General features: G+C 46.0%; 48 protein-coding genes and 1 pseudogene. 12 read left to right on the forward strand and 37 right to left on the reverse strand.

What is annotated here, in order from left to right; all coding sequences use genetic code 11:
• Nucleotides 1-662: 662 nt before the first annotated feature.
• The 7 genes from GXP65_RS20560 to dusA form a co-directional block, all read right to left on the reverse strand.
• Nucleotides 663-1,442, reverse strand: a complete 780-nt coding sequence (locus GXP65_RS20560) for a phosphoadenylyl-sulfate reductase (RefSeq protein WP_162093606.1) — start codon at nucleotides 1,440-1,442, stop codon at nucleotides 663-665.
• Nucleotides 1,435-3,171, reverse strand: a complete 1,737-nt coding sequence (gene cysI / locus GXP65_RS20565) for an assimilatory sulfite reductase (NADPH) hemoprotein subunit (protein ID WP_051117702.1) — start codon at nucleotides 3,169-3,171, stop codon at nucleotides 1,435-1,437. The genes GXP65_RS20560 and cysI overlap by 8 nt, the downstream gene beginning before the upstream one ends.
• Nucleotides 3,171-5,045, reverse strand: coding sequence for an assimilatory sulfite reductase (NADPH) flavoprotein subunit (locus GXP65_RS20570; RefSeq protein WP_103410481.1), 1,875 nt, complete (start codon nucleotides 5,043-5,045; stop codon nucleotides 3,171-3,173). Before GXP65_RS20570 ends, cysI begins: the two co-directional genes overlap by 1 nt.
• A gap of 117 nt (nucleotides 5,046-5,162) precedes the next feature.
• Nucleotides 5,163-5,393: a hypothetical protein gene (locus tag GXP65_RS20575; RefSeq protein ID WP_005451530.1), complete on the reverse strand. Its 231-nt coding sequence runs from the start codon at nucleotides 5,391-5,393 to the stop codon at nucleotides 5,163-5,165.
• Between the two features lie 149 nt (nucleotides 5,394-5,542).
• Entirely contained in the window at nucleotides 5,543-6,208 is a 666-nt protein-coding gene (locus tag GXP65_RS20580; protein ID WP_005536440.1) for a TIGR04219 family outer membrane beta-barrel protein, read from the reverse strand.
• 100 nt (nucleotides 6,209-6,308) lie between these two features.
• Nucleotides 6,309-6,524: an envelope stress response protein PspG gene (gene pspG / locus GXP65_RS20585; RefSeq protein ID WP_005451528.1), complete on the reverse strand. Its 216-nt coding sequence runs from the start codon at nucleotides 6,522-6,524 to the stop codon at nucleotides 6,309-6,311.
• 163 nt (nucleotides 6,525-6,687) lie between these two features.
• Nucleotides 6,688-7,668, reverse strand: a complete 981-nt coding sequence (dusA, locus tag GXP65_RS20590) for a tRNA dihydrouridine(20/20a) synthase DusA (protein ID WP_045369338.1) — start codon at nucleotides 7,666-7,668, stop codon at nucleotides 6,688-6,690.
• 285 nt (nucleotides 7,669-7,953) lie between these two features.
• Between dusA and zur the strand changes: the two genes are divergently transcribed.
• Both zur and GXP65_RS20600 read left to right on the forward strand, forming a co-directional pair.
• Nucleotides 7,954-8,409, forward strand: coding sequence for a zinc uptake transcriptional repressor Zur (gene zur, locus GXP65_RS20595; protein ID WP_005536446.1), 456 nt, complete (start codon nucleotides 7,954-7,956; stop codon nucleotides 8,407-8,409).
• Between the two features lie 18 nt (nucleotides 8,410-8,427).
• A complete protein-coding gene (locus GXP65_RS20600; protein WP_005381269.1) occupies nucleotides 8,428-8,889 on the forward strand; it encodes a chemotaxis protein CheX in 462 nt (153 codons plus the stop codon).
• A gap of 101 nt (nucleotides 8,890-8,990) precedes the next feature.
• On the opposite strand, the gene pgi is transcribed toward GXP65_RS20600, so the two are convergent.
• The gene (gene pgi, locus GXP65_RS20605; RefSeq protein ID WP_162093607.1) at nucleotides 8,991-10,643 is read right to left on the reverse strand and encodes a glucose-6-phosphate isomerase; all 1,653 of its coding nucleotides are present in this window, start codon (nucleotides 10,641-10,643) and stop codon (nucleotides 8,991-8,993) included.
• A gap of 306 nt (nucleotides 10,644-10,949) precedes the next feature.
• Here pgi and GXP65_RS20610 point away from each other — a divergent pair, with 306 nt between their 5' ends.
• On the forward strand, nucleotides 10,950-11,369 hold the full coding sequence (locus GXP65_RS20610) for a secondary thiamine-phosphate synthase enzyme YjbQ (RefSeq protein WP_021017969.1): 420 nt from the start codon (nucleotides 10,950-10,952) through the stop codon (nucleotides 11,367-11,369).
• A 53-nt stretch (nucleotides 11,370-11,422) separates the two neighbouring features.
• On the opposite strand, the gene GXP65_RS20615 is transcribed toward GXP65_RS20610, so the two are convergent.
• The 3 genes from GXP65_RS20615 to GXP65_RS20625 are packed head-to-tail and all read right to left on the reverse strand — an operon-like array spanning nucleotide 11,423 to nucleotide 15,113.
• Nucleotides 11,423-12,619 carry a BamA/TamA family outer membrane protein gene (locus GXP65_RS20615; protein WP_162093608.1) on the reverse strand — a complete coding sequence of 399 codons (1,197 nt, stop codon included), beginning with the start codon at nucleotides 12,617-12,619 and terminating at the stop codon, nucleotides 11,423-11,425.
• A gap of 3 nt (nucleotides 12,620-12,622) precedes the next feature.
• Nucleotides 12,623-13,699, reverse strand: coding sequence for an alanine racemase (gene alr / locus GXP65_RS20620; RefSeq protein WP_205455599.1), 1,077 nt, complete (start codon nucleotides 13,697-13,699; stop codon nucleotides 12,623-12,625).
• Nucleotides 13,700-13,712: 13 nt separating this feature from the next.
• The gene (locus tag GXP65_RS20625; protein WP_020196769.1) at nucleotides 13,713-15,113 is read right to left on the reverse strand and encodes a replicative DNA helicase; all 1,401 of its coding nucleotides are present in this window, start codon (nucleotides 15,111-15,113) and stop codon (nucleotides 13,713-13,715) included.
• Between the two features lie 320 nt (nucleotides 15,114-15,433).
• On the opposite strand from GXP65_RS20625, the gene GXP65_RS20630 reads away from it, so the two are divergent.
• The gene (locus tag GXP65_RS20630; RefSeq protein ID WP_162093610.1) at nucleotides 15,434-16,198 is read left to right on the forward strand and encodes a DUF481 domain-containing protein; all 765 of its coding nucleotides are present in this window, start codon (nucleotides 15,434-15,436) and stop codon (nucleotides 16,196-16,198) included.
• Nucleotides 16,199-16,276: 78 nt separating this feature from the next.
• Here the strand turns inward: GXP65_RS20630 and rplI are convergent, their stop codons facing one another.
• From rplI to pilM, 14 genes are all read right to left on the reverse strand, one after another.
• Nucleotides 16,277-16,729 carry a 50S ribosomal protein L9 gene (gene rplI, locus GXP65_RS20635; RefSeq protein ID WP_005451518.1) on the reverse strand — a complete coding sequence of 151 codons (453 nt, stop codon included), beginning with the start codon at nucleotides 16,727-16,729 and terminating at the stop codon, nucleotides 16,277-16,279.
• 32 nt (nucleotides 16,730-16,761) lie between these two features.
• Complete coding sequence (rpsR, locus tag GXP65_RS20640; RefSeq protein WP_000090472.1) at nucleotides 16,762-16,989, reverse strand: 30S ribosomal protein S18; 228 nt, start codon at nucleotides 16,987-16,989, stop codon at nucleotides 16,762-16,764.
• A gap of 16 nt (nucleotides 16,990-17,005) precedes the next feature.
• Complete coding sequence (gene priB / locus GXP65_RS20645; RefSeq protein WP_038889577.1) at nucleotides 17,006-17,308, reverse strand: primosomal replication protein N; 303 nt, start codon at nucleotides 17,306-17,308, stop codon at nucleotides 17,006-17,008.
• An 8-nt stretch (nucleotides 17,309-17,316) separates the two neighbouring features.
• On the reverse strand, nucleotides 17,317-17,706 hold the full coding sequence (gene rpsF, locus GXP65_RS20650; RefSeq protein WP_005438446.1) for a 30S ribosomal protein S6: 390 nt from the start codon (nucleotides 17,704-17,706) through the stop codon (nucleotides 17,317-17,319).
• Nucleotides 17,707-17,987: 281 nt separating this feature from the next.
• Entirely contained in the window at nucleotides 17,988-18,659 is a 672-nt protein-coding gene (gene rpe / locus GXP65_RS20655; RefSeq protein ID WP_005532698.1) for a ribulose-phosphate 3-epimerase, read from the reverse strand.
• Nucleotides 18,660-18,761: 102 nt separating this feature from the next.
• On the reverse strand, nucleotides 18,762-19,601 hold the full coding sequence (locus GXP65_RS20660; protein ID WP_038889578.1) for a Dam family site-specific DNA-(adenine-N6)-methyltransferase: 840 nt from the start codon (nucleotides 19,599-19,601) through the stop codon (nucleotides 18,762-18,764).
• A gap of 69 nt (nucleotides 19,602-19,670) precedes the next feature.
• Nucleotides 19,671-21,164, reverse strand: coding sequence for an AAA family ATPase (locus tag GXP65_RS20665; RefSeq protein WP_162093611.1), 1,494 nt, complete (start codon nucleotides 21,162-21,164; stop codon nucleotides 19,671-19,673).
• A 53-nt stretch (nucleotides 21,165-21,217) separates the two neighbouring features.
• Nucleotides 21,218-22,318, reverse strand: coding sequence for a 3-dehydroquinate synthase (gene aroB / locus GXP65_RS20670; RefSeq protein WP_045380637.1), 1,101 nt, complete (start codon nucleotides 22,316-22,318; stop codon nucleotides 21,218-21,220).
• Between the two features lie 31 nt (nucleotides 22,319-22,349).
• Nucleotides 22,350-22,868, reverse strand: a complete 519-nt coding sequence (gene aroK / locus GXP65_RS20675; protein WP_010443904.1) for a shikimate kinase AroK — start codon at nucleotides 22,866-22,868, stop codon at nucleotides 22,350-22,352.
• A gap of 188 nt (nucleotides 22,869-23,056) precedes the next feature.
• On the reverse strand, nucleotides 23,057-24,799 hold the full coding sequence (locus GXP65_RS20680) for a type IV pilus secretin PilQ family protein (RefSeq protein WP_050906101.1): 1,743 nt from the start codon (nucleotides 24,797-24,799) through the stop codon (nucleotides 23,057-23,059).
• Nucleotides 24,800-24,833: 34 nt separating this feature from the next.
• Entirely contained in the window at nucleotides 24,834-25,349 is a 516-nt protein-coding gene (locus GXP65_RS20685) for a pilus assembly protein PilP (RefSeq protein WP_005432702.1), read from the reverse strand.
• Nucleotides 25,339-25,932, reverse strand: coding sequence for a type 4a pilus biogenesis protein PilO (pilO, locus tag GXP65_RS20690; RefSeq protein ID WP_162093612.1), 594 nt, complete (start codon nucleotides 25,930-25,932; stop codon nucleotides 25,339-25,341). The genes GXP65_RS20685 and pilO overlap by 11 nt, the downstream gene beginning before the upstream one ends.
• Complete coding sequence (locus tag GXP65_RS20695) at nucleotides 25,925-26,500, reverse strand: PilN domain-containing protein (RefSeq protein WP_038889584.1); 576 nt, start codon at nucleotides 26,498-26,500, stop codon at nucleotides 25,925-25,927. Before GXP65_RS20695 ends, pilO begins: the two co-directional genes overlap by 8 nt.
• On the reverse strand, nucleotides 26,484-27,500 hold the full coding sequence (pilM, locus tag GXP65_RS20700; protein WP_162093613.1) for a type IV pilus assembly protein PilM: 1,017 nt from the start codon (nucleotides 27,498-27,500) through the stop codon (nucleotides 26,484-26,486). Before pilM ends, GXP65_RS20695 begins: the two co-directional genes overlap by 17 nt.
• Before the next feature lie 178 nt (nucleotides 27,501-27,678).
• On the opposite strand from pilM, the gene GXP65_RS20705 reads away from it, so the two are divergent.
• The gene (locus GXP65_RS20705) at nucleotides 27,679-30,246 is read left to right on the forward strand and encodes a PBP1A family penicillin-binding protein (protein ID WP_162093614.1); all 2,568 of its coding nucleotides are present in this window, start codon (nucleotides 27,679-27,681) and stop codon (nucleotides 30,244-30,246) included.
• Between the two features lie 77 nt (nucleotides 30,247-30,323).
• Here the strand turns inward: GXP65_RS20705 and oxyR are convergent, their stop codons facing one another.
• Entirely contained in the window at nucleotides 30,324-31,232 is a 909-nt protein-coding gene (oxyR, locus tag GXP65_RS20710) for a DNA-binding transcriptional regulator OxyR (RefSeq protein WP_005432705.1), read from the reverse strand.
• 174 nt (nucleotides 31,233-31,406) lie between these two features.
• On the opposite strand from oxyR, the gene GXP65_RS20715 reads away from it, so the two are divergent.
• From GXP65_RS20715 to GXP65_RS20725, 3 genes are all read left to right on the forward strand, one after another.
• Nucleotides 31,407-32,135, forward strand: coding sequence for a redoxin family protein (locus tag GXP65_RS20715; protein ID WP_005432732.1), 729 nt, complete (start codon nucleotides 31,407-31,409; stop codon nucleotides 32,133-32,135).
• Nucleotides 32,136-32,362: 227 nt separating this feature from the next.
• The gene (locus GXP65_RS20720; protein ID WP_038889587.1) at nucleotides 32,363-33,835 is read left to right on the forward strand and encodes a dihydrolipoyl dehydrogenase; all 1,473 of its coding nucleotides are present in this window, start codon (nucleotides 32,363-32,365) and stop codon (nucleotides 33,833-33,835) included.
• A gap of 380 nt (nucleotides 33,836-34,215) precedes the next feature.
• Nucleotides 34,216-34,497, forward strand: coding sequence for a DUF3624 domain-containing protein (locus tag GXP65_RS20725; protein ID WP_038889599.1), 282 nt, complete (start codon nucleotides 34,216-34,218; stop codon nucleotides 34,495-34,497).
• 154 nt (nucleotides 34,498-34,651) lie between these two features.
• Here GXP65_RS20725 and argH read toward each other — a convergent pair whose 3' ends face one another.
• The 4 genes from argH to argC form a co-directional block, all read right to left on the reverse strand.
• Nucleotides 34,652-36,526 (reverse strand): argininosuccinate lyase, encoded by a 1,875-nt coding sequence (gene argH, locus GXP65_RS20730; RefSeq protein WP_162093615.1) that lies wholly within the window; start codon nucleotides 36,524-36,526, stop codon nucleotides 34,652-34,654.
• A gap of 249 nt (nucleotides 36,527-36,775) precedes the next feature.
• Nucleotides 36,776-37,990: an argininosuccinate synthase gene (locus GXP65_RS20735; protein WP_162093616.1), complete on the reverse strand. Its 1,215-nt coding sequence runs from the start codon at nucleotides 37,988-37,990 to the stop codon at nucleotides 36,776-36,778.
• A gap of 90 nt (nucleotides 37,991-38,080) precedes the next feature.
• The gene (argB, locus tag GXP65_RS20740) at nucleotides 38,081-38,872 is read right to left on the reverse strand and encodes an acetylglutamate kinase (protein WP_162093617.1); all 792 of its coding nucleotides are present in this window, start codon (nucleotides 38,870-38,872) and stop codon (nucleotides 38,081-38,083) included.
• A 21-nt stretch (nucleotides 38,873-38,893) separates the two neighbouring features.
• Nucleotides 38,894-39,898 (reverse strand): N-acetyl-gamma-glutamyl-phosphate reductase, encoded by a 1,005-nt coding sequence (gene argC / locus GXP65_RS20745; protein WP_162093618.1) that lies wholly within the window; start codon nucleotides 39,896-39,898, stop codon nucleotides 38,894-38,896.
• 144 nt (nucleotides 39,899-40,042) lie between these two features.
• Between argC and argE the strand changes: the two genes are divergently transcribed.
• The 3 genes from argE (at nucleotide 40,043) to GXP65_RS20760 (ending at nucleotide 45,072) form a co-directional block, all read left to right on the forward strand.
• The gene (gene argE, locus GXP65_RS20750; protein WP_009697556.1) at nucleotides 40,043-41,179 is read left to right on the forward strand and encodes an acetylornithine deacetylase; all 1,137 of its coding nucleotides are present in this window, start codon (nucleotides 40,043-40,045) and stop codon (nucleotides 41,177-41,179) included.
• Between the two features lie 278 nt (nucleotides 41,180-41,457).
• The gene (gene ppc / locus GXP65_RS20755; protein WP_021017967.1) at nucleotides 41,458-44,091 is read left to right on the forward strand and encodes a phosphoenolpyruvate carboxylase; all 2,634 of its coding nucleotides are present in this window, start codon (nucleotides 41,458-41,460) and stop codon (nucleotides 44,089-44,091) included.
• Between the two features lie 441 nt (nucleotides 44,092-44,532).
• Nucleotides 44,533-45,072 (forward strand): PadR family transcriptional regulator, encoded by a 540-nt coding sequence (locus GXP65_RS20760; protein WP_005532739.1) that lies wholly within the window; start codon nucleotides 44,533-44,535, stop codon nucleotides 45,070-45,072.
• A gap of 70 nt (nucleotides 45,073-45,142) precedes the next feature.
• Here GXP65_RS20760 and metF read toward each other — a convergent pair whose 3' ends face one another.
• The 3 genes from metF to GXP65_RS20775 form a co-directional block, all read right to left on the reverse strand.
• Nucleotides 45,143-46,045: a methylenetetrahydrofolate reductase gene (gene metF, locus GXP65_RS20765; RefSeq protein WP_162093619.1), complete on the reverse strand. Its 903-nt coding sequence runs from the start codon at nucleotides 46,043-46,045 to the stop codon at nucleotides 45,143-45,145.
• A gap of 271 nt (nucleotides 46,046-46,316) precedes the next feature.
• On the reverse strand, nucleotides 46,317-48,725 hold the full coding sequence (locus tag GXP65_RS20770) for a bifunctional aspartate kinase/homoserine dehydrogenase II (RefSeq protein ID WP_162093620.1): 2,409 nt from the start codon (nucleotides 48,723-48,725) through the stop codon (nucleotides 46,317-46,319).
• Nucleotides 48,726-48,741: 16 nt separating this feature from the next.
• Complete coding sequence (locus GXP65_RS20775; RefSeq protein ID WP_005432739.1) at nucleotides 48,742-49,902, reverse strand: O-succinylhomoserine (thiol)-lyase; 1,161 nt, start codon at nucleotides 49,900-49,902, stop codon at nucleotides 48,742-48,744.
• Between the two features lie 229 nt (nucleotides 49,903-50,131).
• Here GXP65_RS20775 and metJ point away from each other — a divergent pair, with 229 nt between their 5' ends.
• Nucleotides 50,132-50,452 carry a met regulon transcriptional regulator MetJ gene (metJ, locus tag GXP65_RS20780; RefSeq protein WP_005432736.1) on the forward strand — a complete coding sequence of 107 codons (321 nt, stop codon included), beginning with the start codon at nucleotides 50,132-50,134 and terminating at the stop codon, nucleotides 50,450-50,452.
• Between the two features lie 111 nt (nucleotides 50,453-50,563).
• Here the strand turns inward: metJ and GXP65_RS20785 are convergent, their stop codons facing one another.
• The 4 genes and pseudogenes from GXP65_RS20785 to GXP65_RS20800 all read right to left on the reverse strand — a co-directional run.
• Nucleotides 50,564-51,841, reverse strand: a complete 1,278-nt coding sequence (locus GXP65_RS20785; RefSeq protein WP_005451474.1) for a malic enzyme-like NAD(P)-binding protein — start codon at nucleotides 51,839-51,841, stop codon at nucleotides 50,564-50,566.
• A gap of 209 nt (nucleotides 51,842-52,050) precedes the next feature.
• The gene (gene bfr, locus GXP65_RS20790) at nucleotides 52,051-52,527 is read right to left on the reverse strand and encodes a bacterioferritin (protein WP_005432738.1); all 477 of its coding nucleotides are present in this window, start codon (nucleotides 52,525-52,527) and stop codon (nucleotides 52,051-52,053) included.
• A gap of 74 nt (nucleotides 52,528-52,601) precedes the next feature.
• Nucleotides 52,602-52,790: a bacterioferritin-associated ferredoxin gene (locus GXP65_RS20795; protein ID WP_005432737.1), complete on the reverse strand. Its 189-nt coding sequence runs from the start codon at nucleotides 52,788-52,790 to the stop codon at nucleotides 52,602-52,604.
• A gap of 337 nt (nucleotides 52,791-53,127) precedes the next feature.
• Nucleotides 53,128-53,270, reverse strand: a pseudogene (locus tag GXP65_RS20800) (elongation factor Tu); the annotation flags it as partial.

Below are 53,270 nucleotides of genomic sequence, written 5' to 3' on the forward strand. Positions count from 1 at the left end.
TGTTAGGCCTGCCGCCAGCGTTCAATCTGAGCCATGATCAAACTCTTCAATTTAAGATTTTGTCGGCTCAATGAATACTGAACATTACATAAGTAATGTTTGAATTGACTGTGCTGAATCTTTCGATTCAATGGTCACTTCGTATCATTGAAACCTAATTTGATACCGAGGTATCTAATTGGATTATCATCAACGAGTGCCCACACAGATTGATAGGTCTATATTGTTAAAGAGCTACTCTTCTTTGTGATTCACATCACTTCGGAAGAGGCGGCCATTCTAGCGAGATAATTTTCTGTGTCAAACACTTTTTGCTATTTATTTTATTTTTTAAAGTAAAAGCAATTAACTATTTCGTTTTTTCTTTCTGACCTTGTCGACTTTGCTTTTAAGCCTTGTGAGCTCTGCCCTGTCGACAAGGAGGCATTATAGGGATCGCGCTCACATTGGCAAGCGTTATTTTGCAAAAATTGCAAAAATAATGGTTAAACGATGAGTTTTCGATCAAACCTTTATTTATCCAACTTTACCCCAAGAAAGCAAACAACTTATCCACAGAGTTATCCTTTTTCACCCTCTTTTTCTTCCTCTATAAATAAAGAAAGCTGCTTTACAGCAGCTTTCTTTATTTACTCTGAACACGGCTTTCGCCAGATTAGCATCTAAATGCCTGAGCCATCCTGCTCATTACCGTCGTCTTCATGTAATCCACACTCACGCTTTAAGCCAAAGAAACGGGTTTCTTCTTCTGACATACCCGGCTCCCACTTTCTACTGGTATGGGTATCTCCTACTGATAAGTAGCCTTGCTCCCAAAGAGGGTGATAACTCAAACTATGCTCTTCTAGGTAGTAGTGCACTTCCTTATTAGTCCAGTCGATCACTGGTAAGAATTTAAATACGCCATTTTGAATCGACAAGATTGGTAGACCTGCACGAGATTGACTTTGCTCTCGACGCAAACCTGAAAACCAAGTACCGACGTTTTGCTCACGTAGAGCTCGTCGCATTGGCTCGACTTTGTTTATCTTGTTGTACTTTTCAATTCCCTCTATACCTTGTTCCCAAAGTTTTCCATAGCGTGCTTCTTGCCAATTGGCACTTTCTTTTGCTCGGTACACTTTAAGGTTGAGGTTCAGTTGCGCTTTCAGCTGGTCGATAAATTGATAAGTCTCTGCAAATAGATAACCGGTGTCCGTTAGGATAATTGGAATGTCCGGCTTGTGTTGTGTCACAAGATGTAGCATCACTGCGGCTTGGATACCGAAACTGGAAGAGACTGCGAACTCCCCTTCTAAGTTCTCCAATGCCCACTTTACTCTCTCTTGTGCCGAAAGCTGTTCGAGCTCGACATTGATTTGAGCAAGACGGAGGATTTGCTCCGTCTTTGTTAATGTCAGTAACTCTGCTAGCTCCGGTTTGGACGCTACAGAATCAAGCATGGAAGTCCCTCTTTGATACGAACACTTCTTGGATAATGCCAGCTCGAATTGTGAAGTCACCAAATGCTTCGCCTTCTTCACGTTCAGCAGCCCAACGAGCCACCAGCTGATCAATCTCTTCTAAGATTTGCTTATCCGTAATGTTCTCTTTATACATCTTCGGTACTCGAGTACCACCGCGGTTACCACCTAGGTGTAAGTTGTATCGACCTGGTGCTTTACCAACTAAGCCGATTTCTGCCAGCATTGCTCGACCACAACCATTTGGACACCCTGTTACTCGCAGAATGATATTGTCTTCCTCAGGGATACCATGCTTTTCTAGAATACCTTCTACATCGGTTACGAACTGAGGAAGGTAGCGCTCTGCTTCTGCCATTGCTAATGGACACGTTGGGAACGCCACACACGCCATCGAGTTCTTACGCTGTTCACTTACGCCGTCATCCATTAAGCCATGTTCACGAGCAATCTTCTCGATCTTCGCTTTTTGGCTTTTTGGTACACCAGCAACAATCAGGTTTTGGTTTGCTGTCATACGGAAATCGCCTTTGTGGATTTTGGCAATTTCAGCAACGCCTGTCTTAAGTGGTTTACCCGGGAAATCTAATAGACGGCCGTTTTCGATGAAGAGTGCTAGGTGGTGCTTACCATCTATCCCTTCAACCCAACCGATACGGTCACCACGTTCTGTGAATTCGTAAGGACGGCTTTGCTCAAACTTAACACCGGCACGTTTTTCTACTTCCGCTTTAAACACATCACTACCAACACGATCTAATGTGTATTTGGTTTTTGCATTCTTACGATTTGAACGGTTACCCCAATCACGTTGAGTTGTTACTACAGCAGCAGCAACATCAAGTGTTTTCTCCAATGGAATAAAACCAAAGTCATCCGCTCTACGTGGGTAGGTTGACGTATCGCCATGCGTCATCGCTAGACCGCCACCAACAAGTACGTTAAAACCAACCAACTTGCCGTTATCTGCAATCGCTACGAAGTTAAGATCGTTAGCGTGTACGTCTACGTCATTTTGCGGTGGGATAACCACTGTGGTTTTAAACTTACGTGGTAAGTAGTTCTTACCTAGAATCGGTTCGTCTTCTTCCGTGCTTTCTACTTTTTCACCGTCCAACCAAATCTCTGCATAAGCGCGTGTCTTCGGTAGTAGATGCTCACTGATCTTCTTCGCCCATTCGTAAGCTTCTTGGTGTAGCTCCGACTCCACTGGATTAGTGGTACACAACACGTTACGGTTAACATCACCCGCAGTTGCAATCGAATCAATACCAATGCTGTTGAGCGTTTGGTGCATTAACTTGATATTTGGTTTTAGCACGCCATGGAACTGGAACGTTTGACGAGTAGTAAGACGAATACTTCCATATAGAGAATGCTCAGTTGCAAACTTGTCGATCGCTAGCCATTGCTTTGGCGTAATGATGCCACCCGGCATACGCGCACGAAGCATGACATTGTGCAGCGGCTCCAACTTTTGTTTAGCACGCTCGTTACGGATATCGCGGTCATCTTGCTGGTACATTCCGTGAAAACGAATCAATTGGAAGTTGTCTGCAGTAAAGCCACCAGTAATGCGGTCTTGCAGATCTTGTTCAATCGTTCCACGCAGTAAATTACTTTCTCTTTTAAGGCGCTCGTTATCCGAGAGTGGACCAAGCACCTCACCTAATACTTCTTGGCTGTTTGATTGTTGATTCGCGCTCATTAGTACACATCCCTTTGGTAACGTTTCGCTTTACGTAGATCGTTGATAAATGCTTCGGCTTCTTCACGAGATAGCTTGCCTTGTTGCTCGGCTACAAATACCAGAGCATCGTGAACATCTTTTGCCATACGAGTGGCATCACCACATACATAGATGTAGGCACCATCTTGAATCCATTGCCAAACTTGTTCAGCGTTTTCTAGGATGCGATGTTGAACATAAACCTTCTCTGCTTGGTCACGGCTAAACGCAACATCAAGGCGAGTCAGCAAACCTGACTTGAGGTACTTCTGCCATTCCACTTGGTAAAGGAAATCTTGAGTAAAGGTACGGTCACCAAAGAACAACCAGTTCTTGCCTTCCGCGTCACGGTTATCACGCTCCTGAATAAAGCTGCGGAAAGGCGCAATACCGGTACCAGGACCAACCATGATGATTGGAGTGTTGTCATCTTGTGGCAGTTTGAAGTTATTGTTGTGCTCAACAAACACCTTCACTTCACCGCCTTCTTCTAGACGTTGAGAGAGGAAACTTGATGCTCCGCCATAGCGCTTTTCATCACCTTTGTCGTATTCAACCAAGCCTACGGTTAGATGAACTTCTTCATCGACTTCCGTTTGACTCGAAGCGATAGAATATAGACGAGGCGTCAATCGACGAAGTAAACCAACTAATTCTTCTGCACTTAATTTGGTCTTCTTCTCTGCAAGTACATCTACCACTTGGGTATTTGCTGCGTACTCACGAAGTTTGTCTTTATCTTCCACTAGCTTTTGTAGTTTCTTGCTACCAGATAGCTCTGCGAATTTGGTGACAAACTGAGGGTTTGATGCGGTGATTTCGTACTTGCTAACCAATGCACTGTGAATAGAAAGGCTTTCGCCATCCACTTCAACACTTTCTACACCAGAGAGACCAGCCTTAGCTAAGATAGCGTTGGCTAATTCTGAACTATTGTCGAACCAAACACCTAGCGCATCACCTGGCTGATAGGTCAAACCCGACTCTTCAAGATCAATCTCTACATGGCGAACGTCTTTACCTGAATCACGGCCCGTGATTTTCTGGCTAGTCAGTAATGTTGCGGTATATGGGTTTTGCTTGTTATAAGCAGAATGTCCTGGAGCGGCTTGACCAACAGGTAGTTGAACGACTTCTGCTTCATTACCTGAAGAAAGGGCTTCTTTTACTTGTTCAAGCGCTTGCTTACGCCATTCTGCCGCCGGCGCTTCATAATCCACATCACAATCAATGCGATCGATGAAGGCTGTTGCGCCTAACTTAGACAAGTAACTATCAAAGTCTTTGCCCGTTTGGCAGAAGAACTCGTAACTAGAATCACCCAGCGCAATCACGGCGTATTGCAGGTTTGGTAACTTTGGTGCTTTCTTAGATTGAAGGAACTCATGCAGTTCAATAGCATTATCCGGCGCTTCACCTTCACCGTTGGTCGACGCCACAATGATCACGTGGGTCTCTTTCGCAAGGTTCTTTCCTTTGTAATCGCTGGCATCAAACAGCTCTACAGCAATACCTTCAGCTTTAGCTTCTTGCTCTAGTGCTTCAGCAACGCCTTTCGCGTTACCGGTTTGAGAAGCAAAAATGATGCTCAGTTTGCCTGCTGGCTTTGCAGCTACTGCAGCAGCCGCTTGTGCGATTGGTGTTGCAGCCGCCGCGCTTGGTTGGTTTTGAGCGAGTCCCCAGAAGTAACCGCTGACCCATGCCAGTTGCTGTGAAGACAACTCTGAGACAGTTTGCTGGAGTGAGTTAAATTGCTGGTCATTTAGTGGGCTTGCGATTGGTGGATTACCACCCTGCCCATTATTATCTTCCGACACTTTCTTGTGAGAATATTCATTCTGTTGAAAAGACATTGTCACGACATCCCTATTCATTGCGTGACGATAGATTAACCACTCTCTCTAATAACAAGAAAGAATAGAAGAGAATGTTTTATAACTTTTTGGAAGTAAGAACGCTGGACCTAGTGCTCAGCGATCCTCAATACGAACTTGTTGAAAGCCAACCGCCAACGCGGATTTTGATGCCGTATCGAGGTCATCATATAGGCACTCTTCCCCATGACTGTCTGTGAGACAAACAAACCCTCCACGGGCATGGCGAAACTCAACAACCCATCCTCCCTCTTGAATTGAAGGCTCGATGATGGCTTCTACTAGCTGGTTGTCACGAAATAGATGTCGTAATTCATTTATTGTCATCGCAATCCCTGCTCCAACTTTTCTACATTGCTCTCAATAAGCATGGTCGAAGACTGAAACTTGGGCGAGAAATTCGATTTAATATAATGAAGTGATATAAAAAAACGCCGCTTATAAAGCGACGTTTTAAAGGAATGAATGCAGCGTACTTAGAAAGAAAACTGAGCACCAACAAAGAAGCCGTCTGCAAAAATGAACTCTTTACCTAGGTTCGACAAGAATTCTTCAGACTCTAAATCAATCACACGGTAGCCACCACGGAATGTTAACTCAGACTCTTGGAAAGGAATTCGGTACTGAACACCAGCCATTAGGTCGGTACTCTTAATGCCTTTGTTATCGCCGAAGTTCATTTCACCAATCACATCAAAGTTTGTGTTTGGCACTGTGATTTCTGCATAGCCGTACCAAGCCCAAATCAGCTCATCAAAGTCTTCAGTGCGAGCATTAGTGCCTGCGTCTACGTATTTTGTATCGCTCAAATTACTAAAGGTCAGACCCGCATCAAAATGCATCAAGTCGTGTTCAAGAATTTGGTAGTAAAGAGTGAGATCAAGTTTGTCGAAACCCATGTAATCCGCATCAACACTTGAGTAACGAAGGCGCGCATTGGGAACGTACTTTACGTCATGCTCTATCGCAGCATAATAAGAACCCGTTGTGTCGCTATCTCTTCTTACTTCATTCACTTTGGTATCCGCTACCCAAACTTCCGCACCGACCTTGGTAGTGAAAGAAGACTCTTGCTCTGCAAAACAAGGGTTAGACGCTGCCAACGATAGTGTCGCTAAAGCGATGGTCGCTTTATATGTCATGTAATTTTTACTCCGAGATAGCTGATTTCAACATTAAGGGGCATGTGAGAAATACTAACATACTCTCACAGCCCGCCATCAACTAAATCTCTACAATCCGTTACTTATAACGAGGCTGAGCGACGAAGTTTTTAAAAAACCATATACCTAATGCAATGACTATCAACCAAGGCAATAGTTTTAATACTGCGCCCACCATACCCAACAAGAACATCACAACCAATGCGATACCTGTCGCGGCAAATACGGTCACCATGGTAATACCGGTTACCAACAGGGTTGCTGTGAAAACTAAAATAAAGATCAGCTCCAACATAATCACTTCTCCTTTGTTTTAGTTTTACTAGAGCAGGTTCCATACCAACTTACAAAAAACAGCATAAACCAATGATATTTAGACAAAAATAAAGCCAGAGGCATTTCCACACTCTGGCTTTATCACTTGTCAGTTGGTCATTTTCACCAACCACTGGTGAAATTTACACATTCAATTCTTTTGGGATCTTCGCTAGTGCGTCTTGCAGCACTTCTAGGCCAGAACCCGGTTTGTGCGCGTTTTCACTGATGTGACGACGCCATTGACGAGCACCCGGCATGCTTTGGAACAGACCCAGCATGTGGCGTGTGATGTGACCTAGGTAAGCCCCTTTTGCCAATTGCGCTTCAATGTACGGGTACATCTCTTCAACAATTTCGCTGCGCTTTTTCACTGGCGTGTTTGAACCAAATAGTTCTTGGTCAACAGATGCCAACAAATAAGGGCTTTGGTACGCTTCTCGACCGATCATCACACCATCTAGGTATTGTAGATGCTCTTTCGCTTCTTCTAATGATTTCACACCACCGTTAATCGCAATCGTTAAGTGTGAGAAATCTTTCTTCAGTTGGTAAGCGCGTGGGTAATCCAATGGTGGGATCTCACGGTTCTCTTTAGGGCTTAGACCACTTAACCATGCTTTACGTGCGTGGATAGTGAACTGCTCACAGCCACCCTTCTCAGAAACAATAGATACGAAATCGGTTAGGAACTCATAAGAGTCTTGGTCATCGATGCCGATACGTGTTTTCACAGTAACAGGCACGTCTACCACGTCTTTCATCGCCGCTACGCAGTCTGCGACCAATTGAGGCTCTGCCATTAAACATGCACCGAAGCGACCATTTTGAACACGATCCGACGGACAACCCACGTTTAGGTTAATCTCATCGTAGCCGCGCTCCTGTGCTAGCTTGGCACACGTTGCCAAATCTGCTGGGTTAGAACCACCAAGCTGAAGGGCTAACGGATGCTCTTCTTCGTTATAAGCCAGGAAATCCCCTTTTCCATGAATGATCGCGCCTGTAGTCACCATTTCGGTGTACAACAGGGTTTCTTTGGTCATTAAGCGATGGAAGTAGCGACAATGACGATCCGTCCAATCCAACATTGGTGCTACAGAGAGCCTGCAAGAATGAGTCATGATATAAACACCCGTTTTTACGTTGCCAAGATAGAGCGCGACGGTGCGCTCAAAAAATGAAGTCGGGTATTGTATACCCACTGTGCAGTGGATGCGAGTGTTGTGAGCTTACTTCCCAACTGGTGTATTTCGGCATTGGGATCTCGTTCTGTGATATCGGTTACTCTGTCTGATATACACCTGCTTGCTTTAATTCATGATTTTCGGTCTGATAGTGGGTAAAATGAAGTCTTTCTAAACGAAGTTCGTATAGAAATGGTTTATCATAAAGCACGTCCGATAGTTATGGTGAAAGATTTGGACCCAACAATCCTTGAACAAATTGAACATATCTGCGCAGAGCGCGGAGTAAGATTGACGCCGCAACGCCGACGCGTTTTTGAGCTCATTTGTTCTAATCGCCGCGCCTCTAGTGCGTATGAGCTATTGGAGCAACTGAAAGAGAGTGAGCCACAGGCTAAACCACCGACGGTATACCGAGCATTAGATTTTCTTCTAGAACAAGGCTTTATTCATCGAGTGGAATCAAACAACAGCTTTATCACTTGCTGTTCGTTCAACACTCAACAGCACTTTTTCCAACTGCTAATTTGCGATAAATGTGGCGATGTCGTTGAACTTGAAGACGAGACGCTGATATCCTTGTTAGCCAATAACGCCGAGAAACATGGATTCAAACTGACGAATCACGTTATCGAAACCCATGGCGAGTGCCAGGCATGTTCCTCGGAGACGAAATAAGAAAGATAGAAGAACGTTATGCGCGCTGAATTTGTAAACCCGTTTTTGGCTTCTTTAATGAATGTGCTAAAAACCATGGCTTCGCTTGAATTGAAGCCACAAAAACCGCGAATCAAGAAAGATGAGATCGCACGAGGTGACGTTTCTGGCCTTATTGGCATGGTTGGCCCACAAACTCGTGGCTCTATGTCGATTACCTTTGACGAAGCGTTAGCACTTGAAATCATGCAGAACATGCTTGGTGAACGTCCAAATGGACTGAACGAAGAAGTGACTGACATGGTGGGCGAAATCACGAATATGGTGACAGGCGGAGCGAAGCGCATTCTAGCGGAAAGTGGGTTTGATTTTGATATGGCAACACCGGTTGTGGTATCAGGTCGAGGTCATACCATTCGCCACAAGTGTGAAGGTTCAATCATCATCATGCCTTTCTCTTCACAGTGGGGAAATGCCTTCATCGAGATTTGCTTCGAATAATCGAGAAGAAATAGGTTGGTCAGTACCAACCTATTTTTGTTTCTGCCTCAGGCAATAAAAAAGGTCAGCATTTGCTGACCTTTTGTTTTTCTATTCAAACATTAAGCCTTGAACGCTTTAAATGCATTGATTAGACCGTTTGTCGAGCTGTCGTGTGAACTAATCTCAGAACCGTCAGCTAGCTCAGGTAGGATTTGGTTCGCTAGTTGTTTGCCTAGCTCAACACCCCATTGGTCGAAGCTGAAGATGTTCCAGATAACGCCTTGAACGAAGATTTTGTGCTCGTACATTGCGATCAGGTTACCTAGCGTGCGAGGTGTGATTTGCTTAACTAGGATAGAGTTCGTTGGGCGATTACCTTCAAATACTTTGAATGGTACTAGAGACGCCATTTCTTCTTCGCTCTTACCTGCTTTCGCAAATTCTGCTTTCACAGTTTCTGCAGACTTACCAAATGCCAGTGCTTCTGTTTGTGCAAAGAAGTTAGACATCAGTTTTTGGTGGTGGTCGCTTGCTGGGTTGTGGCTGATTGCTGGTGCAATGAAGTCACATGGGATCAGCTTAGTGCCTTGGTGAATCAGCTGGTAAAACGCGTGCTGACCGTTAGTACCTGGCTCACCCCAGATGATAGGACCCGTTTGGTAAGTCACTGCGTTACCTTCACGGTCTACGTACTTACCGTTAGATTCCATGTTACCTTGCTGGAAGTACGCCGCGAAGCGGTGCATGTACTGATCGTAAGGTAGGATTGCTTCAGACTCAGCGCCGTGGAAGTTGTTGTACCAAATACCGATCAGAGCAAGAATCACTGGGATGTTGCTTTCTAGATCTGTCGACACGAAGTGGTTATCCATCTCGTGAGCACCGTCTAGAAGCTCAATGAAGTTGTCGTAACCTACAGCCAGTGCAATTGAAAGACCGATTGCAGACCATAGTGAGTAACGACCACCAACCCAGTCCCAGAACTCAAACATGTTGTCTGTGTCGATACCAAACTCAGATACCGCAGGAGCGTTAGTAGAAAGCGCTGCGAAGTGCTTAGCAACGTGTGCTTGATCGCCAGCAGTTGCTAGGAACCAATCACGTGCAGAGTGCGCGTTTGTCATAGTTTCTTGAGTCGTGAACGTCTTAGACGCGATCAAGAATAGCGTTGTCTCTGGGTCTACTTTCTTCAAAGTTTCAACGATGTGAGTACCATCAACGTTAGAAACGAAGTGTAGGTTTAGGTGGTTTTTGTATGGTGCTAGTGCTTCAGTCACCATGTAAGGACCAAGGTCAGAACCGCCGATACCGATGTTTACGATGTCTGTGATTGCTTTACCTGTGTAACCTTTCCACTCACCGCCAATTACGCGCTCAGTGAATGATTTAATTTTCTCAAGAACTGCGTTTACCGCAGGCATTACGTCTTCGCCGCCAACCATTACAGGTTTGTTAGAACGGTTACGCAGTGCAGTGTGAAGAACAGCGCGATCTTCTGTTTTGTTGATCGCTTCACCACTGAACATCGCTTCAATTGCTGACTTAAGCTCAGTCTCGTTCGCAAGAGCGAAAAGGTGCTTCAGAGTTTCCTCGTTGATTAGGTTCTTTGAGTAATCGACTAGGATGTCTGAGCCGAAGCGTGCAGAGTATTTGTCGAAACGCGCTGCGTCTTGAGCAAATAGCTCTTTCAGATCCATATCTTGTGCAGATTCGAAATGCGCAGTTAGCGCTTTCCAAGCTTGTGTTTGCGTTGGATTGATATTTTTCAACATGGTCTTTATCCCGATGTTACAGTAGGTTCCATTCCTGACAGTCTAGCGAAAACTGCGGAATCCCCGATTAAGCAAATAGAATATAAATGAGATGTTTGGGCAAATTGCCACAAAACAAGTCTTTGTAATTTTTTTTCAGTCGCCAATTATGACTGAGTGCCCTTTCACTCGCATTGAGTTAGGTCACGTTCCCTGTTTCGAATTTAAACAATTCATTTATGATGTTGGGAATCATATCATTTCGTAATGACAGGCTCTAACTGGATTAGGATAGACGCCAAACCAAATTTTTCCAAAGGAACGCATATGTGGGCACAAAAAACTCTACAATTAAAAGCGCGTAGCCGAGGCTTTCATCTAATCACTGATGAAATTGAACAACAATTACCACAAATCCAATCGCTTTCAGTAGGTTTGTTACATTTGTTTATTCAACATACGTCCGCTAGCCTGACCTTAAATGAAAACGCAGACCCAACAGTACGTATGGATATGGAAGCCCACTTCAATAAGTTTGTGCCTGAGCGTGCACCATATTACCAACATACTTATGAAGGCGATGATGATATGCCCGCACATATTAAAGCCTCTCTACTTGGCAGCAGTGTGACAATTCCTATCCAAAACGGTCAGTTAGCTTTAGGAACATGGCAGGGTATTTACTTAGGTGAACACCGAGATTACGGTGGCAGTCGTCGTATTATTGCCACCATCAACGGTGAATAGTTCAGATAAAACAAAGGCTAACTCACAAGGTTAGCCTTTGTTTTTATATCGATTTAGAACGGTTGGTTGATCATGACTCGGAAAGTGCCTTCATCGGCACCTTTGGCCATTTCAGCACGAACCACAATCCCTTCGACTTGGAAGCGCACCGCACCGCCGACGTTCCACTTCATGTCTTCATGCAGTGTTTTTAAATCATAATCGTCCGCGACTCGCCCCACTTCAGCAAACGCGACCCATTGCCACCACGGCAGATCGTAGTAGTTGATGAGAGGGATATCATCAAGCGGCTGCCAGTCTGGTAGTACCCGATATTCTGCAGAATAGTGAATCGCACTGCGGCCGTGGTAGCGACCCGCGGTATAACCACGTAGACGATACAAGCCACCCAAGCGAGCTTGCTCTTGCTCTGGTGGACGAGCACATACTGCGCCATCGCATTTATTCCATGTCGGCGTATCTGCAGTATAGAAATCAAACGCCAGCACTTGCTGATCAAACCAATCGCCCAACGGACCTAACGAGTAATACTGACTATTTTGAAATTCCCACTTCAGCCATAAGTCTTCCGACTGTAGGCTCTCTGCACCCGTGGTTAAATCAAACGACGTATGAGAGCCTCGTGTCGTGTTACGCACACTGTCGCGGTTGTCCCAGTCAAATGTCAGGCTGAACCCTGTCGCTTCTTCTTTCTTATCATTGTAGAAATCTAACTCACGAGAAGAATAAAACGGCGTGAAGATAATTGAGCTCACACCAGAATCGACCGGAGAAGCAAAGCTCACATCTCTCACTGGTTGGAATGCACCAATCAGTCCGTGTTCACGAACATTGCCCCAAGGAAGCAGGTACTTGAACTCCAGTTTGTAGTTCTCTTCGTCGCCATTGGTTACCGTTTTATCTTCCGTTGAAGAGCTATTCGAACCTTGTTCACCTAAGTAATAAGGGTTGTCGTTAAAGCGCGCTTGATACATCTGCGTGCTAAACAAAAGGTTTGAAGACAAAGCGTAGTTGAAGGCCGAAAGAAAACCGACGTAGCTGTCCTTCTCTGAATACAGGCCCATACCAAACAAGGCAGCTTGCGGTTGCCCTACTCCTTTTGCAACGCCAGCAAGGCCTACTGTACTTCCGAGCGTTTCAGTACTGAAATAGAACGGAACAAATGCTGAGTCTTTCTCTTTCGCGACTATCTGTGGAGATAAAAAAAGGCTGGCAGAAAATGCCAGCACTGAGAATAATCTTTTCTTCATGGGTTACTTCGAATATTCCATTTCGACACGAGAAGTCAGTTTAGTCACCAACTCATAAGCAATGGTGCCTATGTGGCTTGCTACCTCTTCTACCGGTAAGTCCTTGCCCCATAGAATCGCTTCATCGCTTACTTTATCAGTCGCATCTGGCCCTAAATCGACCGTCAGCATATCCATAGAAACACGGCCTGCAATTGGTACTTTGCGTCCATTAACCAGAACAGGCGTACCATTTGGCGCTGTACGTGGGTAGCCATCACCGTAACCCACCGCAATCACGCCGACTTTGGTATCACGCTCGCTGGTCCACATGCCGCCGTAACCGACACTTTCGCCTTTTTTCACTTCACGTACTGCGATCAAGTGCGACTTCAGTGTCATAACAGGTTTGTAACCCATATCTTGCGCGGTTTTATCGTTGAATGGAGACACGCCGTACATAATGATACCCGGACGAACCCAATCTAACTGACTTTGTGGCCAAGCAAGCAAGCCTGCTGACGCCGCCAAAGAACGCTCGCCCTGACAGCCAGCGGTAAGCGACATAAACAAGTCGATTTGCTCTGTCGTGATGCTGTTATCCAGTTCATCAGCGCAACCAAAGTGGCTCATGTAACGCAGCGGTTTCGCCACATTTGGACACTCTTTCAGGCGTGTGATGAATTCATTGTATTGCTCTGGACGTACACCAAGACGATGCATACCACTATCGATTTTGAGCCAAACCACAACTGGCGTTTCAAGCTCTGCTTGTTCTAATGCCACCAACTGCTCTTCACAGTGGACAACCGTTTGAATGTTATTGGTCACCAATACAGGTAAGTCGCCAGGTGAGTAAAAACCTTCTAGTAATAGAATCGGCTTCACCACACCACACGCGCGTAGCTGAAGCGCTTCTTCAATGCGAGCTACGCCAAAGGCATCCGCATGCGTCGCGTGTTTTGCCACATGGCGCAGACCATGACCGTAGCCATTTGCCTTCACCACCGCCATCACTTTGCTGTCTGGCGCCTGTTCTTTTACGCGTTGTAAATTGTGCTGCAGTGCTGACAAGTCAATACATGCCATCGCAGCTTTCATGTAGCTCATTGCATTACTCATCATCGATATCAAATGCAGGGCCCGCGTAGTTATCGAAACGCGAGTGTTGACCTTGGAAGGTTAAGCGAACCGAACCGATAGGGCCGTTACGTTGCTTACCAAGAATAATTTCTGCCGTGCCTTTGTATGGGCTATCTGGGTTGTAAACCTCGTCACGGTAAATAAACATGATCAAGTCGGCATCCTGCTCGATAGAGCCCGATTCACGCAAGTCCGAGTTAACTGGGCGCTTATCGGCACGTTGCTCTAGGGAACGGTTTAGCTGTGATAGCGCAACGACTGGCACATTCAACTCTTTCGCCAACGCTTTAAGTGAGCGCGAGATTTCCGCGATTTCCAAGGTACGGTTATCAGAGAGAGCAGGAACACGCATTAACTGAAGGTAGTCGACCATGATCATCGAAAGACCACCGTGTTCACGCGCCACACGACGAGCACGGGAACGTACTTCTGTTGGTGTAAGGCCAGAGCTGTCATCGATGTACATGTTTTTCTTCTGCATTAGGATACCCATGGTAGAAGAAATACGTGCCCAATCTTCATCATCAAGCTGACCTGTACGGATCTTGGTTTGGTCAACGCGAGATAGGGACGCAAGCATACGCATCATCAACTGTTCGGCAGGCATCTCTAGCGAGAAGATAAGTACCGGCTTGTCTTGGTCCATCGCCGCGTTTTCACACAAGTTCATCGCAAAAGTGGTTTTACCCATCGATGGACGTGCCGCAACGATAACCAAATCAGAACCTTGTAGACCCGCCGTTTTTTTGTTGAGGTCGTTGAAGCCAGTGTTTACACCCGTCACACCATCTTGAGGTGTTTTGTATAGCATCTCGATACGCTCTAGCGTTTTTTCGAGAATGTTATCGACGTTTTGTGGGCCTTCGTTTTCGCTAGTACGAGATTCTGCAATGGCGAAAACTTTACTCTCCGCCATATCAATTAAGTCTTCTGAGCTTCGACCTTGAGGATCATAACCAGCGTCTGCAATTTCATTTGCTACACCGATCAGGCCGCGCACAATTGCACGCTCCGCTACGATGTCCGCGTAAGCGTTGATGTTCGCTGCACTTGGTGTGTTTTTCGCAAGATCCGCAAGGTACGCAAAGCCACCCACGTCTTCCAATTGTTCGTGACGCTCTAGGTGCTCCGACAGGGTAATCAAGTCGAGAGGCTTACCCTGTTCAAGAATGGTTTTTACGCCTTCGAAGATTAGACGGTGAGGACGGCTATAGAAATCACTGCTCACAACACGCTCGGCGACCGTGTCCCAACGTTCATTGTCCAGTAAGAGACCACCAATTACTGATTGCTCGGCTTCTAGCGAGTGAGGTGGCACTTTGATTGCGTCGACCTGACTGTCTGAAGGTTTGCGATTTCTGTTTTCCGCCATGACTTTGCTCGATAACTACTAATGACCCAAGATTATAACCTTAAACCTAGCCAATATGCTTCCCTGAAGCGACAATTACTTGTTAAGAATTCAACAAGCAATTGACTGTGAAAGCGCTTTTTATGGTGCGAAATTACGCAATTGCGGTAGAATCTCTCCCAATCACGCTGAAACAGACAGTTAGAAAAGTTCAATGCGCAAAGCAGGCCTGATGATAAGGTTCTTCAGCTTAGGTCTAATAAAAATTAACCTATCATTGACCGAATAAAACATCTGTATCAGTATCATGCCCCTCCTTTTTTATTACGTTCGAGGTATTTGTGTCCCGATACTGGTTACTTGGCTTTAGCTTACTTTGCACGGGAGCATCGTACGCTGAAGAATCAGTACAGCCAGAGCAAGAAATTGAAGTGCCCGATCCTCTACAAACTGAGGTCGAGTTCGGCTATCAAGCTCACACAGGTAACACGGACTCTCGTTCCCTGAATGCTCGTCTGAGTGCTGAATACACTTCTGGTCGCCACCGTTCTAGCGGCGAATGGAAGTACTACAACCTTTATAAAGATGGGGAGGAAGACAAGCGCTCTTCCACCTACAGCGCGCAAAGCGACTATAAGTTAGGCCCAAAAACCTACTTGTACGGCAGCTTTAAAGGGGTTGATTCACGCTACAGTGCTTACTTTAAAGATTACACCCTTTCTGGCGGTCTGGGTTACCAGTTCGCATATACAGAAAAGTTTATTTTGGAAGCGGAGATCGGTCCTGGTTTTCGTTACCAGGAACCAAACTTAGATGAAATAGATGACGATGACATCATCTTTCCAGACATCGTTCAGGAAGGTATCGTACGTGGTAATATCAACACCACATGGCAAGCTTTAGATAACTTAAGTCTCTCTGCCGATGTCACTTTGGTAGCTGGTAAAAGCAACACTCGTGTTGATAGTGATCTGAGTGTTACCAATGACATTACCGAAGACATTGCTCTTAAATTAGCGCACTCTCGTCAATATCACGATAAAGTGCCAGAAGGCTTGAGCAAGGCGGATAGTGTGTTTTCCGTCAACCTTTTGTTTGCCTTCTAACTCCCGCTTTTCATAATATTCAGACATAAAAAAAGCACCTCCGAGGAGGTGCTTTTTACTATTTCGCTTGGTACTGAATTACTCAGCAGCAACAACTTGTAGGTTGATTGTAGCGAAAACTTCAGAGTGAAGTTGAACGCTGATCTCGAACTCACCAGTGTTACGTAGAGCACCTTCAGGAAGGCGAACTTCGCTCTTAGCAACTTCAACGCCTGCAGCTGTGATAGCTTCAGCGATGTCACGAGTACCGATAGAACCGAATAGTTTGCCTTCGTCACCAGCTTTAGAAGCAAGAACAACTGCTTCTAGAGCGTTAACTTTCTCAGCACGTGCTTCAGCAGCAGCTAGTTGCTCAGCAACTTTAGCTTCTAGTTCAGCGCGACGAGCTTCGAACATTTCAACGTTGCCTTTAGTCGCCATAACTGCTTTACCTTGAGGGATAAGGAAGTTACGAGCGTAGCCAGATTTAACGTTTACTGTGTCGCCAAGACCACCTAGGTTACCGATTTTATCAAGTAGAATAACTTGCATTGCTTAATCCTCTTTCTTAATAAAACGACCGATTACTGATGCTTATCAGTGTACGGTAGTAGAGCTAGGTAGCGTGAACGCTTGATAGCGCGAGCTAGTTGACGTTGGTATTTAGCGCTTGTACCAGTGATACGGCTAGGAACGATTTTACCAGCTTCAGTGATGTAGTTTTTAAGAGTTGCTACGTCTTTGTAATCAATCTCTTGTACGCCTTCTGCAGTGAAACGGCAGAATTTACGACGACGGAAGAAACGAGCCATGGGCTATCTCCTGATCTTAAATTTGAGTAATGTTGTCGGCATGTAACACTAATTTCCCAACGCCATTTCGGCCGGTCTGATAGGCGACAAATCCACCTACCTTAATGTTACTACCTTGTACTAAATTCTGAGTTAATGCTTGTGACCCAAGCCCACTGACGACTACCGGCATTCGACAATAAACTTGTCGAGGTAGGTCAGCTTCGATAACAGTAGAGCGGTGCTCTAACCAAAACCGACAGTGTTCAATGCCACCAGGGCTTTTACTACGAATGGGCGGCTTGGCAATGGTGCCACTCAGCTCCATTCGATTGGTCATAAGAAATATTACTCAGCAGCTGCTTCTGGCTTAGCTTCAGCACGCTCTTCGCGACGAGGAGCACGCTCTGCACGCTCTTCTTTCTGCTTAAGCATGATAGATTGCTCAGTGATAGCCGCTTTAGTACGCATGATCATGTTACGTAGAACTGCATCGTTGAAACGGAAAGCAGTTTCTAGTTCGTCGATCACTTCTTGACCAGCTTCAACGTTCATTAGAACGTAGTGAGCTTTGTGAAGCTTGTTGATTGGGTAAGCCAGTTGACGACGGCCCCAGTCTTCTAGACGGTGGATTTTACCGCCAGCTTCAGTGATTGAACCAGTGTAACGCTCGATCATGCCAGCAACTTGCTCGCTTTGATCTGGGTGCACCATGAATACGATTTCGTAATGACGCATTGGTTGCTCCTTACGGATTATTCAGCTTCCACAAATGGCTCAGTCGTCCAGAGGAAGCAAGGAACTAAAGAAAATTGACTGAGTTTTAAGGAGCACGAATAGTACAGAAAGGACGCAAAATAGGCAAGTGATTATTTGCACACCACGATGGATATTTTTTATAACCTCGCGCCAGAAACAACAAAGGCTGCCAGCAAAGTGGCAGCCTTTTAAATCATAGCGTTATCGCGCTGGTTTCAGGGCGTGTTTGTCGCGCTGGTTTCAGGGCGTGTTTGTCGCGCTTATTTTACTTCTGCAAGTTCAGCACGCATTTTGTCGATCACTTGCTTGTAATCTGGTTCACTGAAAATCGCAGAGCCCGCTACAAACATATCTGCACCCGCTTCGGCGATTTCACGGATGTTATCTACCTTCACGCCACCATCGATTTCTAGACGGATATCGCGACCAGACTCGTCGATCATCTTACGCACTGCACGTAGCTTATCTAACGTGTGAGGAATGAATGATTGACCACCGAAGCCAGGGTTTACAGACATCAGTAGAATCAGGTCAACTTTGTCCATGATGAATTCAAGGTGTGCAAGTGGTGTTGCTGGGTTAAGAACCACACCCGCTTTACAGCCGTGCTCTTTGATCAGTTGAAGAGTACGGTCAACGTGCTCAGATGCTTCAATGTGGAAAGTAATCATCGATGCGCCAGCTTTGGCGAAATCAGGGATGATGCGATCAACAGGCTTCACCATCAGGTGAACATCGATTGGCGCTGTGATGCCGTAATCACGTAGCGCTTTACATACAGGCGCACCAAAAGTCAGGTTTGGTACATAGTGGTTGTCCATAACGTCGAAGTGCACCACATCCGCACCCGCTGCGAGTACTTTTTCTACGTCTTCACCGAGACGAGCAAAATCAGCTGATAAAATGGATGGAGCAATTAGAAAATCTTTCATACCTGACCTCAGTAGTGGCGAGCAAACAGCAAACAATTTGTTGCGCGCAATTCTACCGAAGCCAGTGGGGAGATCCACTATTTAGATACAATAGTGTGAGAGCTAGGAGTCAGATTTGTCCGTATCAGGTGCTCGGAACAGAGCAAGAAGCTCATCAACTTTATTACGACCACTGCCATTGCGACTGATGGTTCGCTTCACTTTCACCACATTCAGTTCAGCGCCATGATAAAGGCGACGCGTTAGTGTGGTGTCGTGGTTTGAAATCAGAACAGGAATGCCACGTTCAGTTGCAGCTCTCTCTGCGATATCAGCCAATGCCGCTTGGTCATCAAGCGTGAAGCCGTTACCAGCATAAGACGTAAAGTTCGCCGTATTCGACAACGGTGCGTAAGGTGGATCGCAGTAAACTACGCTGCCTTTGCGTGCTCGGCTGAACGTCTCTGGGTAACCTTCACAGACAAATGTTGCCTTCTTCGCTTTTTCAGCAAAGAATTCTAGCTCAGCTTCAGGGAAGTAAGGCTTTTTGTACGAACCAAAAGGAACGTTAAAACCGCCCTTTTTGTTGTAACGACACAAGCCGTTAAAGCCAAAACGGTTCATGTACAAGAACGCTAAAGAGCGATACATCACGTCATCAGTTTTATTAAACTCGGCGCGAATATCTAGGTAAGCTTCTTTGCGATTGTTCTCAGCAACAAACCAACGTTTTGCTTCAGAGATATACTCTTCAGGACGCTCTTTCAGTAGGTTGTAGAGATTAATCAGGTCGGGGTTGATGTCCGCTAGCAGATAGTGGTCGTAGTCGGTATTAAGAAAAACCGAGCCAGCACCAACAAAAGGTTCAACTAGCTTTCGAGCCGGTGGCAAATGACGTTGGATATCTTCAACCAGACCGTATTTTCCTCCTGCCCACTTAAGAAAGGCTCGTTGCTTTTTCATCTACTGCTCTATCTATCGACCAAAAATTAAGGCTGCGGAATGTAACATATTTTTCAACGAAGCTCAGGATTATTTCACGCGATCAATTTCACGATGCACCTGACCTAAGGATTTTGCCCAAGGACTCAGCGATTTAAGCGTATCCGGTAAGCTTTCGACTGCGTCACGAGCCAATTGAATGGTTGGGTAATCTTGGTAAGTGATGATGTACCATTCCGTTCCACTGCGCACCGTTGGGTAAATTCTTACCTTACCGTTTAAGTCGTATTTATCGAGAAACGCTTGCACATCTTCCATTGCGGTCATCGCACCGAGCTGTAGCGTATAGCCGCGTGGCGATAAGGCCTTAAGCTCTTCACGAGCAAAAGAGAACTTCACCACTGGTTTAGTTGGCATAACTTGAGCTTCAGCAGACTGTTCACCTGTCTGAACAACATTGATGAGCGAAGAACTCGAGCTGCTTTGCGCTTGAGGAACCGATTCTTCAACCACTTGTTTGATTTCATCAGTATCCGCTTCTTCTGGCTTACCCTCGAGCAATGCATCCACCACATCAGACTCAATCACAACACGTTGTTGCTTGTCTTCCGTGCCAACACTCGCCACTTCATCCGTTACGGTTGGTGGTAATGAATCAGAGTCATCCGTCGCATCAGTAAGCACCGTGCTATCTTCAGCTTCGTTGCTCATCGTCGAATCTGCGCCACTGGTAGCTCGATGTTCGCTTAGGGTTGGAATAGCCGTTTGCTCAATAGCGCCAGTGATTTGCTGTGCTTTATCGTCAGGGCTCGGCTGATTGTACATCCACCAATAGCCACCAGCAGCTAGCAATAGCAGCACCAATACAACCAATGCGATATTAAGGGGTGAGCCTACAATTGAGCGGATAATGATCCTTTTTTCCACTTTCATCTCTCCTAACGCCATGATGTCCCCCGGAACCGGGTCGACTTTCTTAAATGCATCTCGAACGCGCTTTTCTGATTCATCGTCGACATATCGAATTACCAAAGATTCAAAAAAGCGACGCGCTTCAACTTCTGACAACATCTCAATATCGAGTTCAACTGGCTTAAGTTCTTGCCCGTAGCTGATACGCGACAATACCGATTCCAAACGCCCACTTTGAGTAAACAGTAAGATGTTGATTTTCCATTTTGGATTCGCTTGTGCTGCTAGCACCAACATCCATAATTCTGAGACCAGTGTTTCACTCAACAAGTGCGCATCATCAACCACAATCGCGATATCACACGCTTCATTACCTAAGATACGCTCCAAACTATCAAGCAACGTATCTTGCTGATTGAACAGTGCATCAGAAACAATCTGGCTCAAAATGAGCATACGACGCTGCACATCATCTTGATTTGAATGACAAAGTAACAAACATTGGTTTTTGTTACTTGCACCGAGTTCAAGATATCGCTGTGCCAACCAAGATTTTCCGTACCCAGTTTGGCCATTTACTGCGATCAAGTTAGAACCAAAATTGGTCAACAAGCTTAATCTGTCTAAAAGCTCGGTTTGCGAATCCAATTCAAGAACGTGAGCGAAACTCATCTAAATAACCTTAATAAACTACAAGAATGACGCCGATAGGCGCCATTACAAGGTTAAATGTCACGACCGAAGTCGATAGCTTGTTTGATGATATCTTGCGGTGTGTCTGCAATGACTTCGGCACTGCCGATGCCCGTTGGCAGAACTAAACGCAGCTGACCGGATAAGACTTTCTTATCACGCATCATGTGCGTCATGAAATCATCAAAGCTCATTGTATCTGGCGTATGCACAGGCAGTTTAGCGCGGCGCATAATATTGATGATGCGGTCCAGTTGCTCTTGCGAAATCAATCCACGTAAGTGAGAGGTTTTCGCCGCCATCACTGTACCGGAAGATACCGCTTCACCGTGTAGCCAGTTGCCATAACCAAGTTCAGCTTCAATCGCATGACCAAAGGTATGGCCCAAGTTCAGCAGCGCTCGAATGCCTGACTCTTTCTCATCTTGTGCCACAACTTCCGCCTTGATTTCACAACAACGTGCAATCGCGTAAGTCAGAGCCTCTTCATCTAATGCGTATAGACGATCAAGATTCTCTTCTAACCAATCGAAGAAAGCACCATCGTAAATAATGCCGTACTTGATCACCTCAGCAATACCCGCTGCAAACTCACGCTCTGGGAGCGTCGACAGACAGTTGGTATCGATGATAACCGCTTTAGGTTGGTAAAAAGCACCAATCATGTTTTTACCAAGCGGGTGGTTAACTGCGGTTTTACCGCCAACCGATGAGTCTACTTGAGACAACAATGTGGTTGGAATCTGGATGAAATCCACACCACGTTGGTAACATGCTGAGGCAAAGCCAACGAGGTCACCAATCACACCACCACCTAGCGCAATAATCACTACGTCACGAGCATAGCTTCCTTCTAGCAGGAAGTTCATGACTTGATTAAACGTGTCTAGGCTTTTGTATTGCTCGCCATCAGGCAATTCAAGTAATGAGGCATCACAACCGAGCTGTTCAAGCTGGCTAAGAATTTTTTCCGCGTACAGTGGAGCAACCGTGACATTACTGATCACGACGACTTTCTGATTTGCGTTTTTATTTGAAAGAATTTGAGAAAGGTACGCCGGGTCTTCAAATAACCCGGCGCCAATTGAGATTGGGTAGCTACGCTCTGCTAGATTGACCGTAATCCGTTCCATCGGTGTGCTCCAATTTGAAAAAGATAAATGCTTATCTCTCTTCTAGCATTTTTACGATCTGGTTGGCTACCACTTTTGCACTCTGATCGTCAGTACGAACTGTGTAATCCGCTACTTCTTCGTATAGAGGGTTACGTTCGCCTGCCAAACTTTCCAATACTTCACGAGGGTTGTCAGTTTGAAGTAGAGGACGCTTCTTGTCGCGGTTTGTGCGAGCAAGTTGCTTTTCAATAGTTGTTTCTAGGTAAACAACAACACCACGTGCTGAAAGACGGTTGCGGTTTTCTTTGCTCTTAACAGAGCCACCGCCCGTTGCTAGCACGATGCCTTGCTCTTGAGTTAGGTCTTCAAGTACAGCTTCTTCGCGTTTGCGGAAGCCTTCTTCACCTTCAACATCAAAAACCCAAGCGATATCTGCACCAGTGCGTTCTTCGATCACTGTATCAGAGTCCACGAACTCCATATGCAGTTGCTGTGCTAGGTGTCTACCAATTGTACTTTTGCCGGCGCCCATTGGGCCAACAAGGAAAATATTACGTTTCTCAGCCATATTTAGCGGTAATTTACAACGTTAATTCAATAAGATCGCCACAAGAAAACACAGCCAAACTGCTGTTTCACAAGGCTTGTGGCACCAATTCCTCACAGATAATTCGTGATAAGACCCGAAATTATCCAAGCATGGTGCCACTAATGCAACTTTATTTTTGATCTAATCGTTTTTTTGCCTACCGATTCTTACTGAATCACAACTTTAGGTGTAACAAAAATCAGTAGTTCACTTTTACCGACATTTTCGTAACTTCGACGGAAAAGCGCACCTAACAGCGGCAAATCACCTAATAAAGGCACCTTATCGACGGAGTTTGTAATGCTGTGTTGAAAAATACCGCCCAACACGACTGTCTCACCATTATTGACTAAAACTTGTGTACCAATACGTTGCGTATCGATCGCCACCGCCTCACCAGTGCCTGTTTTTACCACTTGGCCCGGTCTGTCTTGCGTAACGCTCAAATCCAACACCAAACGGTTGTCAGGCGTAATCTGTGGCGTCACTTTCAAGCTCAATACCGCTTTTTTGAACGTCACAGAAGTCGCACCGCTGGAAGAAGATTCAAGGTAAGGGATCTCGGTACCCTGCTCAATGTAAGCTGGCTTCTTATTCGTGGTGATCAAACGTGGACTAGAAATAATTTCTGCTTTCGATTCTTGTTGCAGCGCCGAAAGTTCCAAATCTAGTAAGGTGTCCGAACCTAACTTCGCAACTTGGAAGGCAATACTGGTCGCATTTGGACTGGTCGCAGCAAGGTTAACGTTGAGAAAGTCATCAATACCCACACTGCTGCCACCGTCATCACCTTCACCGCCACCATCGTACAGGCCGATTGTCGCAAGGTTATTCTCAATTGAACCACCCACAGTATGACTGCCATTAATGGAAGTGAAGCCCCAACGAACGCCAAGTTCGTCCATGTTACCTTCATTAATAGTCACAATACGCGCTTCAATCTGAACCTGTTTTACAGGAATATCCAATGATTCTATGATCTCGCGAATCACTTCAATATTCTCAGGTAACTCACGAATCAATAACGAGTTGGTACGCTCATCAATGGTCATACTGCCTCGATCTGAAAGCATACTGATGTTGCCCTCCCCATTGATCATCTCAGCAATGTCTGACGCTTTAGCGAAGTTCACCTTGATGATCTCTGATGAAAGCTCACCGATCTCTTTCTCTAGCTTTTGCTTTTCGAGTTGCTGCTTCTCGCGCAGATCCAATTCATCTTTTGGTGCAACGAGAATGACATTGCCATCAACACGCTTATCTAACCCTTTCACTTGCAAGATAATGTCGAGTACTTGCTGCCAAGGCACACCATCCAAACGCAAGGTCAAGTTACCCTCGACCGAGTCAGAAACGACCAAGTTAAATTGATTGTAGTCGGCGATAAGTTGCAACACGTTTCGCACAGGAATGTCTTGGAAGTTAATCGAAATTAGCTTGCCTTCTTTTTCCAAAATGCTTTTATCCGGCGCTTTTTCGTTGGCTTTAAGCTTGCCAACCTTTACCTCTAAATAACGACCAGTAAGACGGTAGTCGTGAGAATAGTCCTCATCTATATAAGCCACCAGACGTGTTGTAGAAGTATCGCGGAATACCTCAACGCTCTCGACAACCGTCGAGAAGTCTTTCACATCAAGTAGGTAAAGCTGGTCATCTTTAACGGAGGTGTTGAGTAAGTCGATACTCAAGCCTTCTTGTACGCGTTTAATATCAACAATCGCAGCGGGTGATGCGAGCTCAACCACAATCACGGCGTCTTTGTCTTTGTTCGTACGGAAGTCGATGCTCTTAAGCGAGTTAGACTGTACTTCTTCTGCTGCGACGAAAGGGGCTAAAAGTAGAAAGAACCATAAAGAGAAGAGCCCTGTTAGCTTCCTTGGTGTCAGTGTTAATCCGTGTCTCATTTTCATCATTACTCAATATCAAAAATAAATGCGGCTATGCCTATCTCAACGCCAACTTCACTTTGCGCTTTTGCCAACAACCTAAACCGTCTGGCAAGGTTTCATTAATCAATAAATAGCTGTGGGATACGTGGGTTACCTTGCCATTATTACGTCCGAGGTATTGACCTGGCTTCACTTTGTACACTGTGCCATTCGGTGCTTGAACCAAACCCGAGACGCTACTGCCCATTCCCATCACACCCTTAAGGCGAAGTTGGTTAAGTGGGAAACGTTCCAGTTTGCCAGTGCGCTTTCTTGACGGTGGTTGCCAACAGTCCTGCCTCGCAACAGGTTGAGTTGCGATGGTGGCCTCTTTTGGCAGTTCAAAAGGGGCACGCAAAATTTCAGGCTCGTAACTCACCACTACATATTCTTCAGTCGGCTGGAGTTTGGCGACATCACGGCGTGCTTGGTTTTCTACACCGCGAATAAAGTCGGTCAGTGACTCATCATTGGCTTGGCAACCACTCAGCAGACTCACCATACAAACCATCAGCAAAGATTTATTTCGCATCTTTCTTTTCCTCTGGTCTGAATTGGTAAGTGTTTGCTCTTACACGGAAGTGCAAGGTTTCACTCTCTTGACTGACTCGCTGCCAAGTTACATCTTGAAATGTGATGATGCGTGGTAAGGTGGCGATGGCCTGTGAAAAACGACCGATGTCATGGAAGTCACCCGTTAGCTCAATATTGAGCGGCAAACGGTAAAGGAAATGCTCTGACTCTTTATCTCCCCAATCAATACGCGTAAATGTCAGCTTGTTATCGATGCCGAGTTCATTAACCGACGCTAGCATGGTCGCCAATTCTTTCTGTGCAGGCAGTTGTTGCAAAAGCAGTTCATAGCGTGTGGTCAGTTCATCAAGTTGTGACTGAAGCTGCGGCAGTGCAGCGACTTTATTGGCTTTGATCCTCAGCGCGACTTTTAAAGTCTGCTCTTCTTGGATCAAGGTATTAAGGCGAGCTTCCTCTGGCTTCAAATAAAACCAGTAACCAAAACCTTGGATCAACACCACCATAAGAAGAATCGCTACCAACTGAGGCGCCAGCGGCCATTCAGCGATTTCATCCATTTCTAGGTCTTGCCAATTAACCATGCTGCTTACCTCCTTTTATAGAGGCGTCTTTAAACATGAAGGAGACTTTGAACGTCTGGAACTCTTTACCAAAGCGCGCTTTACCATGAACAATGGAGTGCATATCAACATCCAGCAGCTTGGCGGAACGCTCCATATTATCGAGCATGGTGGCAAGACGAGAGGTGCTATCAGAAATACCCGAGATCTCAATCTCGTAGTCGTTCATTTTGATCTTATCGACATAGACGCCTTCAGGGATCACTGAGGGCATCAGGTTCATAAACTCAGTGGTTTTATTGCGCCCATTTTGCAGCCCTTCAACGGTCTTTAGGCGCTCTAGAATTTTGCTGTGCTCTTGCTCTGCTATCTTCATGGCTTCAATACGTTTATCGAGTTGAGAGATATAGTGAGCGAGATAATCCAAGCGCTGTTGCTGCTGTTCTTGTTGGTATTGGTAGTACTTACCGATCCCCCATTGCACGCCCAGAGCAGCGATCGCCCCGAGTAAAATCAAGCCAATAAAACGACGACGATGCTCTTCACGTTGGTTTTCACGCCAGGCAAGAAGGTTAATGTGATACAGCATTGTCACCTCCTAGCCACTGAATACCACGTACAGCCAGTCCGGCTGCAGCAGTGAAGTGTTGCCAATCCGCGGCACGACGTTTGCGTTTAGACACTTTCATTTCAAACAAACCAAGTGGATTAAGCAGTTCACACTCTAGTGCCAACTGGCTAGACAGCTCCTCGGCCAACATAGGTGTTGCAGCGCCCTCTCCCGAAAGCCAAACGCCTTTGATATCCTGGCTTCCATTAATTGAGGTATAGAGCTGCATCTGACGTTTAACACGCTCAACGATTTGTCGATTAAATTGCTCCGTTGCCACTTGTACATCGTCTGCTAATGGATCTTGTTGAAACAAACTGCCCGTAGTGCGAGTACCGCAGGGAAATTCTTTATGAAACAATTCACCTTGTTCAGTGAACATAGTGAAAGAACTGTTCAAAGAACCAATGTCCAGTAAACAATACTTGTTCTTTTCAGGAAAACGTTCCGCAACCAATTTCCACATATGACCAAGACTTTGTGAGTGCACGTCCACCAGTACTGGTTTCAAGCCTGATTTCTGCAATGCCTCAACTCGGGTTTCTACCACGTCTTTACGAGTCGCGAAGACCTGATAACTGTCAGTGCCTCGCATCTGCTCATCCGTATCAACCTTGATGAAGTCAAGACTCAGCTCTTCCACGGGGAATGGAGACTGATGTGAGAAGGCTTGCACAACAGCAAACTCCTTTTCACTCTCTTCTAAGTTCTGCTCTATCTGCAGCTTTTTACTGATCACAGCATTATCTGGAACTGAAATTGCGACCTTTCGAGCACGAAAAGGTAGCTCTTTTTTCATCTCTTTAAGGGTCTTTACAATTTCTTGATGATTTATGGTGTTATTTTCAGCGACAATACCTTCCTTAAGTATTATTTCTTTGTAACCCAGTAGTGCGTAACTGTTGCCATTGGGTTTAAGTACCACGGCTTTGAGGCTGTTATGGCCAATATCTATGCCCGTAACTAATAGCTTATCCATCTCTACTCTCGCTCCGAAATTCTTGCGTGCCGATGTTGTTAGCACCCAGAGAATTTTCTTCGTGCAAAGGTTGTTATTAGCATCCAAATAAGAGTTAATATCTCTTATGTGCTAAATTTTTGACCTAAGAGTACAAGGGTTTGCCGTTACACAGCCTCAACCAATCAGGGATTCTCCGGTGAAGTTCATAAAGCGTTTATTATTTTTAACATTGATTTGCATAATTCTTGGAGTCACCACAATTTTTGGCTTCTATCAATACGTGAAGCCTGAATTGCCAGATGTTGCAACCTTAAAAGATGTTGAATTACAAACACCTATGCAGGTTTTTAGTCAAGACGGGAAACTGATCGCACAGTTTGGTGAGAAACGCCGAATTCCTGTTACTTACGACGAAATTCCGCAAGATTTAATTCATGCGCTGATCGCGACCGAAGATAGCCGATTTTACGAGCACCCAGGTATCGACCCAATCGGTATTACACGTGCGGCAGTCGTCGTTGCATTATCTGGTTCTGCAAAGCAAGGTGCGAGTACCATTACTCAGCAGCTAGCGCGTAACTTCTTCCTATCCAACGAGAAGAAGATCATGCGTAAAGTGAAAGAGATCTTCATTGCGATTCACATTGAGCAGCTTTTGACGAAGCAAGAGATCATGGAACTGTACGTTAACAAGATCTTCCTTGGTTACCGCTCATACGGTTTCGGTGCCGCAGCTCAGGTTTATTTTGGTAAGAGCCTAAATGAACTCACGCTAAGTGAAATCGCAACGCTTGCTGGTATGCCAAAAGCGCCATCGACAATGAACCCAATCTACTCACTAGAGCGCGCGACAAACCGTCGTAATGTCGTTCTGATGCGTATGTTGGATGAGAAATACATCACTCAAGAGCAATACGATGAAGCACGTGCTGAGCCAATTGTCGCTCGCTACCACAGTGCTGAGATTGAGCTTTCTGCCCCATACGTTGCAGAACTTGCGCGCTCATGGGCAGTGAAAGAGTACGGTGCAGAAAAAGCCTATACCTCTGGCTTGAACATCTACATGACAGTAGATTCAAAACTGCAAGACGCTGCAAACAAAGCGGCGATCAATAACATCCTTGCTTACGACGAGCGTCATGGCTACCGCGGTGCTGAGAAAGTATTGTGGAAACAAGGTGAAACCGCTTGGGATACAGAGCAGATTGAAAAACATCTGAAGAAGCAACCAACTTACGGACAACTTTACCCAGCGGTCGTGACTAAAGTCGATGACAAAACAGCGCAAGTTTGGGTCAAGAACAACGATGAACAAACCATCGCATGGACTGGCATGAACTGGGCTCGTAAGTACCTGACGGATGAGCGCCAAGGCGCCGTACCAAAGTCAGCTAAACAGATTTTGGAATCAGGCCAACAAATTTGGGTTCGTGAAATCAGCACAACCGATAAAGACGGCAACACCATCAACAGCTGGAAGCTAAGCCAAGTACCAAGTGCAAACACTGCATTTGTGGCAATGAATCCGGAAAACGGTGCTGTGCTTTCTCTGGTTGGTGGCTTTAACTTTGTTCACAGCAAGTTTAACCGTGCGACTATGTCAGTGCGCCAAGTAGGTTCAAGTATCAAACCTTTCATCTACTCAGCGGCAATAAACAAAGGTCTCACGCTTGCTTCTTTAGTTAACGATGCACCAATCAACAAATGGGATGCAGGTTCTGGTTCTGCATGGCGTCCAAAGAACTCACCACCAACATACGTGGGCCCTACTCGTCTGCGTATCGGTCTAGCACAGTCTAAAAACGTAATGGCAGTGCGTACTCTTCGTGAAGTTGGTTTGGACGAGACTCGTGAATATCTAACGCGTTTTGGCTTTGATATTGATGAAGTACCACGTTCAGAGACCATCGCGCTTGGTGCAGGTAGCTTAACGCCAATGAAAGTGGCACAAGGTTACTCTGTATTTGCCAACGGCGGTTACTATGTAGAACCTTTCTACATTGACCACGTGGAAGACTCATTTGGTGAAGTGCTGTTTAAAGCAAACCCGAAAGTGATCTGTCAGCACGATTGCCCTCAAATGGAACAGCACGTTCCAGCTGAAGATAAGTTTGCTGCAGAGTTTGGTGAACAAGACGTAACGCCGGAAAATATCGCTCCAGACAACGCTCTAGAAAACGATACTCCGCAATACGCAAAACAAGTTATCTCAGCTCAAAACGCGTTCCTGATGCGTGAAATGATGTACAGCAACATCTGGGGTGGCGGTAGCTGGCGTGATGGCACAGGTTGGAACGGTACTGGCTGGCGTGCACAGAAACTTGAACGTCGCGATATCGGCGGTAAAACCGGTACAACCAACGACTCAAAAGATACTTGGTACAACGGTTACGGCCCTGGCATCGTGGCTATCGCATGGGTTGGTTTCGATGACCACTCTCGTACGCTTGGCCGCACAACAGTGAACAGCAACCTTGGTAAAGGCCAGATCTCTGGTGCAGAATCAGGTGCTAAGACGGCTGAGCCAGCTTGGATTGACTTCATGCATGCTGCTTTAGAAGGTAAACCACAGCAGAGCAAGAACATTCCAGATGATATCGTTCGTGTACGTATCGACCGTGATAGCGGCCTATTGACGCACAAAGTCGATGGCTCATCAATGTTCGAATACTTCGAGAAAGGTACAGAGCCAACTGAGTACGTCGGTAACAGTCTAGAAGACAGTATCTACTCTGGTGGCGGTGGCTCAGAAGAGCTGTTCTAGTACCGAACTAACGATATGAAAAAGGGAGCCATTGAGCTCCCTTTTGTTTATCTGGATTATCTGATTTAAGCAGAGACTTAAGCTGCAATAGAGTTTTGTTTCGCTTCCAGAATACTTTTAATTGTCGAAGCCAACGCTTCGAAGCGAGCACGCAGTGGTGAACCGGGACGGTAAACTAAAACAATACTGCGAGAAGGCGTAGGGTTCACAGCTGGGACGTAACATACGCCATCTTTTTTCTTCTCATGCGGCACAGATAACTCTGGCAACAACGTAATACCAGCGCCAGCAGCTACCATGTTACGCAGCGTCTCTAGACTGGTCGCTTTGAAACGCTCGTCGTCTTTGGCTCCAGCAGCAAAGCAGAACCCCAGAGCTTGGTCACGCAAACAATGGCCATCGCCTAACGCCAATACGGTTCGACCATTAAGATCCAGCATGTCGATATGATCTAAGCCTGCCCATTCATGGTCACAAGGTACAGCAACGCTCAACGGCTCATTGTAGACTTCAATCTCTTTGAAAGGCGCTGTCTCATCAACAGAGGCCAATACTAGGCAATCTAACTTGCCCTCTTCTAACTGACGAACCAATTGATGGGTTTGAGCCTCATGCAGAAACAGTTCCAATTCAGGAAACTCTTCTTTTAATCGAGGAACGATCTTAGGCAGCAAGTAAGGCCCAACGGTCGGGATAAAGCCAATATGCATTGGTCCCGTCATGGCACCACTTTGGCCACTCGCCATATCTTTGAAGGTTTTTACTTCACTTAAGATGCGTTTTGCTTGCTCCACCAACTGCAAACCAGAATCGGTAAACAGCACTCGACGGCTGCTTCTTTCTAGTAATGCCGTGCCCAGTTCATCTTCTAGTTTACGAATCTGGCCACTCAAAGTTGGTTGGCTAACAAAACAGGCTTCCGCTGCTTTTCGAAAATGCTTGTGCTCCGCAAGCGCCACCAAGTACTCAAAATCTCGGATATTCATACGTACGATTCGCTTCTTGTTTGGCGATAGAAATAATCTATCAAAACCATAGCATTAAACGATTAGAGCTATCAAAGTTTTTTTTCAATAATGAGCTCAACAAAACGAAACTGAGCGACAAATAACGCTAAGCTCGAAAACGAATTATTTCATAAATTTAAAAAGGAAATCATCATGTTTGCATCAAAAGAAGGTCAAGCTGTACCACAAGTTACTTTTCCGACTCGTAAAGGTGACGCATGGGTGAACGTAACCACGGATGAGCTGTTTAAAGACAGAACGGTTATCGTATTCAGCTTGCCAGGTGCGTTTACTCCGACGTGTTCGTCGAGCCACCTACCTCGTTACAACGAGTTGTTCTCAGTATTTAAAGAACACGGCGTGGATGAAATTCTATGTGTGTCAGTGAACGATACGTTTGTAATGAACGCATGGAAAGCTGACCAAGAAGCAGAAAACATCACTTTCATTCCAGATGGTAACGGTGAGTTCACAGACGGCATGGGTATGCTAGTGGACAAAAACGACATCGGCTTCGGCAAGCGTTCATGGCGTTACAGCATGCTAGTGAAAAACGGCGTGGTTGAGAAAATGTTCATCGAACCAAACGAGCCAGGCGACCCGTTCAAAGTTTCTGATGCAGACACGATGATGAACTACGTAGCACCTGAGTACAAAACTCAAGAATCTATCACTGTGTTCACCAAGCCAGGTTGTCCTTTCTGCATGAAGGCGAAACAAAATCTGATTGACCACGGTCTTCAATATGAAGAAGTGATTCTGGGTAAAGACGCAACAACAGTCAGCCTGCGTGCAATCTCTGGTCGCACAACGGTTCCTCAAGTCTTCATCGGTGGTAAACACATCGGCGGTAGCGAAGAGCTAGAAGCGTACCTAGGTTAATAGTTTGCCTAATGGGCTTGGGTTGGCAATCTCGCTGTCCAGAACTCAGCCCTAGGTCTCCCGGAGCATCCCTCGCCCGGGAGACCATCCCTCTCAATCACTTCCTATGCTTAGTCTTGATAACTGGTTGTCTTCACCGTTCGACCAGTTATCAAGATTAATGAACTCAAATTCACTCATCCAAACTTAGTCACTTCAACTGCGTTTGGGAAAAACGAGAATCCATTATGAAACAGTTAAATGTCGACGTAGCAATTATTGGTGGTGGTACTGCAGGTCTTGGCGCCTACCGCGCAGCAAAAGCACACACAGACAGTGTTGTGATGATTGAAGGTGGTCCTTACGGCACAACATGTGCTCGTGTCGGATGCATGCCATCGAAGCTATTAATCGCCGCAGCAGAAAGCGTACACCAGATCGAGAAAGCACCGGGATTTGGTGTACACCCACAAGGCGAGATTTACATTAACGGTCGTGAAGTAATGGATCGAGTAAAGCGTGAACGTGACCGCTTTGTTGGCTTTGTGTTGGAAGGCGTCGATGAGATCCCTGCTGAAGATAAAGTGTCGGGTTATGCTAAGTTTGCCACCGACAACACGTTAATCGTTGATGACCACACTCAAATCACCGCTAAGCGTATTGTGATCGCAACAGGTTCTCGTCCTGCTTACCCTGCGGTATGGAATGAACTCGGCGACCGCTTAGTGATTAACGATGATGTGTTCGATTGGGATGACTTGCCAGAATCTGTTGCCGTATTTGGCCCTGGTGTGATTGGTCTTGAATTGGGTCAAGCGTTACACCGTTTAGGTGTAAATGTGAAGCTATTTGGTCTTGGTGGTCAAGTAGGGCCATTGACCGATCCTGAAGTGATGGCGTACGCCGATAAAGCCTTCAAAGAAGAGTTTTACCTTGATGCCGATGTAAAAGTTGAAAGCATGAAGCGCATTACTTCACCAGAAAATGACGGCGAAGATAAGGTAGAAATCCAATTCATCAACCACGATGGTGAACTAGAAACCTTTATTGTCGATTACGTATTGGCAGCAACCGGTCGTCGCCCGAATGTGGATAAACTCGCGATTGAAAACACCAATGTGGCATTGGATGAGCGCGGCGTACCAACGGCGGATCATTACACGTTGCAAACCTCGGTAGAGAGCATCTTCATCGCAGGTGATGCAAGTAACCAAATTCCATTGCTACACGAAGCGGCAGACCAAGGTCGTATTGCCGGTGACAACGCAGGTCGTTTCCCTGATATTCGTGCAGGTCTACGTCGCTCATCGATCTCTGCCGTTTTCTCAGACCCACAGATTGCGATGGTAGGAGAGACCTTCAAGCAACTAGAGACGCGTTTAGGCACCTGTGGCTGCTTCGCAACGGGTGAAGTCTCATTTGAAAACCAAGGCCGATCTCGTGTCATGCTTCGTAATAAAGGCATGTTGCATGTCTACGGAGAGCAAGGTACTGGCCGCTTCTTGGGGGCTGAAATGATGGGACCAAATGCCGAGCATTTAGCACACCTACTCGCTTGGGCACATCAGAATAAGATGACGGTTTCTGAAATGTTGGATATGCCGTTTTATCACCCAGTGATTGAAGAAGGCGTTCGTACCGCACTACGAGATTTGAATGCGAAGCTTCACTTAGGCCCAGAGATGATCAAACACTGTCTTGATTGTGGTCCTGGTTGCTAAGGCTCACGCTTTACCTCCTGCCAATAAACAAAAAGCCTCGTTTACACGAGGCTTTCTTATTCCAGCTTTATCAATTCAAGAATCAATAGAGTGGCGATTATGCAGTCATCATTGCGTAACGGCTAACAAGCACAATAGCGGTAAAGCCAATTGTGAAGAAACCACCAGCAAGGCCTAGTGCTACTTTAAGTTCTGTCGACATTATTATTTTCCTATTTTCTGGCTGACAGCGCACCATACACCAATTACGTGCTACACATTTTTTACCAAGCTAACTTTCCATTTTTGGTGAGATGAAATCGCTCGGAAAGAGGAGCAAAAGCACTCTCGAACTTGAGTTAAGGTTATAATCAGAACAAATAGATAGTATGGATAAAGCGATGGCTTGCCGTAGCTGTAAAGAACATTGGTTTTGGAAAAAAATTGGACGTTGTCAACGATGCATGGATCAACTGACGGTACTCTCCGTCTTATGTTGGATTGTGTGGTGGTTTGCGTTTAAAGATGATCCGCAAAGCATAGAGTCGATCGCACTGATCTTTGCCGGATTTGCATTTAATGGTTTGCTGTTTTTGCACCTTTGGATGCGCTTCGTGATTTTGCCGTGGCAGCGTCGTCGCAACAAACAAAGTAAGAATGATCATCGCTCAAACGACAGATAGAAAAAAGCCCCAAGACCAATACCGGTCTTGGGGCTCTCTTAGATTCTTCTAAGAAAAAGCAGTGGTACTTTAATAGACCGGGCTTCCTCTCAAAGGTTCCAAATTTTTTTCTGATTTTTTTAGTATTTTCTTAAATACTAATAGAATCATCAACCTAGGCTACGTTACTTTTCTGGATCAATTGTTCGAACAAGTTGATCTCCAGTGCAACTTCATCACATGCATGCTGACGTGGACACTGATCGCAATCTTTCAGTACTTTCTCAGGCAGCAATGACTTCGACGTAGGCAAGAAGCTTTGCTTCATAAAGAACTCTGGCGTACGTGTCAGCACAAAAACTTTCTTAATAGCCATCTGGCGCGCTTTCTCGACCAGATAGTTCACTATCGCACTGCCCTGCCCTTGGCCTTGCCAGCCAGCTTCAATGCCTAGAGAGCGAATCTCTGCTAGCCCTGAGTCATAAACATACAAAGATGCACAGCCTGTTACCTCACCGTGGTGCTCGGCAACCGCAAAGGAGCCAATATCACGTACCAACTCATTACGTGAGCGTGGTAAGTTCTCACCCATATTTGCCCAGTAAGCCACCATACCTTCCAGTGTCTCGATGTCCGTCAGACGTGCTGGACGTACTTTGACTGCTGAAGTATCACGTTGAGACAGACGCTTGTCTGCTTGGTCGACAGCGTAAGCCACTTGTTGAGGAGACACGCCACCAAGCGCACAACGTTTCTCAAGACATGAATCGATGGTCAGAATGTCATACACATCCGCCTCAATCACTTCCGAGAAGGATTTCAATTCTTCAATCGACAACTCTTCTAACGCGCAGCCTTTGGCAATTGCACCAACCACGGCAACGCCGACGATATGGTGGGCTTCACGGAATGGGATGCCTTTCGCCACTAGGTAATCCGCCAGTTCGGTTGAGTTTGCGTAACCTTGCTTCGCCGCTTCTAACGTACGCTCGCCATTAACCTTAATGCCATCGAAACACAATGCTGCCATTTCCATGCAGTCGTTCCATGTGTCAAGCGCATCGAACAGACCTTCTTTGTCTTCCTGCATGTCTTTGTTGTAAGCCAGTGGCAAAGCTTTCACTGTCATCATCATGCCAGCAAGCGCGCCATATACACGACCTGTCTTACCACGAATGAGCTCGAGTGCATCTGGGTTTTTCTTTTGTGGCATCAGAGAAGAGCCGGAAGTCACCGTATCAGCCAACTCAATAAAGTTAGACTCACCTGAGTTGTAGAAGATCATGTCTTCTGCCAAACGAGATAGGTGTAACATCGAGATAGACGCCACAGACATCAGCTCCATCACGTGGTCACGGTCAGAAACCGAGTCTAGTGAGTTACGTGTTGCACGATGAAAACCAAGGTTATGGGCCAGCTCTTCACGGTCGATTGGGTAAGCGGTACCAGCAAGTGCTCCCGAGCCGAGAGGACACGTATCCAAACGCTTTAGCGCATCGTTCAGACGTGAGTAATCACGCTCAAACATTTCAACATAAGCCAAACACCAGTGCGAAAACGTCACAGGCTGAGCACGTTGTAAATGCGTATAACCAGGAAGAACAGTACCTTGATGCTGCTTAGCAACGCCAACCATTTGAGTTTGTAGGCGATCAAGTGCAATTAACAGCTGCTGACCTTGCTGACGACACCAAAGCTTGAGATCGGTTGCCACTTGGTCGTTACGAGAACGTCCCGTGTGTAGCTTTTTACCTAGGTCGCCGACCTTGTTGATCAGTTGCTGCTCGACCCAAGAGTGGATATCTTCAGCGTCTGAGCGCAAGATTTGATGTGGGTCTTCCATCACTTCAAGCTTGAGTTCATTCAGTGCCAACTCAAGCTTTTGTTGTTCATCTGCAGATAACACGTCAACAGACAGCAATGCTTTAGACCACGCAATTGAGCCTACGATGTCTTGCTCAGCCAATCGGTAATCGAAACGCAATGAATCGTTGAAGTCTTTAAATCTGGTATCTGCCGCTTGGGTAAATCTTCCGCCCCATAATGCCATTGCGTCTCTCCTGATGACTATTGCTTACGCTAACGTGTTATTCATTAAGTGTTGACCAAACCGGTGGTCATTTACTCACTTTTTCTTATGCCTCAACGTTACGATAATCGCAGACAAAAATAAAGTATAAATTCAATATTTTTACATATTTATTCATGGTTATTTTATCTTTATGCCAATGAGGTCAGCAAAAAACAAAAAGACCTGCCAACAGTGGCAGGTCTCTTACTTATAAGGCGTTAAATTGGCTTATTTTTTCTGGCTGTTCAACGCACGAATACGGCTTGACAGCGAGTAAAGACGGATAAAGCCTTCAGCATGGCTTTGGTCATAAACTTCATCTTCACCAAAAGTAGCGAACTCTTCAGAGTACAAACTGTTGTCCGAACGTTTTTGCGTCACTGTTGCTTGGCCTTTGTAAAGCTTCACTACCACTTCGCCATTCACGTCTTGCGCAAGCTCTTCAGAAGCCGCAAGAATAGACTTACATAGCGGGGTGAACCAACGACCATCATAAACAAGGTGCGATGCTTTCAAGCCAAGCTCTTCACGGAATTCAAATGATGCTTTGTCCAACACAAGTTGCTCTACCGCACGCAGCGCTTCCATCATGATGGTGCCACCCGGAGTTTCGTAGCAACCACGAGACTTCATACCCACTAAACGGTTTTCGACAATATCGATACGACCAACACCGTGCTTCGCACCTTTCTCGTTTAGATATACCAACGCGTTGTATGGTGTCATCGCTTCACCGTCTACCTCAACAACTTCACCTTTCGCTACTTTCAGCGTCACGGTTTCAGCTTCATTTGGTGCTTGCTCTGGATCTACCGTCCAAGCCCAGCAATCTTCATTTGGCGCATTCCATGTATCTTCTAGAACGCCACCTTCAGTAGAAATGTGCCATGCGTTCGCATCACGCGAGTAGATCTTAGTAAGAGATGCTGAACAAGGGATATTGCGCTCTGCTAGGTAATCCAAACACTCTTCACGGCTCACTAGATCCCACTCACGCCAAGGCGCAATAACATGCAGATCTGGTGCTAGCGCTGCAAATGCACCTTCAAAACGTACTTGGTCGTTACCTTTACCCGTACAGCCATGACACAGCGCGTCTGCGCCAACTTTACGTGCGACTTCAACTTGGGCTTTGGCAATAATTGGACGCGCCATTGATGTACCTAGTAAGTATTTACCTTCATAGTAAGCACCGGTTTTTAGTGTCGGGAAAATGTAGTCCGCCACCATTTCTTCTTTCAGGTCTGCGATGTAACACTCAGAAGCACCAGAAGCTTTTGCTTTTGCTTCAATGCCTTCTAACTCTTCTGCACCCTGACCAACATCGGCAACGAAAGCCACCACTTCACAGTCGTAGTTCTCTTTTAGCCACGGGATGATTACTGAAGTATCTAGACCGCCTGAGTATGCGACTACCACTTTATTTACGTTCACTTTGCTCATGTTTTTTCTCCAAACTTAACTGGCGCTGCTCTCGGCGGTCAGTGCCAACCACTTCCTAATGTTGAATTCTTTAACTGTTTTGCTTCTGCTTTATTGCGGCAGAAACTGCGTTCCAATACTTTCACCCGCGAATAGCTGGGTCAGTTTCTCTGGGTAACGCCATGTCGCGACTTCGATAGGACGACCAAGATCATTGGCGGCCTCCAAAGCAGCTTTAACTTTGACGATCATGCCGTCGGTGATCACTTGCCCTTGGATCAATGCATCAGCTTCTTGCTCAGATAGCGTTTTGATCAAATGCCCTTTGCCATCGAGTACACCGCTAACATCAGACAGAAGCACTAGCTCCGCATCTAACGCACCGGCCACGGCAACCGCAGCTTGGTCAGCGTTCACATTCATCATCTGACCTTTTTCAGTCAGACCAATTGAGCTGATGATCGGCAGTGCACCTGCGTTTAGCACAGCTTGTAAAAGGGTTGAATCACCTGGTGATGCTTTACCTACAGCGCCTAACTCTGGGTCAAGCTCTTCAACATGACATAACCCACCATCAGCGAGGCTAAGACCCACCGCATTCAGACCATCTGCAATCGCTTGACCTTGAAGCAACTTGTTTGCGGTACCTGCAAGCGCGCCTGCAATCACAGGAATTTGCTCATAAGGCGTCACACGAAGACCGTTTTTCTTTACGGTTTCAAGCTGAAGCTTTGCCATCAACTCATCAACTAGGTAGCCACCGCCATGAACGATGGCGATTTGTCGCTGTGCCGACTTTTGATAAGCCGCAATGGCACCAAACAATTGGCTTAAGGTTTTAGTGCAAGATAGAGCTGCACCACCGAGCTTAATGACTAAAGGAGCTTGATTGGTTTGCGTCATCGCATTTCCCTCTTTCAACGACTACAGCAACGCTGTCAGTTCTGGGTAACCGTAATGAATATTGAGACATTGCATCGCTTGACTCGATGCACCTTTAAGTAGGTTGTCGATTGCCGAAATCACAATGATGTGTTCGCCTTGTACCTTCCAGCCGATATCACAGAAAGGGGTATTTTCGACATCCTGAATACGTGGAATACCGTCACCTTTAAGGCGAACCGCAGGCTTGCCTTGATAAGCTTGTTCAAACGCTTGTGCCACTTGTGCTTCCGTCACGCCTTGCGACAGTTTCATAGTGATCGTGGCAAGAATGCCGCGCTTAAAGTTGCCTAGGTGTGGAGTAAAAATCACATCGCAACCCAAGTGCTGAGCAATCTCTGGTTGGTGACGATGGTTAAACACACCGTAAGGTTGCAAGCTCACTTCGCAGAAGCTGTTAACCATGGAAGCTTTACGCCCTGCGCCAGATACACCACTGGTTGCATTAATCACAGGCCATTGGTTGGTATCCAGTACTGCGTGTGCTAATAAAGGTTTGATTGCAAGCTGTGAAGCGGTTGGGTAGCAACCTGCTACTGCAATCAAAGGAGTGGTTTTTATTGATTCTTGGTTCCACTCCGCTAAGCCGTATGCTGCTTTATCTAACCAGTTGTTATATTGATGTTCGAAGCCATAAAAGGTGTTGTAGAAGCCTTCGCTTTTCACACGGAATGCACCCGATAAATCGAATACCTGACATCCCGCCTCTAAAAAGATAGGAGCCAAGTCGTGGCTTACTTCATGTGCTGTGGCCAGAAAGACCACATCAGACACTTGAGCGACTTGCTCAGGGTCAGTCAGTGGTGAAACTGGCATATCAATCACACCCGCTAACTTGCCGTGCAATTGAGCAATATTCTTTCCTGCATCTACGCTATTGGCGGAAACGTATAAACCTGATAGCGTGAGTTCAGGGTGTTTGTTGACCATTAAAGCCAACTCTGCGCCGGTGTAGCCGCTGGCTCCGATAATCGTGGTTTTTAGCATTACATGACATCCATATACTTAAGGCTCAAAGTGACTATTCATATTTAATTTTTGCTTTATTTTGATTTTTTATTCATTAAATATGATTTAATATGTGTTTTACATTTTTGTGCTCTGTCTGTCAACAGGAGAATTGAAGAATCCATGCAATTACCAAGTTTTCTAGAGGTCTATGAAGGACTGATCAGTACCTCTTCGATAAGCTCAACCGATCCAAGTTGGGATCAAGGCAATGCCAAAGTGATCGAGAAGCTGGCATCTTGGTTTAAAGATCTTGGCTTTAGTGTTGAAGTGATCGAAGTGGAACCAGGCAAACACAATATGATCGCACGTATGGGTGACGGTGAAGGCGGCTTACTTCTCGCAGGCCACAGTGATACCGTGCCATTTGATGAAGGGCGCTGGAGTTTTGACCCACATAAGCTGACCGAGAAAGACAACCGCTTTTACGGTTTGGGTACTGCTGATATGAAAGGCTTCTTTGCCTTTATTTATGAAGCGGTAAAGAAAATCGACTGGAGTAAGCAAACCAAGCCGCTTTATGTATTGGCGACCTGTGATGAAGAAACCACTATGCTAGGTGCCCGTCATTTCACTGAGAACGCGCCTTTTAAACCGGATTACTGCATCATTGGTGAACCTACTAGCCTAGTGCCTATTCGTGGTCACAAAGGACATGTGGCAAATGCTATTCGCGTAACGGGTAAATCTGGTCACTCATCGGATCCAGCACTTGGTGTCAACGCCATTGAAATCATGCATGAGGTCATGTTTGCCATGATGCAACTGCGCGACAAATTGGTTAAAGAGTATCACCATCCGGGTTTTGCCATTCCAAGCCCAACCCTAAACCTTGGTCATATCCATGGCGGTGACAGCGCAAACCGGATTTGCGGTTGCTGTGAACTGCATTATGACGTGCGTCCTCTTCCTGGTATCAGCCTTGATGGTTTAGAGAACATGTTGCGTGGCGCATTAAAAGAAGTCGAAGCGAAATGGCCAGGGCGATTAGAGATTATTCCCCTGCACGAGCCAATTCCGGGTTACGAATGCCAACATGACCACCCATTTATCGGAGGTGTGGAAGAAATATGCCAAACCAGCTCAGAAACCGTTAACTACTGTACTGAAGCGCCTTTCCTTCAACAGTTGTGTCCAACGCTGGTTCTCGGCCCTGGTTCTATTGACCAAGCCCACCAGCCAGATGAATTCCTCTCTTTCGACTTTATTGACCCAACTATCGATGTGCTGTCTCGTGCGATGGTGAAATATTGTTGTTAGTCGCATTCTGTACTTTCCTGACAATGCAGCTCAATTGAGCTGCATTTTGTTATCTTCGATTCTCTTCTTCTAGCACGCTATATCCTTCTTTAAGCGGCTATTTTGTAATTAATTTTCACTTCTACCGAGAGAAGCTGACCTAATTTTGCTCTAAATCAGGTCAGCAGCGGAATAATTACAAACTTACTCTGCTTTATTTGACTAGAACTGGTTATTTTCGCTAGATTGGAGTCTTAACAAGGACAATGGATGTAGTTTTTTTACGAGGCAGGATGACAATGAACGAGAAATACGCCGCACTCAAAAGTAATGTGCGCATGTTGGGCCACCTTCTGGGTAACACGATTCGTGATGCTCATGGCGAAGAAATCTTCGAGAAAGTGGAAACCATTCGTAAATTATCCAAATCGGCTCAAGCTGGAAATAGCGCTGACAGAGAAAGCTTAATAGAAGAAATTAAAAGCCTGCCAGATGAGCAATTGACGCCCGTTACTCGCGCGTTCAACCAATTTCTAAACCTGACCAATATTGCTGAGCAATACCACACCATTTCACGCCACTGTGAAGAGCATATCTGCGAACCTGACGCAATTAACTCGCTGTTCTCGAAGCTAGTGCAAAATGATGTGAGCAAGCTAGACACGGCACAAGCGGTTCGTGACCTGAACATTGAATTAGTTCTCACTGCGCACCCGACCGAAATCACTCGTCGCACCATGATCAACAAGCTGGTGAAGATCAACGAGTGCCTATCTAAGCTAGAGCTGAGCGATCTCTCTTTCAAAGAGCGTAAAAAAACTGAACGTCGCCTTGAGCAGCTGATCGTTCAAAGCTGGCACTCTGACGTTATTCGTCAGCAGCGACCTACACCGCTTGATGAAGCTAAATGGGGCTTTGCCGTAGTCGAAAACTCACTATGGGAAGCCGTACCTGACTTCTTACGTGAAATGAACGACCGCCTAAAATCTTACCTTGGCGAAGGTCTACCAATTGATGCTCGCCCTGTGCACTTCTCATCTTGGATGGGTGGTGACCGCGACGGTAACCCATTTGTGACCCACAGTGTGACTCGTGAAGTACTGCTTCTGTCTCGTTGGAAAGCGGCAGACCTGTACCTTAACGACATCAACGAGCTGATCAGCGAACTGTCTATGACAGTGTGCAACGACAAAGTTCGTGAGCTTGCAGGTGAAGATCAACACGAACCATACCGTGCGATCCTAAAACAGCTACGTTCACTACTGAACGAAACCAAAGATATTCTCGACGCGAAAGTTCACGGCCAGAAGCTGGCAGTCAAAGCACCTCTGCAAAAAGTAGAGCAACTTTGGGAACCACTTTACGCGTGTTACCAGTCGCTAAACGAATGTGGCATGGGCGTGATTGCCAACGGCTCACTGCTGGATACGCTGCGCCGCGTTAAAGCCTTCGGTATCCACCTAGTTCGCCTCGATATTCGTCAAGAAAGTACTCGTCATGCTGACGTGCTTTCTGAATTGACTCGTTACCTAGGCATTGGTGACTATGAGCAGTGGAGCGAGCAAGACAAGATCGCTTTCCTAACCAACGAACTTGCGTCTAAGCGCCCTCTTCTACCTCGTGACTGGGAGCCATCAGAACCTGTTAAAGAGGTTTTGGATACCTGTAAGATTGTTGCCGCACAACCTCGTGAAGCGTTTGGTGCTTACGTTATCTCAATGGCACGTACCGCTTCTGACGTACTTGCCGTGCACCTACTACTGCAAGAAGCAGGTTGCCCTTACCGCATGGACGTATGTCCACTGTTCGAAACGCTAGACGACTTGAACAATGCGGAAGCGGTTATCAAACAGCTGATGGGCATCGACCTATACCGTGGCTTTATCCAGAATCACCAAATGGTGATGATCGGCTACTCTGACTCTGCAAAAGATGCAGGTGTAATGTCAGCAGGTTGGGCGCAATACCACGCGATGGACTCACTGGTTAAGGTTGCAGAAGAAGAAGGCGTTGAACTCACACTGTTCCACGGGCGTGGCGGTACGATTGGTCGTGGTGGCGCGCCAGCACACGCTGCACTACTGTCTCAGCCACCTAAGAGTCTGAAAGGCGGTCTGCGCGTAACAGAACAAGGTGAGATGATCCGCTTTAAGCTGGGTCTACCTGATGTTGCCGTTAACAGCTTCAACCTGTACGCAAGTGCAATCCTTGAAGCAAACCTACTTCCACCACCGGAGCCTAAGCAAGAGTGGCGCGACCTGATGGACGTGCTGTCGGAAGTGAGCTGTGAATCCTACCGCAGTGTCGTTCGTGGCGAACCAGACTTCGTGCCTTACTTCCGCCAAGCAACACCAGAGCTTGAGCTAGGTAAACTGCCTCTAGGTTCACGCCCAGCGAAACGTAACCCGAATGGTGGTGTAGAAAGTTTGCGTGCGATTCCATGGATCTTCTCTTGGAGCCAAAACCGTTTGGTTCTACCAGCATGGTTAGGCGCAGGTGAGGCCATTCAGTACTCGGTAGACAAAGGTCATCAGGCGCTACTGGAAGAAATGTGTCGTGAATGGCCATTCTTCTCAACTCGCCTAGGTATGCTTGAGATGGTGTACACCAAGTGCAACATGGATATCTCTCGTTACTATGATCAGCGCTTGGTTGATGAGCCGCTTCAGCCGCTGGGTGATCGTCTACGTGAGCAACTTCAGCGTGATATTAAGTCAGTACTGAATGTAGAGAACAACGAGAACCTGATGCAAAGCGATCCTTGGGGCCTAGAGTCTATTCGCCTACGTAACATCTACGTTGAGCCATTGAACATGCTTCAAGCGGAATTGCTGTACCGTACTCGTCAAACAGAAGAAGCTTCTGCAAACTTAGAAGAAGCATTGATGGTGACGATTGCTGGTATCGCAGCAGGTATGCGTAACACAGGCTAACTGAGCTACGTAGAAAGAACCAAAAGGCTGAGCAAAAGCTCAGCCTTTATTATTATCCGCCAACCACTTCTACTATTTGAACAATACGCAACCAGCTTATTAATCCGCACAGAAAACAAAAAGTCCCCATCAAACAAAATAATTCACTATACAAAAACACTATTGAGTATTTTATTAGTTTTTTTGGGTAATTTTGTCCTACTATTCCACTTCATGCTTATTATTTATATACTACTTCCCTGCTGGAAGCTCACAAATCCAATCAAATAAGCTCCAGCTCGATGGAAACATCCATCAACTCTAGGTGATAAACGGCTTTAAGGTGACAGGACCAACATTGTTGGTGCTATCTACACATTAAAAAACTTAAGCGTCATGAAGAACGCAAATGAAAGTGTAGATAGCTTGTTTACAAGTTTATTGACCATTTGGATTGAAGACATGTCATTACCACACGTAATTCTAACTGTACTTAGCACTCGCGACGCTACCGGTTACGACATCACTAAAGAATTCTCAGCTAGCATCGGTTACTTCTGGAAAGCAAGCCACCAACAAGTTTATCGTGAACTTAATAAAATGGCTGAGAAAGAGCTGGTTACTTGCGTATTAGAACCTCAAGAAGGCAAGCCAGACCGTAAGGTTTACTCAATCACTGACGCAGGCCGTAGCGCATTGGGCGAGTGGTTTGATCAGCCAACTGCACACCCAACTGTACGTGACGAATTCTCAGCGAAGCTTATGGCTTGTGCCGTGCAACCTGCAGCGCCGTTCCGTGACCAGCTTTCTGAGCTTGTAGAAGAGTCTCGTAAACTGGTTGCTCACTACAAAGAAATCGAAGCTGCGTACTACGCAACGCCATCAACGCTAGACAAGCAAGCGCGTCTAGAGCGTCTAACACTTCGTCGTAACCTAATGCTACGTGAAGCGTGGATTAACTGGGCAGAAGAAGTGCTAACAGAACTTGAAGTGATCGGCTAATTCGTCACTTTAAATGAAACGAAAAAGGCTTGCCGTTAGGCAAGCCTTTTGTCTATCTGGGGAAAGTATCTTAAGCACCGACTACAACTTGTGGACGAACACCTAGAGTGTGGCATAGCGCATAGGTCATTTCCGCACGATTCAGGGTGTAAAAGTGGAAATCTTTCACACCTTCACGGCTTAGTACACGCACCATATCAATCGCTTGGCTTGCACCGACCAGCTGACGCGTCACTGGATCATCATCCAAGCCTTCAAACTGCTTGCTCATCCAACCTGGCACTTTCACATTGTTCTGTGCCGCAAAGCGAGAAGCTTGCTTGAAGTTCGAAACAGGTAAGATACCCGGAACGATTTCTACGTCGATTCCAGCAGCTACACAGCGGTCACGGAAACGCAGGTAAGACTCCACATCAAAGAAGAACTGAGTAATCGCACGGTTTGCACCTGCGTCGACTTTACGCTTTAGATTCAGTAGATCCGATTGCGCGCTTTTCGCCTCTGGGTGTACTTCTGGAAATGCCGCTACAGAGATATCGAAATCATGGCGTGCTTTAAGCAGCTCAACCAAGTCCGACGCATACATATCTGGCGCGCCACCACCCGGTGGAATATCACCACGTAGCGCTACGATGTTCTTGATACCGTTATTCCAGTAATCATCTGCAATGTCGATCAGCTCATCACGAGTTGCATCAATACAGGTTAGGTGAGGCGCAGCCACAAGACCCGTCGCCGCTTTGATTTCTTTAATGATCGAGTGGGTTCTATCACGCTCGCCTGAGTTTGCGCCGTACGTAACAGAAACGAATTTTGGTTGAAGAGTTTTAAGACGATGCACTGAGTTCCACAGTGTTTCTTCCATCTTCTCACTGCTCGGCGGAAAAAACTCGAATGAGACGTTGATATTGTCTGATAGTTCAGCGATATTCTGGTTTAAGGCATCGATGTGCCCTGCATGCGTGTATCCCATCTTACTCTCCCTGTGGCAACTCCACCACGAAATCAAAATTCCTCAAATCGACGTTTAGACGTCTATATGTCTACAGAATGTATTGAATACGATTTAATGTCAACCTTGTGATTATGAATTTTTCTCAAGTTCATAATGAGGATAGTTCAAGTTGCTTGGCGGCTTATCCTTAGCCTCGCTTTCCGATTCAGTATGGCATTATCCAAATAATAAAAAACCCCGGAAACGCTCCGAGGTTTTGTTGTCGTTCGCAAAAATGGGTTTGGTCAGATCAGAACAAACCAGCCAAGCGATTCAGGTCTGATTGAATGGCCCCTGCGGTTACTTCACGTCCTGCACCTGGCCCACGAATCACTAGTGGATTGTCTTTGTACCATTTACTCTCAATGGCAAAGATATTGTCACATGGCAGCAAATTCGCTAAAGCATGTTCACGTGATAACGCTTCAACGCCTACTGTTGCTTTGCCATTACGCTCTAGACGAGCCACATAACGCAGCACTTGGTCGTTTCTCTGCGCCTTGGTCAAACGTTCTTGAAGAATCTCGCTGAGAATATCTCCTTGGTCGAAGAACGCGTCTAGGCTCAAGTCTCGCAATTCTGCTGGCACCAGCGACTCTACTTTCACGTTCTCTGGTTCAATATCCAAACCAGATTCTCGCGCTAAGATGACCAGCTTACGCATCACATCAGAACCATCAAGGTCAGAACGAGGGTCAGGCTCAGTCAAGCCTTGTTGCCATGCTAAATCGACAAGCTCAGCAAAAGGTACCGAACCGTCAAACTGTTGGAATAACCACGATAACGTACCGGAGAAGATGCCTGATAGTGCGACGATATCATCACCACTTTCACGCAAATCTCGAACGGTATGGTTGATTGGTAGCCCTGCACCAACGGTCGCATTGTACAACCAATGGCGGCCAATTTTAGCAAACGCGTCTTGTACTTGATGGTAGTACTGACTGTCCGCCGAACCTGCTACTTTGTTCGCCGAAATTAGGTGAATGCCTTGCTGTGCGATTTCCACATAACGTGTCGCCAGCTCTTTACTTGCCGTAACATCCAGCACCACGGCTTCATCAAAGTTTTGTATCGCACCAAGCTTCGTCAGCCAGTTGCCATCATTCTCTGTGCTTTCATCATCAAAACGCTGAGCAACCGTCGCGGCATCAATACCGTTTTCATCAAACCAGTACGTTTGGCTGTCGACAACCGCTACCAAGTCAAAGCTCATACCGTGACGTTTTTCGAGCTCTTCTTTTTGCTCTGCGAACAGTGATAACCAACTTGACCCAATGTTGCCTTTACCACACAAAGCCACCGCTACGCGCTTTTGTGCTTGGAACAATTGGCTATGAATACTTTGTACTAGCCCTTCGACTTCAGCACGACGCAACACGGCAACCAAACTCAAGCCAGATTCCGTCTCTGAAATAAACTCCACCGGAGCGTGTTTCAATTGCTGGTAAAATCCAAAGCAGTGATTAGCATTTTTCGTCACGCCGGCACCGACTGCAGCCAGTAATGAATAGCCCTCTTTCAGTTTGATTTCCGCTTCAACGGCCAACTCTTGCAGATAGGTTAATGCGCCGCCAGCAATCTCTGCGGTGTAGGCTAAACGTAAGGTCTGCTGATCTTCTTGTGCTTCGAATGCTAAAGGCTCCAATTGAGCACGTTTTAGCGCCTGCAGAACTGCTTTCTGCGCTCGCTCAAAATCGTGACCATGGATAAAAGACAGCTGCACTAATAGCACTTCATCAAGAGAGGTAATGATTTTTGCACCGCGGCCGGATGCCAATACACGTTCGATTCGTGTTGAGCCAGACTCTGGCTGGTAGCTGCATTTTAGGTTCAAATCCATCGCGCTTTGAGCCACAGGCTGAAGTGTACGACTGTGTAACACCGGCGCAGCAAGACGAGCCAGCTCACTCGCTTCATCCAAGCGCAGTAGAGGGAGCAGGCAAGCATCCGATACCAAACGAGGATCTGCGCTGTAAACGCCAGCCACGTCACTCCAGATGGTCACCGAATTAACTTCAGCTAAAGCACCAATCACGGTTGCTGAGTAGTCTGAACCATTGCGTCCAAGCAATATTGTCTCACCCGCTTCGTTTTGCGCCATAAAGCCAGTAATGATGACGCGTTTATGGCTGTGTTGAGCCAACGCTTCTTTAATCAATACATATGAACGAGCACGATCAACCTCTGGCTGTGTGCCAGCTTCCGCACGCAGAAAGACACGTGAATCTTGCGCTACTGCTGGCAGATCCTGCTGTGATAACAGCGCAGCCAGTAAGCGTGAGGACCATACTTCGCCATGACCTAAAACCGCCGCTTTTTGTGTTTCAGTTAGTGGCGCTGTTAACTCTGCCAAGGTACTGAATTCATCTTGAAGAGAAGCAAGCAGTTGCGCTTGAACTTCGCCCTCTAGTAAAGCTTCTACCAATTCAGTTTGGAACTGTCGCAAGCTCTGCAAGGCTTCATGGGCAATGCGGCCATCTTTATCTAAGCCTTCTAAAAACTCGATCAAGCGGTTGGTGGTTTTCCCTGCCGCAGAGACCACCACCAAGTCATTTTCTGCCGAATACTCTTTAAGAATAGTTACCACGCGCTGGTAGCACTCGGGGTTCGCTAAGCTGCTGCCGCCAAATTTATGCAGCTGACGTTGTACACTCATGACCTTCCTCTCCCAATTACTGTGCTGCTTTCGCGAATGCTTGCTCAAGATCGGCAATCAGATCTTGCGCATCTTCTAAGCCAACAGATAAACGCAGTAACTGTTGAGAGACACCTGCTTCAGCCAGTGCTTCTTCACCCATCGCACGATGCGTCATTGAAGCTGGGTGGCAAATCAAGCTTTCTACGCCACCTAGCGATTCTGCAAGAGAAAAGAGTTCAAGTTCTTTAACAAACACTTTTAGCTGATCAAATGAGCCAGCAAACTCAAAACTCAGCATAGAACCAAAGCCCGACTGTTGCTTCTTCGCGATGTCATGACCTGGATGCTCTGGCAAACTTGGATGATAGATCTTCGCCACCAAAGATTGCGTTTGCAAATACGCTAACACTTGCTGAGAGCTTTCTTCGTGAACTCGCATTCGTGCACCCAACGTACGAATTCCTCGAAGTGTCATGTAGCTGTCGAATGGCGTACCCGTTGCACCAATGCAGTTACCCCACCATGCCAGTTCTTCAGCATGCTCTTCAGTCTTGGTGATCACCACACCACCAATTACATCCGAGTGACCATTGATGTATTTCGTCGTTGAGTGGATAACAAAATCCGCACCTAGCTCCAAAGGCTTTTGGTACACAGGTGTCAAAAAGGTATTGTCCACGGCAACCAGTGCGCCGACTTGTTTTGCCTTTTCACACACAGCGGCAATATCGACCACGCGCACAAGCGGGTTTGACGGTGTTTCTAGCAAGATAAGCTTTGGCTTTTTCGCAATCGCCGCATCCAAAGCTTGCTGATCCGACTGATCGACAAACTGCACTTTAAAATCACCCTTGTTCGCACGAGTATTGAAAAGACGATAAGTACCGCCGTAACAATCGTGTGGCGCAACAATTAAGTCATCAGGACCAAGAAATGCCGATACCCAAAGGTTTAGCGCTGATGTACCGCAGTTAGTGACAACCGCACCTTTGCCTGATTCAAGCTCATACAACGCTTGCTCGAGCAAACCTCGGTTAGGGTTACCAGAACGGGTGTAATCGTATTGTGGGACTTCACCAAACGCTGGGAAGCCATAGTTAGTCGAAAGGTAGATTGGTGGTACAACAGCGTGGTATTGACTGTCTGACTCGATACCAGTGCGTACAGCAATGGTTGCAGGCTTACGGGTGCTCATGAGTGTATCCTTTCACGGGTGGTGACATCTAAATGGGAATGCGCTATATCTAGCTTGTATTGTTCAATTGATTAATACGCTTCCCTAACTATTAACCTCACTTTACTTGTCTAAAAATAAGACGTCAACACTTCTAGACGTCTATATGTCTTTGCTTATGGCGGTAAATGCAGCTAAAATCAGCACCTATATTTATTTTTCTAACTTATTACATTAATGAAGGTGCGCAATGGCTGACTGGAATGGCGAATACATTAGCCCGTATGCAGAGCACGGTAAAAAAAGCGAACAAGTAAAAAAGATTACCGTCTCTATCCCGCTAAAAGTTTTAAAAGTGCTGACTGATGAGCGAACTCGCCGCCAGATCAACAACTTACGCCATGCGACTAACAGTGAACTACTATGTGAAGCGTTCCTACACGCTTACACAGGTCAACCACTGCCAACTGACGAAGATCTTCGTAAAGACCGTCCAGATGATATTCCTACAGAAGCGAAAGCACTGATGACGGCAATGGGCATCGAATTCGAAGCGTTTGACGAAGAATAATTGCTTACAAATTCGTCAACATTGTGAAGCTGCACCGGGGGTAGCTTCGACCAAACGAAAAAGGGACGCCATCGCGTCCCTTTTTTGTTTGTCGTCAGAAAAGACTCTGGCTTACTCAGCCATGTAGTTTTCTGGCATTTCAATACGTGCCACACCTGAATCAACAGCAGCTTGAGCAACCGCTTTTGCGACACGTGGTAGTAGACGTGGGTCCATTGGTTTTGGAATGATGTAGTCAGAGCCAAACTCTAGCTTATCTACGCCAGCCGCTTTCAATACCGCTTCTGGTACTGGCTCTTTCGCTAGTTCACGAATCGCATCAACTGCCGCTAGCTTCATCTCATCGTTGATTTCACTTGCACGAACATCCAATGCACCACGGAAGATGAATGGGAAACACAATACGTTGTTTACTTGGTTCGGGTAATCACTACGACCTGTACCCATGATCAAGTCATCACGCACTTCATGAGCCAGTTCAGGTTTGATTTCTGGATCTGGGTTTGAACATGCGAACACAACTGGCTTGTCTGCCATTAGCTTCAATGCTTCTGCAGGTAGTAGGTTTGGACCCGATACGCCCAAGAACAAATCCGCACCTTCAATCACATCTTCTAGCGTACGCTTATCTGTGTTGTTTGCGAATAGTTGTTTGTATTCGTTTAGGTCGTCACGACGTGTATGGATCACCCCTTTACGATCCAGCATGTAGATCTTCTCACGCATTGCGCCACATTTGATCAACAGCTCCATACATGCCACGGCCGCAGCTCCAGCACCAAGACAAACGATGGTTGATTCTTCTAGCTTCTTACCTTGCAGCTCGATTGCGTTCAACATACCCGCAGCGGTTACGATTGCTGTACCGTGTTGGTCATCGTGGAATACAGGTACGTCACAGCGTTCGATAAGACGCTTTTCAATCTCAAAACAATCTGGTGCCTTGATATCTTCTAGGTTAATACCACCGAAAGTGTCAGCAATGTTAGCTACTGTGTCTACAAATTCGTCGATCGTGCGGTGTTTTACTTCGATATCAATTGAATCTAGACCAGCAAAGCGTTTGAACAACAGCGCTTTACCTTCCATTACTGGTTTAGATGCTAGTGGCCCAAGGTTACCAAGACCAAGAATCGCCGTGCCGTTAGAAATAACCGCAACCATGTTGCCTTTCGCCGTGTACTTGTACACGTTATCAGCGTTCTGCGCGATTTCACGTACAGGCTCTGCAACACCAGGGCTGTATGCCAATGCAAGATCATTTGCTGTCTCTGCTGGCTTAGTCAGTTCTACTGCAATTTTTCCTGGGGTTGGGTACGCATGGTAGTCCAATGCTTGTTGGCGGCGTTCTTCTTCTGGGGTGACTTCTTGGCGATTGTCTTCAGACATGGATCGTTTCTCTTTTGTTATTTTTTCGGTAAGGGGGAATAAATTCTAAAGGATAGAAGTCAATCTTCATAGGTAAGATTGCGAGCGATATCCTTAAAAAAGGTAATAATGTAAGAGATAAGACCAGATATCTGCGATTAGCACCTGATAGACAGATCAGGTGCACTTTTAATCACTTTCTTTCGACGAGAAAACAGCGAAATATAATCCTACTCTTCGTCGACATACTGCGCTTGTAAGTAATTTTCGATACCAGACATTTCGATCAAGCCCAATTGCGTCTCAAGCCAATCAACATGTTCTTCTTCGTCCTCAAGAATATCTTGAAAAAGGTCACGCGAAACATAATCACGAATATCTTCCGCATAAGCGATGGCATCTTTTAGATCTGGGATGGCTGCCATTTCGAGCTTCAAATCGCATTCGATCATTTCTTTGGTATCTTCCCCAATCATCAACTTACCAAGATCTTGTAAGTTAGGCAGACCTTCCAAAAACAAGATACGTTCGATCAGGTGGTCAGCGTGCTTCATTTCATCGATCGACTCGTGGTACTCCTTGTCAGCGAGGTGCTTTAAACCCCAGTCTTTGTACATACGAGCGTGCAGGAAATATTGATTGATAGCGACGAGCTCGTTGCCGAGCACTTTATTGAGATGTTGGATTATGATTGGATCGCCTTTCATGACAAAGCCCTCCTCTTTGGCTTCATTTAAATGTAGAAGCAAATGAGAAGGTGTCAAAAAGGCTTAGCGAATAATTAGCTAGCTTGTTTCAGTGTTAGGTATTCTGTTTCCGCTAAAATTTCTTTAGCTTGCTTGATGCACTTACCGCACTGACTGCCCAACGCTGTGCATCGTTTGATCCCTTTGATGTCTGATACGCCTTCATCTATCGCCAACTTCCTAATCTTCTTGTCAGAGACACCATGGCAAAGACAAACGTACATACTCACAACCTTTAAATTTCACTTTGGGAAGAAATATAAACAAGAATCGTTATTGTTACCAGTTGTATTAAGGGGAATAACAGAACGTTTTGTTATAACGATTTCAGCCGTTTTAGAGGCTTTCAATGACTTAGCAGACAGCTAGAAACTAGGGGAAAATTGAGTAGAGCTAAGGTTATGTTTTTCAAAAACAAAAAATATGACAAAGAAAGATTGGCTTATAACCATATTGGAGGGAAGAATTGCAGATATAAAAAAGGGAAGCCTTAGCTTCCCTTTTTCTAGCGCTTTCTTCAAAAAGAAGAAGAGTGCAAGATTACGATTAATTCAGTAAGAATTAGTCGAAGATCTTAGCAACAACACCAGCACCTACAGTACGGCCACCTTCACGGATAGCGAAACGTAGACCTTCGTCCATAGCGATTGGAGCGATTAGCTCAACTTGCATTTGGATGTTGTCGCCTGGCATTACCATTTCTA

This window comes from Vibrio sp. LB10LO1 (assembly GCF_010092875.1).
In the GTDB taxonomy this organism is placed as follows: domain Bacteria; phylum Pseudomonadota; class Gammaproteobacteria; order Enterobacterales; family Vibrionaceae; genus Vibrio; species Vibrio campbellii.

Bases quoted from the DNA above. Each gene is read 5' to 3' on its own strand.
- GXP65_RS20560 (WP_162093606.1), bottom strand. From the start codon at position 1,442: ATGCTTGATTCTGTAGCGTCCAAACCGGAGCTAGCAGAGTTACTGACA.
- cysI (WP_051117702.1), bottom strand. From the start codon at position 3,171: ATGAGCGCGAATCAACAATCAAACAGCCAAGAAGTATTAGGTGAGGTG.
- GXP65_RS20570 (WP_103410481.1), bottom strand. From the start codon at position 5,045: ATGTCTTTTCAACAGAATGAATATTCTCACAAGAAAGTGTCGGAAGAT.
- GXP65_RS20575 (WP_005451530.1), bottom strand. From the start codon at position 5,393: ATGACAATAAATGAATTACGACATCTATTTCGTGACAACCAGCTAGTA.
- GXP65_RS20580 (WP_005536440.1), bottom strand. From the start codon at position 6,208: ATGACATATAAAGCGACCATCGCTTTAGCGACACTATCGTTGGCAGCG.
- pspG (WP_005451528.1), bottom strand. From the start codon at position 6,524: ATGTTGGAGCTGATCTTTATTTTAGTTTTCACAGCAACCCTGTTGGTA.
- dusA (WP_045369338.1), bottom strand. From the start codon at position 7,668: ATGACTCATTCTTGCAGGCTCTCTGTAGCACCAATGTTGGATTGGACG.
- zur (WP_005536446.1), top strand. From the start codon at position 7,954: ATGGTGAAAGATTTGGACCCAACAATCCTTGAACAAATTGAACATATC.
- GXP65_RS20600 (WP_005381269.1), top strand. From the start codon at position 8,428: ATGCGCGCTGAATTTGTAAACCCGTTTTTGGCTTCTTTAATGAATGTG.
- pgi (WP_162093607.1), bottom strand. From the start codon at position 10,643: ATGTTGAAAAATATCAATCCAACGCAAACACAAGCTTGGAAAGCGCTA.
- GXP65_RS20610 (WP_021017969.1), top strand. From the start codon at position 10,950: ATGTGGGCACAAAAAACTCTACAATTAAAAGCGCGTAGCCGAGGCTTT.
- GXP65_RS20615 (WP_162093608.1), bottom strand. From the start codon at position 12,619: ATGAAGAAAAGATTATTCTCAGTGCTGGCATTTTCTGCCAGCCTTTTT.
- alr (WP_205455599.1), bottom strand. From the start codon at position 13,699: ATGAAAGCTGCGATGGCATGTATTGACTTGTCAGCACTGCAGCACAAT.
- GXP65_RS20625 (WP_020196769.1), bottom strand. From the start codon at position 15,113: ATGGCGGAAAACAGAAATCGCAAACCTTCAGACAGTCAGGTCGACGCA.
- rplI (WP_005451518.1), bottom strand. From the start codon at position 16,729: ATGCAAGTTATTCTACTTGATAAAATCGGTAACCTAGGTGGTCTTGGC.
- rpsR (WP_000090472.1), bottom strand. From the start codon at position 16,989: ATGGCTCGTTTCTTCCGTCGTCGTAAATTCTGCCGTTTCACTGCAGAA.
- priB (WP_038889577.1), bottom strand. From the start codon at position 17,308: ATGACCAATCGAATGGAGCTGAGTGGCACCATTGCCAAGCCGCCCATT.
- rpsF (WP_005438446.1), bottom strand. From the start codon at position 17,706: ATGCGTCATTACGAAATCGTATTCATGGTGCACCCAGATCAAAGCGAG.
- rpe (WP_005532698.1), bottom strand. From the start codon at position 18,659: ATGAAAGATTTTCTAATTGCTCCATCCATTTTATCAGCTGATTTTGCT.
- GXP65_RS20660 (WP_038889578.1), bottom strand. From the start codon at position 19,601: ATGAAAAAGCAACGAGCCTTTCTTAAGTGGGCAGGAGGAAAATACGGT.
- GXP65_RS20665 (WP_162093611.1), bottom strand. From the start codon at position 21,164: ATGAGTTTCGCTCACGTTCTTGAATTGGATTCGCAAACCGAGCTTTTA.
- aroB (WP_045380637.1), bottom strand. From the start codon at position 22,318: ATGGAACGGATTACGGTCAATCTAGCAGAGCGTAGCTACCCAATCTCA.
- aroK (WP_010443904.1), bottom strand. From the start codon at position 22,868: ATGGCTGAGAAACGTAATATTTTCCTTGTTGGCCCAATGGGCGCCGGC.
- GXP65_RS20680 (WP_050906101.1), bottom strand. From the start codon at position 24,799: ATGAAAATGAGACACGGATTAACACTGACACCAAGGAAGCTAACAGGG.
- GXP65_RS20685 (WP_005432702.1), bottom strand. From the start codon at position 25,349: ATGCGAAATAAATCTTTGCTGATGGTTTGTATGGTGAGTCTGCTGAGT.
- pilO (WP_162093612.1), bottom strand. From the start codon at position 25,932: ATGGTTAATTGGCAAGACCTAGAAATGGATGAAATCGCTGAATGGCCG.
- GXP65_RS20695 (WP_038889584.1), bottom strand. From the start codon at position 26,500: ATGCTGTATCACATTAACCTTCTTGCCTGGCGTGAAAACCAACGTGAA.
- pilM (WP_162093613.1), bottom strand. From the start codon at position 27,500: ATGGATAAGCTATTAGTTACGGGCATAGATATTGGCCATAACAGCCTC.
- oxyR (WP_005432705.1), bottom strand. From the start codon at position 31,232: ATGAATATCCGAGATTTTGAGTACTTGGTGGCGCTTGCGGAGCACAAG.
- GXP65_RS20715 (WP_005432732.1), top strand. From the start codon at position 31,407: ATGTTTGCATCAAAAGAAGGTCAAGCTGTACCACAAGTTACTTTTCCG.
- GXP65_RS20720 (WP_038889587.1), top strand. From the start codon at position 32,363: ATGAAACAGTTAAATGTCGACGTAGCAATTATTGGTGGTGGTACTGCA.
- GXP65_RS20725 (WP_038889599.1), top strand. From the start codon at position 34,216: ATGGCTTGCCGTAGCTGTAAAGAACATTGGTTTTGGAAAAAAATTGGA.
- argH (WP_162093615.1), bottom strand. From the start codon at position 36,526: ATGGCATTATGGGGCGGAAGATTTACCCAAGCGGCAGATACCAGATTT.
- GXP65_RS20735 (WP_162093616.1), bottom strand. From the start codon at position 37,990: ATGAGCAAAGTGAACGTAAATAAAGTGGTAGTCGCATACTCAGGCGGT.
- argB (WP_162093617.1), bottom strand. From the start codon at position 38,872: ATGACGCAAACCAATCAAGCTCCTTTAGTCATTAAGCTCGGTGGTGCA.
- argC (WP_162093618.1), bottom strand. From the start codon at position 39,898: ATGCTAAAAACCACGATTATCGGAGCCAGCGGCTACACCGGCGCAGAG.
- argE (WP_009697556.1), top strand. From the start codon at position 40,043: ATGCAATTACCAAGTTTTCTAGAGGTCTATGAAGGACTGATCAGTACC.
- ppc (WP_021017967.1), top strand. From the start codon at position 41,458: ATGAACGAGAAATACGCCGCACTCAAAAGTAATGTGCGCATGTTGGGC.
- GXP65_RS20760 (WP_005532739.1), top strand. From the start codon at position 44,533: ATGTCATTACCACACGTAATTCTAACTGTACTTAGCACTCGCGACGCT.
- metF (WP_162093619.1), bottom strand. From the start codon at position 46,045: ATGGGATACACGCATGCAGGGCACATCGATGCCTTAAACCAGAATATC.
- GXP65_RS20770 (WP_162093620.1), bottom strand. From the start codon at position 48,725: ATGAGTGTACAACGTCAGCTGCATAAATTTGGCGGCAGCAGCTTAGCG.
- GXP65_RS20775 (WP_005432739.1), bottom strand. From the start codon at position 49,902: ATGAGCACCCGTAAGCCTGCAACCATTGCTGTACGCACTGGTATCGAG.
- metJ (WP_005432736.1), top strand. From the start codon at position 50,132: ATGGCTGACTGGAATGGCGAATACATTAGCCCGTATGCAGAGCACGGT.
- GXP65_RS20785 (WP_005451474.1), bottom strand. From the start codon at position 51,841: ATGTCTGAAGACAATCGCCAAGAAGTCACCCCAGAAGAAGAACGCCGC.
- bfr (WP_005432738.1), bottom strand. From the start codon at position 52,527: ATGAAAGGCGATCCAATCATAATCCAACATCTCAATAAAGTGCTCGGC.
- GXP65_RS20795 (WP_005432737.1), bottom strand. From the start codon at position 52,790: ATGTACGTTTGTCTTTGCCATGGTGTCTCTGACAAGAAGATTAGGAAG.